52 protein-coding genes (2 of these 52 running past the window's edge) are annotated in these 54,964 nt (G+C 69.9%); 14 read left to right on the plus strand and 38 right to left on the minus strand.

What is annotated here, in order from left to right:
- A protein-coding gene (locus HNP48_RS12195) for an alpha/beta fold hydrolase (protein WP_184857208.1) crosses the window boundary here: on the plus strand, positions 1-443 show its final stretch. The gene continues 595 nt to the left of window position 1, outside the view; the window shows 443 of its 1,038 coding nt (coding positions 596-1,038); its start codon lies beyond the left edge, outside the window; the stop codon is at positions 441-443.
- 33 nt (positions 444-476) lie between these two features.
- Positions 477-2,213: a cytochrome c biogenesis protein DipZ gene (locus HNP48_RS12200; protein WP_184857209.1), complete on the plus strand. Its 1,737-nt coding sequence runs from the start codon at positions 477-479 to the stop codon at positions 2,211-2,213.
- A gap of 36 nt (positions 2,214-2,249) precedes the next feature.
- On the opposite strand, the gene HNP48_RS12205 is transcribed toward HNP48_RS12200, so the two are convergent.
- From HNP48_RS12205 to HNP48_RS12215, 3 genes are read right to left on the minus strand one after another with little or no spacing between them, the layout of a single operon-like run.
- Positions 2,250-4,472, minus strand: a complete 2,223-nt coding sequence (locus HNP48_RS12205) for a xanthine dehydrogenase family protein molybdopterin-binding subunit (protein WP_184857210.1) — start codon at positions 4,470-4,472, stop codon at positions 2,250-2,252.
- Positions 4,469-5,470 carry a xanthine dehydrogenase family protein subunit M gene (locus tag HNP48_RS12210; protein WP_184857211.1) on the minus strand — a complete coding sequence of 334 codons (1,002 nt, stop codon included), beginning with the start codon at positions 5,468-5,470 and terminating at the stop codon, positions 4,469-4,471. The genes HNP48_RS12205 and HNP48_RS12210 overlap by 4 nt, the downstream gene beginning before the upstream one ends.
- A 2-nt stretch (positions 5,471-5,472) precedes the next feature.
- Complete coding sequence (locus tag HNP48_RS12215; RefSeq protein WP_184857212.1) at positions 5,473-6,114, minus strand: (2Fe-2S)-binding protein; 642 nt, start codon at positions 6,112-6,114, stop codon at positions 5,473-5,475.
- Positions 6,115-6,254: 140 nt separating this feature from the next.
- On the opposite strand from HNP48_RS12215, the gene HNP48_RS12220 reads away from it, so the two are divergent.
- Positions 6,255-6,701, plus strand: a complete 447-nt coding sequence (locus HNP48_RS12220; protein ID WP_184857213.1) for a helix-turn-helix domain-containing protein — start codon at positions 6,255-6,257, stop codon at positions 6,699-6,701.
- A 9-nt stretch (positions 6,702-6,710) separates the two neighbouring features.
- On the opposite strand, the gene HNP48_RS12225 is transcribed toward HNP48_RS12220, so the two are convergent.
- From HNP48_RS12225 to gcl, 7 genes are all read right to left on the minus strand, one after another.
- Positions 6,711-7,196, minus strand: a complete 486-nt coding sequence (locus HNP48_RS12225) for an Rrf2 family transcriptional regulator (protein WP_184857214.1) — start codon at positions 7,194-7,196, stop codon at positions 6,711-6,713.
- Positions 7,197-7,235: 39 nt separating this feature from the next.
- Positions 7,236-7,901: an alternative oxidase gene (locus HNP48_RS12230; RefSeq protein WP_184857215.1), complete on the minus strand. Its 666-nt coding sequence runs from the start codon at positions 7,899-7,901 to the stop codon at positions 7,236-7,238.
- Positions 7,902-8,039: 138 nt separating this feature from the next.
- Entirely contained in the window at positions 8,040-8,954 is a 915-nt protein-coding gene (locus HNP48_RS12235; protein ID WP_184857216.1) for an EamA family transporter, read from the minus strand.
- A 125-nt stretch (positions 8,955-9,079) separates the two neighbouring features.
- Positions 9,080-10,354 carry a glycerate kinase gene (locus HNP48_RS12240; protein WP_184857217.1) on the minus strand — a complete coding sequence of 425 codons (1,275 nt, stop codon included), beginning with the start codon at positions 10,352-10,354 and terminating at the stop codon, positions 9,080-9,082.
- The gene (glxR, locus tag HNP48_RS12245; RefSeq protein ID WP_184857218.1) at positions 10,354-11,262 is read right to left on the minus strand and encodes a 2-hydroxy-3-oxopropionate reductase; all 909 of its coding nucleotides are present in this window, start codon (positions 11,260-11,262) and stop codon (positions 10,354-10,356) included. Before glxR ends, HNP48_RS12240 begins: the two co-directional genes overlap by 1 nt.
- Before the next feature lie 19 nt (positions 11,263-11,281).
- On the minus strand, positions 11,282-12,064 hold the full coding sequence (gene hyi, locus HNP48_RS12250) for a hydroxypyruvate isomerase (RefSeq protein ID WP_184857219.1): 783 nt from the start codon (positions 12,062-12,064) through the stop codon (positions 11,282-11,284).
- Between the two features lie 24 nt (positions 12,065-12,088).
- Positions 12,089-13,885 carry a glyoxylate carboligase gene (gene gcl / locus HNP48_RS12255; protein ID WP_184857220.1) on the minus strand — a complete coding sequence of 599 codons (1,797 nt, stop codon included), beginning with the start codon at positions 13,883-13,885 and terminating at the stop codon, positions 12,089-12,091.
- Between the two features lie 143 nt (positions 13,886-14,028).
- Here gcl and HNP48_RS12260 point away from each other — a divergent pair, with 143 nt between their 5' ends.
- Both HNP48_RS12260 and HNP48_RS12265 read left to right on the plus strand, forming a co-directional pair.
- Positions 14,029-14,952, plus strand: a complete 924-nt coding sequence (locus tag HNP48_RS12260) for a LysR family transcriptional regulator (protein ID WP_184857221.1) — start codon at positions 14,029-14,031, stop codon at positions 14,950-14,952.
- 13 nt (positions 14,953-14,965) lie between these two features.
- Entirely contained in the window at positions 14,966-16,180 is a 1,215-nt protein-coding gene (locus tag HNP48_RS12265) for a pyridoxal phosphate-dependent aminotransferase (protein ID WP_409362553.1), read from the plus strand.
- A 13-nt stretch (positions 16,181-16,193) separates the two neighbouring features.
- Here the strand turns inward: HNP48_RS12265 and maiA are convergent, their stop codons facing one another.
- The 6 genes from maiA to HNP48_RS12295 form a co-directional block, all read right to left on the minus strand.
- Complete coding sequence (maiA, locus tag HNP48_RS12270) at positions 16,194-16,847, minus strand: maleylacetoacetate isomerase (protein WP_184857223.1); 654 nt, start codon at positions 16,845-16,847, stop codon at positions 16,194-16,196.
- A 17-nt stretch (positions 16,848-16,864) separates the two neighbouring features.
- The gene (locus HNP48_RS12275; RefSeq protein ID WP_184857224.1) at positions 16,865-17,194 is read right to left on the minus strand and encodes a non-heme iron oxygenase ferredoxin subunit; all 330 of its coding nucleotides are present in this window, start codon (positions 17,192-17,194) and stop codon (positions 16,865-16,867) included.
- 10 nt (positions 17,195-17,204) lie between these two features.
- Positions 17,205-17,675 carry a nuclear transport factor 2 family protein gene (locus HNP48_RS12280; protein ID WP_184857225.1) on the minus strand — a complete coding sequence of 157 codons (471 nt, stop codon included), beginning with the start codon at positions 17,673-17,675 and terminating at the stop codon, positions 17,205-17,207.
- 1 nt (position 17,676) lies between these two features.
- Complete coding sequence (locus tag HNP48_RS12285) at positions 17,677-18,939, minus strand: aromatic ring-hydroxylating dioxygenase subunit alpha (protein ID WP_184857226.1); 1,263 nt, start codon at positions 18,937-18,939, stop codon at positions 17,677-17,679.
- Positions 18,940-19,258: 319 nt separating this feature from the next.
- Positions 19,259-19,417, minus strand: a complete 159-nt coding sequence (locus HNP48_RS12290) for a hypothetical protein (protein ID WP_409362554.1) — start codon at positions 19,415-19,417, stop codon at positions 19,259-19,261.
- 17 nt (positions 19,418-19,434) lie between these two features.
- Positions 19,435-20,427 carry a 2Fe-2S iron-sulfur cluster-binding protein gene (locus HNP48_RS12295; protein ID WP_184857227.1) on the minus strand — a complete coding sequence of 331 codons (993 nt, stop codon included), beginning with the start codon at positions 20,425-20,427 and terminating at the stop codon, positions 19,435-19,437.
- 124 nt (positions 20,428-20,551) lie between these two features.
- On the opposite strand from HNP48_RS12295, the gene HNP48_RS12300 reads away from it, so the two are divergent.
- Complete coding sequence (locus HNP48_RS12300; RefSeq protein WP_184857228.1) at positions 20,552-21,478, plus strand: LysR family transcriptional regulator; 927 nt, start codon at positions 20,552-20,554, stop codon at positions 21,476-21,478.
- Between the two features lie 47 nt (positions 21,479-21,525).
- On the opposite strand, the gene HNP48_RS12305 is transcribed toward HNP48_RS12300, so the two are convergent.
- Positions 21,526-22,317, minus strand: a complete 792-nt coding sequence (locus HNP48_RS12305) for a fumarylacetoacetate hydrolase family protein (protein WP_184857229.1) — start codon at positions 22,315-22,317, stop codon at positions 21,526-21,528.
- A gap of 131 nt (positions 22,318-22,448) precedes the next feature.
- Here HNP48_RS12305 and HNP48_RS12310 point away from each other — a divergent pair, with 131 nt between their 5' ends.
- Positions 22,449-23,369, plus strand: coding sequence for an AraC family transcriptional regulator (locus HNP48_RS12310; RefSeq protein WP_184857230.1), 921 nt, complete (start codon positions 22,449-22,451; stop codon positions 23,367-23,369).
- 3 nt (positions 23,370-23,372) lie between these two features.
- On the opposite strand, the gene HNP48_RS12315 is transcribed toward HNP48_RS12310, so the two are convergent.
- The 4 genes from HNP48_RS12315 to HNP48_RS12330 are packed head-to-tail and all read right to left on the minus strand — an operon-like array spanning position 23,373 to position 27,558.
- A complete protein-coding gene (locus HNP48_RS12315; protein WP_184857231.1) occupies positions 23,373-24,395 on the minus strand; it encodes an Ldh family oxidoreductase in 1,023 nt (340 codons plus the stop codon).
- Positions 24,392-25,381, minus strand: coding sequence for a tripartite tricarboxylate transporter substrate binding protein (locus tag HNP48_RS12320; RefSeq protein WP_184857232.1), 990 nt, complete (start codon positions 25,379-25,381; stop codon positions 24,392-24,394). The genes HNP48_RS12315 and HNP48_RS12320 overlap by 4 nt, the downstream gene beginning before the upstream one ends.
- A 41-nt stretch (positions 25,382-25,422) precedes the next feature.
- Positions 25,423-26,580, minus strand: coding sequence for a CaiB/BaiF CoA-transferase family protein (locus HNP48_RS12325; protein ID WP_184857233.1), 1,158 nt, complete (start codon positions 26,578-26,580; stop codon positions 25,423-25,425).
- Between the two features lie 24 nt (positions 26,581-26,604).
- Positions 26,605-27,558 carry a hydroxymethylglutaryl-CoA lyase gene (locus HNP48_RS12330; RefSeq protein ID WP_184857234.1) on the minus strand — a complete coding sequence of 318 codons (954 nt, stop codon included), beginning with the start codon at positions 27,556-27,558 and terminating at the stop codon, positions 26,605-26,607.
- Positions 27,559-27,674: 116 nt separating this feature from the next.
- Here HNP48_RS12330 and HNP48_RS12335 point away from each other — a divergent pair, with 116 nt between their 5' ends.
- Positions 27,675-28,601: a LysR family transcriptional regulator gene (locus HNP48_RS12335; RefSeq protein ID WP_184857235.1), complete on the plus strand. Its 927-nt coding sequence runs from the start codon at positions 27,675-27,677 to the stop codon at positions 28,599-28,601.
- Here the strand turns inward: HNP48_RS12335 and HNP48_RS12340 are convergent.
- Positions 28,586-29,569 carry a 2-dehydropantoate 2-reductase gene (locus HNP48_RS12340; protein WP_184857236.1) on the minus strand — a complete coding sequence of 328 codons (984 nt, stop codon included), beginning with the start codon at positions 29,567-29,569 and terminating at the stop codon, positions 28,586-28,588. The two genes, HNP48_RS12335 and HNP48_RS12340, sit on opposite strands and share 16 nt — an antisense overlap.
- A gap of 84 nt (positions 29,570-29,653) precedes the next feature.
- Positions 29,654-30,619, minus strand: coding sequence for an N-acetyl-gamma-glutamyl-phosphate reductase (gene argC, locus HNP48_RS12345; RefSeq protein WP_184857237.1), 966 nt, complete (start codon positions 30,617-30,619; stop codon positions 29,654-29,656).
- A 109-nt stretch (positions 30,620-30,728) separates the two neighbouring features.
- Here argC and HNP48_RS12350 point away from each other — a divergent pair, with 109 nt between their 5' ends.
- Together HNP48_RS12350 and HNP48_RS12355 are read left to right on the plus strand one after the other, a co-directional pair.
- Positions 30,729-31,616: a LysR family transcriptional regulator gene (locus HNP48_RS12350; protein ID WP_184857238.1), complete on the plus strand. Its 888-nt coding sequence runs from the start codon at positions 30,729-30,731 to the stop codon at positions 31,614-31,616.
- Between the two features lie 268 nt (positions 31,617-31,884).
- On the plus strand, positions 31,885-32,451 hold the full coding sequence (locus HNP48_RS12355) for a Fur family transcriptional regulator (RefSeq protein WP_184857239.1): 567 nt from the start codon (positions 31,885-31,887) through the stop codon (positions 32,449-32,451).
- A 276-nt stretch (positions 32,452-32,727) separates the two neighbouring features.
- Here the strand turns inward: HNP48_RS12355 and HNP48_RS12360 are convergent, their stop codons facing one another.
- Entirely contained in the window at positions 32,728-34,911 is a 2,184-nt protein-coding gene (locus HNP48_RS12360) for a TonB-dependent siderophore receptor (RefSeq protein ID WP_184857240.1), read from the minus strand.
- Positions 34,912-35,269: 358 nt separating this feature from the next.
- Complete coding sequence (locus HNP48_RS12365) at positions 35,270-35,605, minus strand: hypothetical protein (protein ID WP_184857241.1); 336 nt, start codon at positions 35,603-35,605, stop codon at positions 35,270-35,272.
- Positions 35,606-35,749: 144 nt separating this feature from the next.
- Between HNP48_RS12365 and HNP48_RS12370 the strand changes: the two genes are divergently transcribed.
- On the plus strand, positions 35,750-36,490 hold the full coding sequence (locus tag HNP48_RS12370) for an FTR1 family protein (protein WP_184857242.1): 741 nt from the start codon (positions 35,750-35,752) through the stop codon (positions 36,488-36,490).
- Between the two features lie 344 nt (positions 36,491-36,834).
- Here the strand turns inward: HNP48_RS12370 and HNP48_RS12375 are convergent, their stop codons facing one another.
- Positions 36,835-37,332, minus strand: a complete 498-nt coding sequence (locus HNP48_RS12375) for an HU family DNA-binding protein (protein WP_184857243.1) — start codon at positions 37,330-37,332, stop codon at positions 36,835-36,837.
- Positions 37,333-37,506: 174 nt separating this feature from the next.
- Positions 37,507-38,271: a helix-turn-helix domain-containing protein gene (locus HNP48_RS12380; protein ID WP_184857244.1), complete on the minus strand. Its 765-nt coding sequence runs from the start codon at positions 38,269-38,271 to the stop codon at positions 37,507-37,509.
- Positions 38,272-38,380: 109 nt separating this feature from the next.
- On the opposite strand from HNP48_RS12380, the gene HNP48_RS12385 reads away from it, so the two are divergent.
- The gene (locus HNP48_RS12385) at positions 38,381-39,211 is read left to right on the plus strand and encodes a sulfite exporter TauE/SafE family protein (RefSeq protein WP_184857245.1); all 831 of its coding nucleotides are present in this window, start codon (positions 38,381-38,383) and stop codon (positions 39,209-39,211) included.
- Here HNP48_RS12385 and HNP48_RS12390 read toward each other — a convergent pair.
- Genes HNP48_RS12390 through HNP48_RS12405 form a run of 4 tightly spaced genes read right to left on the minus strand, consistent with a single transcriptional unit; the run spans position 39,201 to position 43,970 of the window.
- Complete coding sequence (locus HNP48_RS12390) at positions 39,201-41,003, minus strand: feruloyl-CoA synthase (protein ID WP_409362555.1); 1,803 nt, start codon at positions 41,001-41,003, stop codon at positions 39,201-39,203. The two genes, HNP48_RS12385 and HNP48_RS12390, sit on opposite strands and share 11 nt — an antisense overlap.
- A 26-nt stretch (positions 41,004-41,029) precedes the next feature.
- Positions 41,030-41,971: a 3-hydroxyacyl-CoA dehydrogenase NAD-binding domain-containing protein gene (locus HNP48_RS12395; RefSeq protein WP_184857247.1), complete on the minus strand. Its 942-nt coding sequence runs from the start codon at positions 41,969-41,971 to the stop codon at positions 41,030-41,032.
- A 14-nt stretch (positions 41,972-41,985) separates the two neighbouring features.
- Positions 41,986-42,987, minus strand: coding sequence for a Bug family tripartite tricarboxylate transporter substrate binding protein (locus HNP48_RS12400; RefSeq protein ID WP_184857870.1), 1,002 nt, complete (start codon positions 42,985-42,987; stop codon positions 41,986-41,988).
- A gap of 59 nt (positions 42,988-43,046) precedes the next feature.
- A complete protein-coding gene (locus tag HNP48_RS12405) occupies positions 43,047-43,970 on the minus strand; it encodes a 3-keto-5-aminohexanoate cleavage protein (protein ID WP_184857248.1) in 924 nt (307 codons plus the stop codon).
- Between the two features lie 131 nt (positions 43,971-44,101).
- On the opposite strand from HNP48_RS12405, the gene HNP48_RS12410 reads away from it, so the two are divergent.
- Positions 44,102-44,803: a Crp/Fnr family transcriptional regulator gene (locus tag HNP48_RS12410; protein ID WP_184857249.1), complete on the plus strand. Its 702-nt coding sequence runs from the start codon at positions 44,102-44,104 to the stop codon at positions 44,801-44,803.
- Here HNP48_RS12410 and HNP48_RS12415 read toward each other — a convergent pair whose 3' ends face one another.
- The 7 genes from HNP48_RS12415 to HNP48_RS12445 all read right to left on the minus strand — a co-directional run bounded on the left by HNP48_RS12415 (position 44,804) and on the right by HNP48_RS12445 (position 54,270).
- Positions 44,804-46,270: a benzaldehyde dehydrogenase gene (locus HNP48_RS12415; RefSeq protein WP_184857250.1), complete on the minus strand. Its 1,467-nt coding sequence runs from the start codon at positions 46,268-46,270 to the stop codon at positions 44,804-44,806.
- Between the two features lie 39 nt (positions 46,271-46,309).
- Positions 46,310-48,049, minus strand: a complete 1,740-nt coding sequence (locus HNP48_RS12420) for a GMC family oxidoreductase (protein ID WP_184857251.1) — start codon at positions 48,047-48,049, stop codon at positions 46,310-46,312.
- A 126-nt stretch (positions 48,050-48,175) separates the two neighbouring features.
- A complete protein-coding gene (locus HNP48_RS12425; protein WP_184857252.1) occupies positions 48,176-49,327 on the minus strand; it encodes a helix-turn-helix domain-containing protein in 1,152 nt (383 codons plus the stop codon).
- Positions 49,328-49,345: 18 nt separating this feature from the next.
- Entirely contained in the window at positions 49,346-50,158 is an 813-nt protein-coding gene (locus HNP48_RS12430) for an alpha/beta fold hydrolase (RefSeq protein ID WP_184857253.1), read from the minus strand.
- Complete coding sequence (locus HNP48_RS12435) at positions 50,155-51,702, minus strand: benzoate-CoA ligase family protein (RefSeq protein ID WP_184857254.1); 1,548 nt, start codon at positions 51,700-51,702, stop codon at positions 50,155-50,157. The genes HNP48_RS12430 and HNP48_RS12435 overlap by 4 nt, the downstream gene beginning before the upstream one ends.
- A gap of 337 nt (positions 51,703-52,039) precedes the next feature.
- Complete coding sequence (locus HNP48_RS12440; protein WP_184857255.1) at positions 52,040-53,590, minus strand: 3,4-dehydroadipyl-CoA semialdehyde dehydrogenase; 1,551 nt, start codon at positions 53,588-53,590, stop codon at positions 52,040-52,042.
- Between the two features lie 191 nt (positions 53,591-53,781).
- The gene (locus tag HNP48_RS12445; protein ID WP_184857256.1) at positions 53,782-54,270 is read right to left on the minus strand and encodes a DUF4863 family protein; all 489 of its coding nucleotides are present in this window, start codon (positions 54,268-54,270) and stop codon (positions 53,782-53,784) included.
- Positions 54,271-54,475: 205 nt separating this feature from the next.
- Between HNP48_RS12445 and HNP48_RS12450 the strand changes: the two genes are divergently transcribed.
- On the plus strand, positions 54,476-54,964 hold the 5' portion of the coding sequence (locus HNP48_RS12450; protein ID WP_184857257.1) for a helix-turn-helix transcriptional regulator. Its footprint extends 450 nt past the window's final position; 489 of the gene's 939 nt are visible here — the first part of the coding sequence; it begins with the start codon at positions 54,476-54,478; the stop codon falls past the right edge of the window.

Below are 54,964 nucleotides of genomic sequence, written 5' to 3' on the forward strand. Positions count from 1 at the left end.
ACCAGTCCTACTTCGCCACCGACCGCGGCCGCGATGGCTATGCCGCCAACCCGGCCGCGTTCAACCGCTTCATCTGGCAGCAGGCCTCGCCGAAGTGGCAGTTCGACGAAGCGACCTACCAGCGCAGTGCCCAGTCCTTCGACAACCCCGACCATGTGGCCATCGTGGTCCACAACTACCGCTGGCGCATCGGCCTGGTGGGCGGCGAGGCGCGCTTCGATGCGCTGGAGTCCCGGCTCGCGACCGCGCCCAGCATTGCCGTGCCGTCCATCACGATGGAAGGCGACGCCAATGGCGCGCCCCACCCGGACCCGGCCGTCTATGCGAAGAAGTTCACGGGCCGCTACCAGCACCGCCATCTGGCCGGCGGCATCGGCCACAACCTGCCGCAGGAAGCACCCGCGGCCTTTGCGCAGGCGGTGATCGACGTCACGCGGCTCTGACCTCTGCCCACCACCTGCCTGCCTGGAGCTGCCATGACCCTGTACATCCTCGCGTTTCTCAGTGGGATGCTGACCCTGCTCAGCCCCTGCATCCTGCCGGTGCTGCCCTTTGTCTTTGCGCGCCAGGACCGGCCTGCCGCGCAGGGCAGCCTGCCCTTGCTCGCCGGCCTGGCCGTGGCCTTCGCCACCGTGGCCACGCTGGGTGCGGTGGCGGGGGCCTGGGCCGTGCACCTGAACCAGGCCGGCCGCTGGGTCGCGCTGGCCTCGCTGGCCTGGTTTGCACTCTCTCTGCTGCTGCCCGGGGTGGCGGGCTGGTGGAGCCGGCCGCTGGTGCGGGCGGGCGAGCGCCTGCTGCGCGTCAAGACCCAGAGGCCCTGGCTGGGCTCGGCGCTGCTGGGTGTTGCCACCGGCCTGGTCTGGTCGCCGTGCGCAGGCCCGGTGCTGGGCCTGGTGCTTTCCAGCGCCGCCCTGGCCGGCCCCGGGGTGCAGACCTCGCTGCTGCTGCTGTCCTATGCCGCGGGTGCCGCCCTGGCCCTGTGGGTCGCGCTGCGGATGGGGGCCCGGCCTCTGGCAGCCCTCAAGGCACGCTGCCTGCCTGGCGTGGCCGGTCGCCGGGTTGCGGGCGGGGTGATGCTGGTGGCCGTGTGCGCGGTCGCCCTGGGCCTGGACACGGGCGTGCTGGCCCGGCTCACCGGCCCGGGCGCTGCCGGGCTCGAAGCCCGTCTGCTGCAAGGTGCGATGCCAGGGGCCGAGGCGGCCGAGTTGCCCGCCGGGCGCAACGCCACGCCGCGCCCCTCCAGCCTGCCCATCGAATCCACGCGGGCCAGCCTCGACGGCGGCAGCCAGTGGCTCAACGCCGCACCACAGTCCATGGCGGCCCTGCGTGGCAAGGTCGTGCTGGTGAACTTCTGGACCTACTCCTGTGTCAACTGCCTGCGCACGCTGCCCTATGTCAAGGCATGGGCGCAGAAGTACGCGGACCGCGGCCTCGTGGTCGTGGGCGTGCACACCCCGGAGTTCGCGTTCGAGAAGGACACCGGCAACGTCCAGCGGGCCCTGAAGGACCTGGGCATTGCCTACCCCGTGGTGCAGGACAACGATTTCCGCATCTGGCGCAGCTTCGACAACCGCTACTGGCCGGCGCTGTACTTCGTCGACGCCCAGGGCCGCGTGCGGCACCACCAGTTCGGCGAAGGCGGGCATGCGGCGTCCGAGCGCGTGATCGAGGAGCTGTTGCGCGAAGCCGGTGCACCGGCCACCGCCACCAGCGCCAGTGCCGCGCAACCGGACACCCGGGGCCTGGGCCTGGCGGCCGATGCCGCCACCTTGCGCAGCCCCGAGACCTACCTGGGCTACGAAAAGGGCAGCCGCCCGCGTGTGGCGGGCAGCGTGGTGGCCGACCTGCCGGCAAACTACAGCGCCGCGCCCCTGCAGACCAACACCTGGTCGCTCGCGGGCAACTGGACGCTGGCGCCCGAGTTCGTGCAGGTCCACCAGCCGGATGGCCGGCTGGCGGTGCGTTTCGAGGCCCGCGATGCCAACCTGGTGCTCGGCACCGCCACGGGGCAGCCCGTGCGCTTTCGGGTGACGCTGGATGGACAGCCCCCTGGCATCCACCATGGCACCGATGTGGATGCCGACGGCAATGGCGTGGCCGATGCCACGCGGCTCTACCAGCTCATCCGCCAGGGCGGCGCGGTGAAGCCGCGCACCGTGGAGATCCAGTTCCTGGATGCGGGCGCGCGCGGCTATGCCTTCACCTTTGGTTGACGGGCCTGCAGGCGCCCGCGCGGCGTGCGCCGCTGGTCAGAGCAGGTGCTCCAGCCGGATCGGCAGCTCGCGCAGGCGCTTGCCCGTGGCGTGGAAGATGGCGTTGGCAATGGCCGGCGCTACGCCGGTCATGACCACTTCGCCCAGGCCCTTCACGCCCAGGGCGTTGAGGTGCGGGTCGGGCGCGTCGATGAAATCGGCCTCGATGCTGCCGATGTCGAGGTTCACCGGCAACACGTACTCGGCCAGGTTGGCGTTGAGGAAGCCGCCATGGCGCGGGTCCACCTCGCTGATCTCACGCAGCGCCGCGCCAATGCCCCAGACCACGCCGCCCTGCACCTGGCTGCGCGCGGTGCGCGGGCTGGCCACGCGGCCGCAGTCGGCCACACTCACCACACGCGGCACGCGCACGCGGCGCGTGTGGGGCTCGATGCGCACCTCCACGAAATGCGCGATGTAGCTGAAGGCCGTGAACTCCGGGTAGTGCGGCCCTGCCGCCGAGGGCAGGCCCTGGGCCAGGCGGGCATAGATCGGCTCGGGCTGGCCTGGCGCGCGGTGGCGGCTTTCCACCTCGATGAAGGGGGTGCGCGCGGCCTTGAGGATCTGCGCGGGCGTGCGGGCGCGCCGCGAGGTGCTGTTGAGCGCCGCCAGCTCGGCCTTGGCCTGTTCGGCCGCCTGCAGCACCGCCGGCAGGGCCGTGGCCGTGCCCCAGGAACCGGCGGTCAGGTGCTGGGGCACGCTGCGCGTGTCGCCCAGCACCACGGTCACCTGGCGGGCCGGCACCTGCAGCACCCCGGCCACGGTGTTGGCAACGGCCGTGCGGATGCCCTGGCCCATCTCGTGCCCGCCGATGTCGATGCGCACGCGGCCATCGTCCGACACGCGCAGCCGCGCAATGGCCGGCGCCATCGCCGCCTTGTAGGCGCCGGCGGCCACGCCCCAGCCGATCAGCGTGCCGTCGGCCGCCCGCATGGAGCCGGGCGCCGGGCTGCGGCGCGCCCAGCCAAAGCGCTCGGCCCCGCGTGTGAGGCACTGCGCCAGGTGGCGCGAGGAGAAGGGCTTGCCCGATTGCGGGTCCACCGGCGTGTCGTGGGCCAGGCGCAGCGCCACGGGGTCCTGGCCGGTGGCGTGGGCCAGCTCGTCCATGGCGCTTTCGAGTGCGAAGCAGGTGAAGTGCTCCCACGGCCCGCGCATGAAGCCGGGCGTGTGCGTGTCGGTGCGCACCAGGCTCTCGCGCCCGCGGAAATTCGCGCAGGCGTACATGCTGGCCGAGATCTCGGTGCACGATGAGGGAAACAGATCGTGCTGCGAGGTCTGCTGCTGCACCTCGTGCGTGATGGCCAGCAGCCGGCCTGTGGCATCGGCCCCGAGCTGCAGCCGGTGCGTGCTCGCGGGCCGAAAGCCCGAGGCATGGAACACCTGTTCGCGCGTCAGCACCAGCTTGACCGGGCGGCTCAGCCGGCGCGCCGCCAGCGCCACCAGCACGGTGTGGCCCTGCAGCGAATTCTTCTGCCCGAAGCCGCCGCCAACCGAGGGCGAGACCACGCGCACCTGGTCGGGCGGCAGCGCGAGCTGCCGCGCCAGGCCGTGGCGCAGCGCACCGCTGTTCTGCGTGGATTCGTACACCGTGAGCATGTCGCCCTGCCAGTGCGCCACCGTGCCCAGCAGCTCGATGGGGTTGGCATGCTGGGCGGGGCCACGGTACTGGGCCTCGATGCGCACGGATGCCGCTGCGAAGGCCACGTCGGCATCGCCGCGCACACGGTCGGCAAAGGCCGGCTTGGGCAGCGGCAGGTCGGCCTGGGGGAGCGCGCGGTTGCCGGGTGCGCCGAAGTCCACGGTGAACGGCGTCTCGTCGTACGTGGCGCGCACCAGTGCCGCCGCCTCGGTGGCTGCCTCCAGCGTATCGGCCACCACGATGGCGATGGGCTGGCCGCTGTAGGCAATGGCCGTACCGGCCAGCGGCTGCAGGCTTTGCACGCCATAGCCGCCGCCCAGGATGAAGCCGGCCGAGGCCAGGCCTTGCATGTCCTCGTGCGTGAGGACCAGGCGCACGCCGGCCACGGCCTGCGCCGCGCTGCGGTCGATGGCGCGCAGCGTGCCGCGGCCGATGCGCGCCACGGCGAGCATGGCGTAGGCCATGCCAGGCAGGTTCTGGTCCGTGCCATAGCGCGTGGCGCCGCGCACCTTGTCATAGGCATCCACGCGCGCGGTGTCGGGGACGGCTTGGGAGGTGGTGGATTGTGTCGTCGTGGTCATGCCGTGCCTGCCCGTTCCCTGGCGATGAGGAGTGCGTCGGCCACCGTCTGGCGGCCCAGTTCGATGCGAAAGCCGCTGTGCTGCCCGGCCCGGGCTCCTTCGAAGGCGATGGCGCCCGCGCGCAGTGCGCTCTCGCGCGTGAGCGGCTGGTTGAGCAAGGCCTCTTCGGCCTGGCTTGCGCGCCAGGGCCGGGTGGCCACGCCGCCCAGCGCAATGCGCGCGGCACGCACCACACCGCCCTCCAACTGCAATGCCACGGCCGCCGATGCCAGCGCAAAGGCGTAGGACTCGCGGTCACGGACCTTGTGGTACGTGGACGCCCGGCCCAGCGGCGAGGCCGGCACGCGGATGCGCGTGACCAGCTCGTCGGCGGCCAGCGCGGTCTCGATGTGGGGTGTGCTGCCCGGCTCGCGGTGCAGCGCCTCGATGGGAATGCTGCGCCTGCCGCGCGGGCTGATGGTGTCCACCACGGCGTCGAAGGCCGTGAGCGCAATCGCCCAGTCGCCGGGGTAGACGGCATTGCAGGCATCGCTGGCGCCCAGCAGGGCCTGGCCGCGGTCGGCACCGTCGATGGCGGCGCAGCCGCTGCCGGGCTGGCGCTTGTTGCAGGGGTAGGCCTCACCGCCGCGAAAGTAGGCGCAGCGCGTGCGCTGCAGCAGGTTGCCGCCCACGCTGGCCATGTTGCGCAGCTGCTGCGAGGCGGCCTTCCACAGCGATTCGGCCAGCGCCGGGTAGAGCACCATGATGCGCGGGTCGGCCGCTACCTTGGCCATGGGCGCGAGCGCACCAAAGCGCAGCTCGGGCCCGGTGGTGTGGATGGCCGTGAGCTCGCGCACGCCGGTGATGTCGATCACGGCGGGTGGCGCCATCACGCCCAGCTTCATCAGGTCGTACAGCGTGGTGCCGCCGGCCAGGTAGCGCGTGCCCTCGGGGGCGGCGGCCATGGCGCGCACGGCATCGGCCGCGGTGGTGGTGCGAGAGTAGGCGAAGGGCTGCATGCTCAGGCCCTCCGCACCAGGGGCGCCGCCTGCTGGATGGCCCCCACGATGCCCACATAGGCGCCGCAGCGGCACAGGTTGCCGCTCATGTACTCGCGGATCTGCTCGGGCGACTTGGCATGCCCTTCGCGCACGCAGGCGATGGCCGCCATGATCTGGCCTGGCGTGCAGTAGCCGCACTGCAGCGCATCGTGGTCGATGAAGGCCTGCTGCATGGGGTGCAGCGCGCCGCCGGGGCCTTCGATGCCCTCGATGGTGGTCACCGCGCGCCGGTCGGCCTGCACCGCCAGGGTGAGGCACGAGGCCACGCGCTGGCCATCGAGGTGCACCGTGCAGGCGCCGCACTGGCCATGGTCGCAACCCTTCTTGGCGCCCGTGAGGGCCAGGTGCTCGCGCAGCGTGTCAAGCAGCGAGGTGCGCGCATCGACCACCAGGTGGACCGGCTGGCCGTTGACCTGCAGGCGGATGGGCAGCGCGTAAGCGGGCGCCGAGGACCGTGCAGCCGGGGCGGCCTCTGCATCGGGGGTGATGCCGCAGGCCAGGGCGGCGGCTGCGCTGCCGAGCACCACTTCGCGGCGGTTGAGCTCGGGGCCGGCCAGGGCGGCTGGCGGGGTGGTGGGGGCGTCTGGGGAAGGGGGCTTCATCGGCGTTTCCTGCTAGGGGGAAACCAGCCCAACAGCACGTGTGGCCATTGGCAGGTCGTGGTGGGGCGGATCGTATGATCGGCCCGAGCCCATGGGAAGTAGGCACTTGAAAGTGCCTCACTTACCGCGCGGAAACCGCCATGACCCTGCACGACACCACACACGCCCATCGCCACCCGCTGCACAAGCACCCGCCGCCGGGCCCCACCGACCCGGAGCTCGACCGGCTGGTGCGCGAGATCATCGGCCGCGTGGCCGACAAATGGACCATGCTGGCGCTGGAGGTGCTGGCCGAGCATGGGCGCCTGCGCTTCACGCGCGTGGGCGAGCTGGTGGGCGACATCAGCCAGAAGATGCTGACCAAGACCCTGCGCCAGATGGAGGCCGATGGCCTGGTGGTGCGCACCGTGTTCGCCGTGGTGCCGCCGCGCGTGGAGTACGAACTGACCGAGCGCGGCCAGAGCCTGGGCGCGGCCTTCTGCGGCGTGTGGCTGTGGGCCGAGGAACACCGCCAGGGCATCCTCGAGTCGCGCCAGGCTTTCGAGGACGGCAGCAGCGCTGCCGCAGGCGGGGGCGAGCCGTCCTGACGGCCGGGCTCAGGCGGGCCGCTGGCCGGCGCGGCCGTGGCTGGGCAGCGCATTCCAGGTGATGGGCTGCCACAGCGCCAACTGTGCGAGCGCGGGGCTGGTGTTGACCAGGTCGGCGATCGAGTAGCGGTCGAGCTCGCGCAGAAAGACCTCGGTGGCCTGCTTGAGCGCCACCTCCAGGCCGCAGCCGCCGGTCAGCACGCACTGGTTGTCTTCGCCCAGGCATTCGACGAGGGCAAAGTCGGCCTCCAGCCGGCGCACCACCTCGCCGAGCGATAGCTTGCGCGGGTCGGCCGCCAGGCGCATGCCGCCATTGCGGCCGCGCACCGTGTCCACCCAGCCGGTCTTGCCCAGCGCCTGGGTTACTTTCATCAGGTGGGCCTGCGAGATGCCGAAGGCCTCGGTGATGTCGGCGATGGTCACCAGGGCATCGGTGCGCGAGGCCAGCACCAACAGCACGCGCAGGGAGTAGTCGGTGAAAACGGTCAGGCGCATGGGGCAGGGCAGGGCAGGGTGGTGTTGTGCCCGATTGTCTCAGCTGGCGTGTTGCTGCACGGCGCCCGCGGTGCTCAGGGCGTTGGCAAAGCCATGGTTCACGTCGCGGTGGCCCGCCTCGTCGGCGCGCACGGCCAGCACCACATCGCGCAGGCGGGCGTCGGCGGGCAGCTTCCAGTAGGCGATGGCAATGTCGGGGGCGGGCACGTTCTCGACCCGGCCTTCGTCGATCTCCTGGAGGTACAGCGTGTAGCTGACCACGGCCTGCTCCTCGAAATAGCCCACCAGGCGGTGCGCCGTGCGCGAGGAGACCAGGTACAGCGCGAAGAAGCAGACAAAGAAAACGGCCTGCGTGAGCAAAATCACCGCGCGCTCGAACCAGCTGGGCCGGGCGATCTCGATGAAGGTCATGAGGTGCATGCGCTCGTTCTCGGCTTCGTCCAGCAGGGTGCGGATCCAGCCTGCGTCGTCCACCATCCAGCGCAGGCAGCGCAGGTGCACGAGCATGCCGCCCACCATGCCGGGCACGGCGGCCACGGTCTCCAGCACGATGGCGCGGTTGCCATAGCGCTTGGCGAAGAAGGTGTCGGCAAAGAAGCGCAGCGCCAGGGTGATGGCCAGGGCCACACGGTCGGACAGGCCGTGGGCGGGGTGGTGGGCATCGAGGCTGCGGGCGGAATCGGGGGTATGGGTCTCGGTGTTCATGATGGCGTTCCAGTGGTGGCGCTGGGATCAAAGGCCAGGTACCTGGATGGCTTGCTGTCTACCGCGCCGCGTAAACATGTATTTAATGTATATCTTTAAATGCATGCTGTCAATTGCGGAGCGCTACGCGGGTGGGGCTCAGCCCTTCGATTGCAGCCGCAGCCTTGCCAGCAGCGGTGCGCCGAACAGGTTCACGAACAGGCCCACCATGAGCAGCGCGCCGCCCGCGAAGTGCACCGGCTGCAGCGTTTCGCCAAAGGCGATCCAGCCCGTGGTCAGGCCCACCAGGGGCACGAGCAGCGTGAAGGGTGCGATGCGGTTCACGGGGTAGCGCGCGAGCAGGTAGGTCCACACGCCGTAGCCGAACAGCGTGGCCGCCCAGGCCAGGTAGGCCACGGAGGCGAACGAGGCCCAGCTGAAGCCCTGCAGCGCCGCCGCGATGGCGTCGGGCCCTTCGATCAGGCCCGACAGCGCCAGCAGCGGCAGCGGTGGCACCAGGCTGGCCCAGACCACGAAGGCCAGCTGGTTCATGGGCCCGTAGCGGCCCACGGCACGGCTCACGAGGTTGCCGCAGGCCCACATGGCCGCAGCCGCCACGGTGAGCAGAAAACCGAGCAGCGGCATGGAAGCACCATGCGCGCTGCCGATCAGCACGAGCCCGCCGGCCGCGAGCAACAGGCCCGCAAGCTGGTTGCCCTGCCAGCGCTCGCGCAGCCACAGCACGGTGAGCACCAGCGTAAAGAAGGACTGCGACTGCAGCACCAGCGAGGCCAGGCCCGAGGGCATGCCCACATGGATGGCGCTGAACAGAAAGGCGAACTGCCCCACCGACATGGTCAGCCCGAACATCAGGTACAGCCGCAGCGGTACCTTGGGGGCTTTGAAGAACAGCAGCGCGGGAAAGGCCGCGAGCATGAAGCGCAGTGCCCCCAGCAGCAACGGCGGCACGCCGGCCAGCCCGACCTTGATGACGGCGAAGTTGACGCCCCAGACAAGGATGACGAGCAGCGCGAGTCCCAGGTCGCGCGGGCGCAGGGAAGAAGTGGGGCTCATGGTGCAACCCCTGGGGTTGCGGGGAGAGCGATGGGGCAGGTCAGGCAGAACATGCCGGAATCTTAGGCCCCCGGCCGCCGGCCCGCCATGCGCGCGCAAGACGACCGAGGATCAGAATCGGACATTCACCCCGCGTCGATCACGATGGCGCGGAAATCGTTCACATTGGTCAGCGTGGGCCCGGTCACCACGGCGTCGCCCAGCGCACCGAAGAAGCCATGGCCATCGTTGCGCGCCAGCGCATCGGCGGGGCGGATGCCCAGGGCCTGTGCGCGCTGCAGTGTGGTGGGGGTGAGCTGTGCGCCCGCGATCTCCTCCTGCCCGTCCACCCCATCGGTATCGCCCGCCAGCGCATGGATGCGCGGGTGGCCCTGCAGCGCCAGCGCCATGGACAGCAGGCATTCCACATTGCGCCCGCCGCGCCCGCCACCGCGCACCGTCACCGTGGTCTCCCCACCCGAGAGCAGCACGCAGGGCGTGGCAAAGGGCTGGCCGCGCTGCGCCACCTGCAGCGCGATGCCGGCGAGCACCCGGCCCACATCGCGCGCCTCGCCTTCGAGTGCATCGCCCAGGATGTAGGGGGTGTAGCCGGCCTCGCGCGCCACCTGGGCCGCCGCTTCCAGCGCCATCTGGGGGGTGGCCACCATGCGCACCGCGCTGCGGGCCAGGTGCGGGTGGTCGGGCGTGGGCGATTCGCCGCGGCCCGACTCCAGCAGTTCGCGCACCGCGGGCGGCAGCGCGATGCCGTGGCGGCGTGCAATGTCCAGCGCATCGGCACAGGTCGTGGGGTCGCCCAGCGTGGGGCCCGAGGCAATGTCCATGGGCGCATCGCCCGGCACGTCCGACAGCAGCAGCGTGAGCACGCGCGCCGGGTGGCAGGCCAGCGCCAGCCGCCCGCCCTTGATCGCAGAGAGGTGGCGCCGCAGGCAGTTCATCTCGGCGATGGTGGCGCCCGACTGCAGCAGTGCGCGGTTCACCTCCTGCTTCATGGCCAGGGTGAGGCCGGGCAGCGGCAGGGGCAGCAGGGCCGAGCCGCCGCCCGAGATCAGGCACAGCACCAGGTCGTCCTCGCGCAGGCCGGCCACGGTGCCCAGCATGCGCTGCGCGGCCGCCAGGCCCGCCGCATCGGGCACCGGGTGGGCGGCCTCCACGATCTCGATGCGCCGGCAGGGCACGGCATAGCCATAGCGCGTGACCACCAGGCCCGAGAGCGGTCCGTTCCAGTGGTCCTCCACCGCCCGCGCCATTGCGGCCGAGGCCTTGCCTGCGCCGATCACCACCAGCCGGCCTGTGCCCAGGTTCGCTGGGGACGGCAGGTGCGGCGGCACGCACAGCGCGGGCTGGGCGCTGGCGATGGCTGCGTCGAACATGCGGCGCAGCAGCGCCTGCTGCGCTGCCATCAGCGTGCGGCCGCCTGGCCGATCTCGAAATGCGCCAGGGTCTCCAGCGCGCGCACCAGGGCCGAGTGGTCCCAGGCCGCGCCGCCCTGCGCCACACAGCTGTTGAACAGCTCCTGCGCGGTGGCGGTGTTGGGCAGGGCCACGCCCAGGGCGCGCGCGCTGGCCAGCGCCAGGTTCAGGTCCTTCTGGTGCAGCTCGATGCGAAAGCCCGGGTCGAAGGTGCGTCGCAGCATGCGCTCGCCATGCACTTCGAGGATCTTGGACGAAGCAAAGCCGCCCATCAGCGCCTGGCGCACGCGCGCCGGGTCGGCGCCGGCCTTGGCGGCGAAAACCAGGGCCTCGGCCACGGCCTCGATGTTGAGCGCCACGATGATCTGGTTGGCCACCTTGGCGGTCTGCCCGTCGCCATTGCCGCCCACCAGCGTGATGTTCTTGCCCATCAGCTCGAACAATGGCTTGACGCGCGCGAAGGCCGCCTCGGGCCCGCCCACCATGATGGACAGCGTGGCGTTCTTCGCGCCCACCTCGCCGCCCGAGACCGGTGCATCCAGGTAGTCGCAGCCCAGGGCGTTGATGCGGGCCGCGAAGTCCTTGGTGGCGATGGGCGAGATGGAGCTCATGTCCACCACGGTCTTGCCCTTGCTGAGGCCCGCGGCCACGCCGCTCTCGCTGAACAGCGCGTCCTCGACATGCGGGGTGTCGGGCACCATGGTGAAGATGATGTCGGCGCGCTCGGCCACGCCGCGTGCCGTCACGCACTGGGTGGCCCGGCTCTCTGCAATCGTCGGCGGCACGCGGCCACGGGTGTACACGAAGAGCTGGTGGCCAGCCTGGATGAGGTGCTGCGCCATGGGCGCACCCATGGTGCCCAGGCCGATGAAACCGATCTTGAGGGAGGTGGTGGTCATGGATATGTTTCCTTGAAAATCATGCGTGGGTCAGGGCTTCGCGCCAGCCCAGGCCGGCCTCGGTGGTGGTGGCGGGCTTGTATTCGCAGCCGATCCAGCCCGTGTAGCCGATGGCGTCGATGTGCTGGAAGAGCCAGGCGTAATTGATTTCGCCGGTGCCCGGCTCGTTGCGGCCGGGGTTGTCGGCCAGCTGGATATGGGCGATGCGCGGCAGGTGTTTTTGCAGCGTGGCGGCCAGCTCGCCCTCCATGCGCTGGGCGTGGTAGATGTCGTACTGGACGAAGGCGTTGCTGGCGTCCACTTCGTCCAGCAGGCCCAGCGCCTGGGCCGTGGTGTTTACGAAGAAGCCGGGGATGTCGTAGGTGTTGATGGGCTCGACCAAGAGGCGCAGCCCGGCCTGGCGCAGTTCCTGCGCGGCAAAGCGCAGGTTCTCCACCAGGGTGCGGCGCAGCAGCGCGGGGTCTGCCCCCTCGGGTGCCTTGCCGGCCAGGCAGTTGAGCTGCTGCACGCCCAGGGCCTGGGCATAGGCAATGGCCTCTACGACGCCCGCGCGGAACTCGGCCTCGCGCCCCGGCAGGCAGGCGATGCCGCGCTCGCCCGCGCCCCAGTCGCCCGCGGGCAGGTTGTGCAGCACCAGCTGCAGGCCATGGGCGTCGAGCTGGGCGCGGATCTCTTCGGCCGGCCAGGCGTAGGGAAACAGAAACTCCACGGCCGTGAAGCCGGCGCGTGCGGCGGCGCCGAAGCGGTCGATGAAGGGCAGCTCGGTGAAGAGCATGGTCAGGTTGGCGGCAAAGCGGGGCATGTGCGTGTCTCCTTGCGAATCTGTTCAGTCGAGCAGGCCGGCCAGTTCCAGGCCTGCGCGGCCGCCGGGGTGGCGGCAGTCGATGTCTTCGAACTCCTTGATCTGGTCGATCTCGGTGCCCATGGCGATGTTGGTGACCTTCTCCAGGATCACCTCCACGACCACCGGCACCCGGTGCTCGCGCGCCAGGGCCTGGGCTTCCTTCAGGGCGCCCGCGATCTGCTCGGGGTCGGTCACGCGCAGGCAGCGGCAGCCCAGGCCTTGCACCACGGTCTGGTGGTCCACGCCGTAGCCGCGCAGGTCGCCTTCGCCGGGCGGCACGTTCTGGTTCTCGAACGCGAGCTGCACGCAGTAGTCCATGTCGAAGCCGCGCTGTGCCTGGCGGATCAGGCCCAGGTAGCTGTTGTTCACCAGCACCTGCACATAGGGCAGGTTGAACTGCGCGCCCACGGCCAGCTCTTCCATGAGGAACTGGAAGTCGTAGTCGCCCGACAGCCCCACCACCGTGCGCGTGGGGTCGGCCGCCACCACGCCCAGCGCGGCGGGAATGGTCCAGCCCAGCGGTCCGGCCTGGCCGCAGTTGATCCACTGGCGCGGGCCGTAGACGTGCAGAAACTGCGCGCCCGCGATCTGGCTCAGGCCGATGGTGCTCACGTAGACGGTGTCGCGCGGGAAGGCAGCATTCATCTCCTCGTACACGCGCATGGGCTTGATGGGCGTCTCGGTGAAGTGCGACTTGCGGTGCATCAGCGCCTTGCGCTCGGCGCAGCGGCCGGCCCAGTCGCTTCGGTCGGGCAGGCCGCGCGCGTCCCGGCGCTCGCGCGCCACCTGCACCAACTGCTGCAGCGCGGCGCGCGCATCGCTCACGATGCCGAAGTCGGGGTTGAACACGCGGCCGATCTGCGTGGGCTCGATGTCGATGTGCACGAAGGTGCGGCCCTTGCAGTACACCTCGGGCGAGCCGGTGTGGCGGTTGGCCCAGCGGTTGCCGATGCCCATCACGAAGTCGCTGGCCAGCAAGGTGGCATTGCCATAACGGTGGCTGGTCTGCAGGCCGCACATGCCGGCCATGAGCGGGTGGTCGTCGGGAATCGCGCCCCAGCCCATGAGCGTGGGGATCACGGGCACGCCGGTCAGCTCGGCAAACTCCACCAGCAGGTCCGCCGCGTCCGCGTTGATGATGCCGCCGCCGGCCACGATCAGGGGCCGCTCGGCGGCCTCCAGCATGTCCAGCGCCTTTTCCACCTGCTTGCGCGTGGCGGCTGGCTTGTAGACCGGCAGCGGCTCATAGGTGTCGATGTCGAACTCGATCTCGGCCATCTGCACGTCGAAGGGCAGGTCGATCAGCACCGGGCCGGGCCGGCCCGAGCGCATCAGGTGGAAGGCCTGCTGGAAGGTGCGCGGCACCAGGGCGGGTTCGCGCACCGTCACGCTCCACTTGGTGACGGGCTTGGAGATGGACTCGATGTCCACCGCCTGGAAGTCTTCCTTGTAGAGGCGGGCGCGCGGCGCCTGGCCGGTAATGCACAGGATGGGAATGCTGTCGGCGCTGGCCGAGTACAGGCCCGTGACCATGTCGGTGCCGGCCGGCCCGCTGGTGCCCACGCACACGCCGATGTTGCCGGCTTTGGCGCGGGTGTAGCCCTCGGCCATGTGCGAGGCGGCCTCCACGTGGCGCGCCAGGATGTGGGTGAGCGACTGGCGTTCGCGCAGCGCGGCGTACAGCGGGTTGATCGCTGCGCCGGGCACGCCGAAGAGCTGGGTGATGCCCTCCTTTTCCATCACCAGAACGGCGGCCATGGCGGCCTTCATCTTTGCCATTGCGGGGTCTCCTGTCAGGGGTTGCGAAGTGATGGACTGGATGCTCCGCTCATTGCTTTCGCCCCGGAACCCGCATCCAGGGCATTAGCGTTATTCCCTTTTGGAATGCAATCGGCGGCAGGGCGCTGCCCATAATCGATTCCATGGATCGCCTTCTCGGAGTCAAACTGTTCGTGCGCGTGGTCGACCTGGGCTCGTTCAGCAAGGCCGCGGCCGAGATGGGCGTGGGCCAGCCCTCGGCCACCAAGCTCGTGGCCCAGCTCGAAAAGCAGCTGGGCTCGCGCCTGCTGCACCGCAGCACGCGCGGCGTCTCGCCCACCGAGATCGGCCGCCTGTACTACGACAAGTGCAAGCTCATCACCCACCATGTCGAAGAGGCCGAGACCGTGGCCGCGCTGCTGCAGTCGCAGGTGCAGGGGGGCTTGCGCATCAGCACCTCGGTGGCCTTTGGCCGGCGCGTGCTGGTGCCGCTGGTGATGCGCTTCATGCGCGAGAACCCGCGTCTGCAGATCGACCTGGTCTTCGAGGACCGCTATGTGAACCTGGTGGAGCAGGGCATCGACGTGGCCATCCGCATGGGGCGGCTGGCCGATTCGACCTTGGGGGCGCGCTACCTGGGGCTCAACCCCTGGGTGCTGGTGGCCTCGCCCGCCTACCTGGCACAGCACGGCATGCCGGCCACGCCGGAAGACCTGGCGCGGCACGATGCGCTGATCTACAGCACCGTGCAGGGCGATGCGCGCTGGCATTTCAGCAACGGAACGGGCGTGGCGCATGCGGTGCCGGTGGCGGGCCCGCTGCGTTCCAACAACCTCTCGGCGCTGCTGGCCGCCGCGCGCGGCGGCATGGGCATCGCGGCGCTGCCAACCTATGTGGCGCACAGTTCGCTCGAAGGCTGTGCCGTGGTGCCCCTGCTGCCCGGCTGGACCCTGCCGCCGCAGGAGATCCATGCCGTCTACCCTTCGCCGCGCATGGTGCCGGCCAAGGTGGTGAGTTTCATCGAATGGCTGCAGCAGCAGATGGGTGAGCGCTGGTGGGAAGTGCAGGGCGGCGATCAAGCTCCGTGAAAAGAAGCTACGCTTGCAGTCCCTTCACCGACTTGCTGCGGGCGCACCGCTTTTTCCGACCATGCGTGAGACCATAGAGACCCTCGAACCTTCCATGATCCGCGAGGTCGCCAATGCCGGCCTGGGGCGCGACGATGTGCTGGCCTTCTGGTTCGGCGAGAGCGATGAGGTCACGCCCGAGGTGGTGCGCAATGCGGCCATCGCATCCCTGCAGCGCGGCGAGACCTTCTACAGCCACAACCTGGGCCTGCCTGCGTTGCGCGAGGCGGTGGCGCGCTACACCAGCGCCCTGCACCCGGCCGTGGACGCGGGCCGCATCGCGATCACCTCGGGCGGTGTGAGCGCGCTCATGCTGGCCGTGCAGACCCTGGTGGATGCGGGCGACGAGGTGGTGGTGGTCACGCCCGTGTGGCCCAACCTGGTGGCGCAGCCGGTGATTTTGGGCGCGCGCGTGCGCACCCTGCCACTCACGGCCGCCGGCGGGCAATGGGGCTTGGACCTGGACGCCCTGTGCCAGGCCGTGACCGCGAAGACCCGCCTGCTCATCCTCAACGCCCCCAACAACCCCACGGGCTGGACGCTCACGCGCGCCGAGCAGCAGCGCATCCTGGACCATTGCCGCAGCACGGGCACCTGGATTTTGGCCGACGAGGTCTACGAGCGCCTGTACTACGAGCCCACCGAGAACCGCTGCGCGCCGAGCTTCCTGGACATCGCCAATGCCGACGACCGGCTGGTGGTGGCGCACAGTTTTTCCAAGAGCTTTCTCATGACCGGCTGGCGCCTGGGCTGGCTGGTGCTGCCGCCCGCGCTGGTGGATGGCATCGCCAAGGTCATCGAGTTCAACACCTCGTGTGCCAGCGTGTTCACCCAGCGCGCGGGGCTGGCCGCGCTGGAACACAGCGCCGAGATCACACCGCGCGTGGTGGCCCACCTGCAGACCTGCCGCGACACGCTGGTACCGCTTTTGGCCCAGGTGCCGGGCGTGAAGGTGGCGGCCGCGCGCGGCGGCATGTACGCCTTCTTCCAGATCGAGGGCGTCACCGATTCGCTGGCCCTGGCCAAGCGCCTGGTGGCCGAGGCCGGCCTGGGCCTGGCGCCGGGCAATGCCTTTGGCGCCGAGGCGCAGGGCTGGCTGCGCTGGTGCTTTGCCTCGCAAGACCCGGCACGCCTGGTCGAGGGCGTGCGCCGCCTGCGCACCTGGCTGGAGGCCAATCCGGTGCGCTGATTCCCGTTTCCCTTTACTGGGCGTCGGGTTGCTGGGCCGGGTGCGCCTGCTGGAAGGCCGGCAGCGCCTGGCAGCGCGCGTCGATGGCCACGAGCGTGGGGTAGGGCGACAGGTCCACCTCGAAGCGGCGGGCGTTGAAGATCTGGGGCACCAGGCAGCAGTCGGCCAGCGTGGGCGTGTCGCCAAAGCAGAACTGCCCGGCGCCGCTGCCGGCGGCGGTGAGTTCGGTCTCCAGCGCCGCAAAACCTTCGGCGATCCAGTGCTTGATCCAGTCGTTCTTGGCCGCTTCGGGCACACCCAGCGTGCCGCTCAGGTACTTGAGCACGCGCAGGTTGTTGAGCGGGTGGATCTCGCAGGCCACCACCAGCGCGAGCTGGCGCACGCGCGCGCGGTCGGCAGCGTTGGCGGGCAGCAGGGGCGTGCCGGGGTACTGCTCTTCCAGGTATTCGAGGATGGCCAGCGACTGGCTCACGCGCATGCCGTCCTCGCCGAACACCGGCACCAGGCCCTGCGGGTTGATGGCCTTGTACTCGGGCTTCAGTTGCTCGCCCCCGTCGCGCACCAGGTGCACAGGGATCTGCGTGGCCGTGAGGCCTTTGAGGTGGAGGGCGATGCGCACCCGGTAGGCGGCCGAGCTGCGGAAGTAGGTGTAGAGAATGCGGTCCATGGGCGGAATGATAGGCCTTAGCCGAGCGCCAGATACACCCGGCCGCCGTCGATGCGCACCGGGTAGGTGCGCACCGCCTCGGTCACGGGCTGGCAGGTGGGCGCGCCGCTGCGCACGTCGAACTTGCCCTGGTGCAGCGGGCATTCGATCTCGTGCCCGTCCAGGAAACCGTCGCACAGGCGCGCGTGGCCGTGGGTGCACAGGTTGTCGGTAGCGTAGACGCTGCCGTCCACGCCGTAGAGCGCGATGTCGCGCCCGCCGACGGCCAGACCGATGACGTCGTCCTGCGGCACCTCGTCGAAGGCGGCCGCATCGGTCCATTGCAGGGTGCTTGTTGCATCGCTCATGGTCGTTGTCCTAGATGGGGTAGATGATCGAGTTGGGGACCATTTCGCTGTCGAAGACGGCGAGCTTCTTCGCGAACTTCAGGCCCTCTGGCGTGTGCACCACCTCGTCGATGTAGCGCCCGGTGTTGAACACCGTGGACGCCTGCGAGAGCTTGGTGCGCAGCACGGCGTAGTTGGCTTCGCAGTGGATGCGCTCGCCCTCCACCCGGCGCACCACCGGCGCGCCGATGATGTGGCGCTGGTAGTAGGGGTCGTGGAACAGGGTCTCCTTGATGCCGTAGACCCGGTCCCGCAGCATGCCCTTGCTCTCGAACGACAGCGTGGCCAGCGGAAAGCCGCGCTCGTGGTTCTCGCGCGGCTGCAGGCGGTAGCTGCAGTCCTCGGTGAAGAAGCCGGGCCACAGGTCCCAGTCGCCCGAATCCACGGCGCTGGCGTAGTCGGCATAGAGCTGGGTCAGGGCGTAGTAGGTGGGGAAGTCCATCTCAGTCCTCCATCACTTCGCGCCAGTAGCGGTACATGCCGCGGATCAAGGTCTCGGTCACCATGTGGTCGGTGTCACCCACCTCGCGCCCACCCAGTTCGGCCAGCGCGCGGTGAAAGGGCTTTTGCTCGAAGCCCTGCTGCGAGAACTCGATCACCTCGCCATCGTCGGCCGAGACGAATCCCGCCGGGCCGAACAGGTTGGCCTGGCGCAGGCGGCGCTGGGTCATCTCTTCGGAGTCGTCTGCAAAACCGAAATGCGTCCACACGAAGTCGAAGGCGCCATGGCCCGCAGGCTGGATGTGGCGCGTGGAAACGCTGTTGACCTGCTGCTGCAGGATGACGCTGGGAAACAAGGTCATCATCACCGCCGTCGGCCCGCCCCACCAGGGCTCGGGCACGATATCGAGGAAGCGCGGGTCTTCGAGCTGCATGCTCTCCTTGAAGCTCGACACCTGCGTGACCTGGCCGGCCTTGCCCGCCTGGCCGCGCGTGGACACCATGGCCGCATGGCGGTGGCGTGCGTCCATCTTGAGTTCGCTCTTGTTGTCCGCGCGCCAGAGCCCGAAGGTCACGAACCAGGTGTGCAGCAGTCCCGGGTGGTAGGGGTCCTTGATGTTCTCCTGCATCAGCTTCCAGTTGCCGGGAATGCGCTGGCGGCTGTAGCCCAGCAGGGTGAGTTGGCGGCCGTTGAAAAGGCGGTCGAAGTAGCCGAGGATCTCGGGGCCGAGGAAGTCTTCAAACGATTCCACTCCGTGGTCGAACGAAGCGAACACCACACCGCCGCGCGTGGCCACCTTGAGCTTGTTCAGCCCATGGTCGGCCGGGTTGAAGTCGGCCGGCATGCCGCCGTGGACCTTGCCGTCCTGCTTCACGCCGCGGCGAAACGGCACGCCCTGCAGCTCGCCCTTGAGGGTGTAGTTCCATTGGTGGTAGGGGCAGACTAGCTCCTTGCGGTTGCCCGAGCGCTCGCGGCAGAACTGCATGCCCCGGTGGGCGCAGACGTTTTCGATCACGTTGATGCCGCCTTCGGCATCGCGCACCATGACGACGGAGCGCTCGCCGATCACCGTGCGCTTGAAGTCGCCCGCATGAGGGATCTCGGCTTCGAGCCCCACATAGCACCAGTGCTTCTGGTAGAAGAAGCGTTCGAGCTCCTTGCGGTGCAGTTCCTCGTCGGTATAGACCTTGAAGGGAATGCGGTTCGTGCCCGCGCCCTCCCACCGGGCCTGCGCCGGAAAGACCGTGCTGGGGTCGCTGCTCATGTCTGTCTCCTTGTTTGCTTGTTTGTTTCTTGTGGGGGCCAGTGGGGCGGTGTCAGTTATTCATTGCGCTCCGCGCCCCCGCGGCGCATGAAACTGGCGCGGCCCAAGCCAGTGCCCCCGTGCAAGGGCCGCCAAGCCGCGTAGGCGGCGCTTCGCTTGCGTGCACCGGGGGCGTCCCCCTCCCGCATTGCGCAGCAATGCGAGAGAGGGGCTGAGGGCCGCGGCTCCAAGCCTGCCTGCGCAGGCTTGGACGTGCCCGAAGGGCCACCGCCTCTGGCGGTGGCACCGAGGCGCGAAGCGACTCAGGGGGTGTTTCACTTCAGGACCAGTGGTGCGGCACGGCCGGTGAACGCGGCCGGGGCGGTACCAGCGCGCCCAGCACCTCCCACAGCGGGGTCATGCTGTCGCCGCCGATGCGCTCGTAGTAGGCCTTGCGCGCGGCCAGGGTTTCGGCGGAATGGGTGCGAGGCTGTTCCATGGGGCTTCCTTGAGCGATCAAGTGCCGCTCGCGTAAAAGGCATCGGCGTAGATGTGAGCGGTCGGTATGCCCAGGCGGCGCACCAGCAGCGCGGTGGCCTCCACCATCGGGGGCGCGCCGCACAGGTAGGCGCGAAATCCGGCCAGGCGGGGCCAGTCTGCGGCGATGGCCTCGGTGACCAGGCCGCTGCGGCAGCCCAGGGCACGGCCCGAGGCCAGCACGGTGTGCACCGTGAGGGCAGGGTGCGCGCGTTGCAGCGCGGCCAGCCAGTCCAGGCCGTAGACGTCGCGCTCCGAGCGCACACCGAAGTACAGGTGCACCGGGTTGTGCATGCCCGCCGCGAGCGCGCCGCGCACGATGGACAGGATGGGCGCCAGGCCCGTGCCACCCGCCACGCAGAGCATGGGGCCGTCGTGCCGGCGGCGCAGGTAGGCGGAGCCCAGCGGGCCGCTCACGCGCACGGCGTCGCCCACCTTCAGGTCCTGGGCGATGTAGCCCGTGACGCGCCCCTCGGGCACCAACCGCACGTGGAACTCCAGCGCGCCATCACCGGCCAGCCCGGCCATGGAATAGGGGCGCGCATGCGCGGGCGTGAACTGCAGCTGTGCGTACTGGCCCGGCGAAAAATCGAGCGGCTTGGCCGGCTGCAGGCGCAGGCGCTTGATGTCGTGGGTGGCGTCCTCGATGGCGAGCACCGTGGCCTTGAGCGTGCGCGCCGTGTGCACCACCACCTCGTCGGGCTCGACGATCTCCACCGTGCAGGGCTCGGTCACAAAGGTCTGGCAGGCCAGTACATGGCCATCTTCATCCGCCCCCACGGCCGGTGGGCGCTGCAACTCGCGGCCGGCATCGAGCACCGTACCCTGCACGACCTTGCAGCGGCAGGTGCCGCAGCGCCCGGCCATGCAGCTGTACGACACGGGCACATCGTTGGCGCGCAGGGCCTCCAGCAGGTTCACGCCGGGGGCGACGTGCAGGGTGCGCCCCAGCGGGCGGACGTGGATTTCCATCGTGCGTTGTCTCTTGTCGTCGCCATGTTCTTGTGCGACGGATGATCCAGGGCACCAGAAAATCAGTCAACGCGATGGAGTGAATGTTGAATATCATTGAAATCAATATTCATGAAGGCAGGCCATGGAACTCAAGGACATCGACCTCAACCTGCTGGTGGTCTTCAACCAGCTGCTGGCCGAGCGCAAGGTCTCCAAGGTGGCCGAGAACCTGGGCCTGGGCCAGCCCGCGGTGAGCAATGCCCTGGCGCGTCTGCGCCGGCAGTTCGACGACCCCCTGTTCCTGCGCACGGCCAGCGGCATGCAGCCCACGCCGTTCGCCGAGCAACTGGCCGAGTCGGTGGGCTATGCGCTGGGCATGATCCATGGCGCCGTCAACGCGCGCAACGCCTTCGATCCCGCCACAGCCCAGCGCAGCTTCACCGTGGGCATGACCGATATCGGCGAGATCTATTTTTTGCCGCAGCTCATGCAGCGCATCGGCGAACTGGCGCCGGGCGTGGCCATCAGCACGGTGCGCAACACGGCGGTGAACCTCAAGGATGCGATGGAGGCGGGCCAGGTGGACCTGGCCATCGGCCTGTTGCCGCAGCTCAAGGCCGGCTTCTTCCAGCGCCGATTGTTCGAGCAGGACTATGTGGTGCTGTTGCGCCAGGGCCACCGGCTGGCGCGGCGCCGCCCGCTGCGCGTGACCGACTTCTTTGCGGCCGAGCATGTGGCCATCGTCTCGGCCGGCACGGGCCACGGCCAGGTCGACGAGATCCTGGACCGCCACACGCCCCAGCGGCAGGTGAAGCTCCAGGTGCCGCACTTCGTGGCCATCGGCCACATCCTGCAGTCCTCCGACCTCATCGCCACCGTGCCCGAGCGGCTGGCCGCGCGCATGGTGGCGCCGTTCGGGCTGGTGGCGCGGCCGCACCCGGTGAAGCTGCCGCGCATTGCCATCAACCTGTTCTGGCACGCCAAGTACCACAAGGACCCCGCCAACCAGTGGCTGCGCACCCTGGTGTTCGACCTGCACTCGGACTACGCAGGTCAGGCGTCCGGCTGAATTCAGTGACGCAATCCTCCTTGGGGCGCGCAGCGCCCCAAGGGGTATCAAACAATGCGCAGTTTCAGGTTCGGAAAGCGGTCGATGTGGATCTCGATCTCGTCGCCTTGGACCACCGGGCCCACGTTCTCGGGCGTGCCCGAGTAGATGATGTCGCCGGGCTTGAGCTCGAAGGCGCGCGAAAGGCGGCTGATCTGCTCGGCCACCGACCAGATCATGTGCTGCAGCGTGGCGCTCTGCTTGGTCGTGCCGTTGACCTTGAGCCAGATATCGCCACTGGTGATGTGGCCCACCTGGCTCACCGGGTAGAGCGGGCCCACGGGCGCGGACTGGTCGAAGGCCTTGCCGATCTCCCAGGGCTTCTTCTGGTCGCCCATCTCGCGCTGCAGGTCGCGGCGCGTCATGTCCAGGCCCAGCGAATAGCCGAACACATGGTCCAGCGCCTTCTCGACCGGGATGTCGCGCCCGCCCTTGGCCAGGGCCACGACCAGCTCCACCTCGTAGTGGTAGTTCTTGGTCAAGGTGGGGTAGGCGTGGTCGGCCACCACGCCGGGCTGCACGAACTGGATCGCGTCGGCCGGCTTCTGGAAGAAGAAGGGCGGCTCGCGCGTCGGGTCCGAGCCCATCTCGCGTGCATGGGCCGCGTAGTTGCGGCCGATGCAGTAGACGCGGCGCACGGGGAACACCTGGTCGCTGCCCACGATGGGAATCGTGGTCTGCGGCAGGTCGAAGGGGGTGGCGGCGGCCTTGCTGGCGCCTGCGGGCAGGGCGCAGCCGGCAACGGCGCCGGTGGCGAGGAGGGCGGAATGGGTCAAGATAGTGCGTCGGGGTTGGTCCATGGGTCGTGTCTCCTTGGGTTGTTGTCGTGGTGCTTCTGTGATTGTTGGAGCGCCCGGCGCGCGCAACTTGCACGCAGCTACGCCGAAACTGGACACAGTCCACACCGCCGCGCGGCCGCTACCATTGGCGCATGCCCTCGCCGCACCGCCCCAACGCCCATGCCCGCCTGTACGGCATGCAGGAGCGTGCCGAGCACCTGGACTTCGACATCCGTTTCCAGGGCGCGCGCGACGTGCTGAGCCGGCCGCACCGGCACGAGTATTTCCAGATCCAGGTGAGCCTGGAAGGCGGCGACCGGCAGGTGGTGGGCACGGCCACGCGGCCCTTCGGCACGGGCACGCTGAGCTTTGTGCTGCCCTACCGCATGCACGTGGTGCCGCACCCGGTGGGGGCGCGCTACGCCATCATCAATTTCGACCAGCGCTTTCTCTGGCCCGAACTCGACGTACCCGCGCTCGATCTGGAGGACGTGGCCATGGCGCAGTACCCGGAGCTGGCGCCCTTTCTGTTCCAGGAGCACCTGGATTTCACCTTCGGCCCCGAGGACTTCGCACAGATCCGCCAGTGGCTCGATGCCCTGGTGGCCCACAACCAGCCGCGCACGCTGGGCTCGGCGGCCAGCATCCGCGGCCTGCTGCTGCAGCTGCTGGGCCTGGCCTGCACGCGCTTTGCTGCCGACCTGCATGCCCAGGCCGCGCGCCACCACCGGCAGGGCGGCGTGCACCACGACGCCCTGCAGCGCGCGCTGCGCCACCTGCGCGAGCACTCGCACGAGGACATTGCGCTCACCGACACGGCAGCGGCCGTGGCGCTGTCGCCCAACTACCTCGCGCACCTGCTCAAGAAGCAGACGGGCCGCACCTTCACTGAATTGCTGACCGAGCGGCGCCTGGAGCATGCGCGCGAGCTGCTGGCGGGCTCCGACACGCTGATCCGCGAGATCGCGCACCAAAGCGGATTCCATGACGAGGCCTACTTCAGCCGCCGCTTCCGGCAGGACGTGGGTGTGACCCCGCGCCAGTTCCGCCAGCAGGCCCGCAGCCGCAGCTGAGCCTCACCCGGGAAGTGGAAGGCCCGCGCGGTCGCCGAGTGCGTGCAGCGCGGCGCGCAGGCCCGGTGGCAGCGGAATGCCGTCAAGGCTGCGCTGCTGTTCGCACACGGCCTGGCGCTGGCCCGGGTAGCGTGCACCGGGGCCGCCGGCCTGCAAATAGGTCTGCAGCCAGGCCGCCACGCTGGCATCGAAGGCCTCGCGCCCGGTGGCCAATGCGGGGTTGATCACCAGGGCGAAGGCGCTGGCATTGGCCGCGGACCCTGCCGTGCCGCTGGTCGCCTCCGGCGCGATGCCGCCCATGCTCGCAGCCAGGCACTCCACCAGCATGGCCAGGCCCAGGCCCTTGTGGCCGGCAATCGGCTGCATGGCACCTTGCAGTGCCCGCACCGGGTCGGTGGTGGGTTGGCTGTCGGGCCCCAGGGCCCAGTCGGGCGGGATGGTCGTCTGGCCCTCGCGCGCCGCCTGGGCCACATGGCCGCGCGCCACCACGCTGTGGGCCATGTCGAACACCAATGGGGCCCGGCCCGTGGCCGGCAACGCAAAGGCCAGGGGGTTGTTGCCGATCACCGGGCCGTTGGCGCCGGGCAGGGCCATCACCGGTGGCGTGCGCTGGCACAGCAAGGCGAAGAAGCCCTGCTCGGCCGCGGCGGCCACGTACACGGCCAGCGCGCCCAGGTGCCCCGTGGCGCGGATGTGGCAGGCCACCAGTGGCTGCTGGCGCGCCCGGGCCAGGGCCTCCTCGACGGCATGGGTTGCCTCCACCTGGCCCAGGCCGCCGCCGCCATCGCAGCGCAGCCAGCCGGGGGCTGTTTCCTCGGTGCGGGGCCGGGCCTGCGCGTTCACCTCGCCGCTGGCCAGCCGGTCCACATAGCCGGGCAGGCGCGCGATGCCATGGGTGTCGATGCCGCGCAGGCTGGTGCGCACCAGCAGCCGCGCGGTGAGCGCTGCGTCGGCGCTGCCCACGCCCTGGGTGGCCAAGACGGCGCCGGCCCAGTCCTGCAGAGCCGTCGCGTCCACCGAACTCATTCCACCGTCACGCCGGCCTTCTTCACCAGGCGGGCGTAGCGCTCCTGCTCGGTCTTGAAGAACTGCAGCGAGGCTTCGGGCGACATGGGGTTGATGATGTTCTCCTGCTTGGCCATGGCCTCCTTGGTTTCGGGCATGGCGAAGGCGGCCACCACGGCGCCATGCAGGCGCTTGACCTCGGCGGGCGGCAGCTTGGCCGGGCCGACCACGGCGAACCAGCCGGCCACGTCCACGTCGGGAAAGCCCTGTTCGGCAATCGTCGGCAGATCGGGCAGCGAGGGTACGCGCTGCTTGCCCATGATGCCGATGGCGCGCAGTGCGCCGGCCTTGAGCTGGCCCTGCACGGCGGGCAGTGCCACCGCGCCGATCTCGACCTGGCCGCTCATCAGGTCCGTGACCATGGGGCCCACGCCCTTGTAGGGAATGTGGCGCACCTCCACGCCCGCCGCTTCCATGAACATGGCACCGGCCAGGTGGATGATGGTGCCGTTGCCCGAGGAGGCGTAGTTGTAGCCGTCGGGCTTGGCCTTGAGCAGGGCCTGCAGCTCCTTGGCATTCTTCGCCGGGATCTTGGGATTGACCACCAGCACAAAGGGCGTGGCACCCACCACCGAGATCGGTGTGATGTCGCCCACGGCATCGAAGGGCATCTTCTTGAACACGCTGGGGTTGACCACGTGGTTGTTGGACACCACGCCCAGCGTGAGTCCATCGGCCGGCGCCCGCACGATGACCGAGGCGCCGGTGATGCCGCCCGCCCCCGGCAGGTTCTCGATGGCCACGGGCTGGCCACCCAGCGCCTTGATCAGTTGCGGCGCGGCGGCGCGCATGATGGTGTCCACCCCCGAGCCGGCGCCCACGGGCAGCACCATGCGGATGGGCTTGTCGTTGGCGCGCACGGACGCGGCGGCGCCGCACAGCGCCAGACCGGCAAGCAGCAGGGCGGCGCGGCGGCGTTGCGGGAAGGGGAGGGTGGTGGTTGGCATGGTGCTTGTCTCCTGGGTTCTTGTAGGGTGGTGGCAAAGGGTCAGGCCGGTACATGGCGGGCGAGGCCGGCGAGGATTTCCTCGGTGTGCTCGCCCACGCGCGGCAGCGGGCGGCGCACGCCGGGGCGGCGCCCGTCCATGCGCAGGGGCAGCAGCACCACGTCGGTGGTGCCGCCGTCGTCGGTTTGCATGGGCACCAGGCCGCCGCTGGCCTGGAGGTGGGGGTCGTCCATCAGTTGGTCGGGCCGTACGATGGGCGCGTAAGGAATACCGGCGGCTTCCAGCCGGGGCGCGAGGTCCTGCACGCGGTGGTGCTGCAGGATGGCGCCGAGCTTGTGCAGCAGCTCCGGGCGCACCGCCACGCGCAGCGCGTTGGTGGCCAGGGCCGGGTCGGCCGCGAGCTCGGGTGCCTCGATCACGCGGCACAGCGTGAGGAACTGCTTGTCGCTCACCGCGCCGATGAACAGCTGCTCGCCGCCGGCCAACGTGAACACGTCGTACACACTCCAGGCCGACACGCGCGAGGGCATGGGCGGCGGTGCCTCGCCCGTCATGGCGTATTGCTGCATGTGCTGCGCGGCCAGGAACACGCAGTTCTCGAACAGCGCGCTCTGGATCTCCTGGCCACGGCCCGTGAAGTCGCGCTCGCGCAGCGCGGCCAGCACGCCGATGGCGCCGAACATGCCGCCCATGATGTCGTTGACCGAGGTGCCCGCGCGCAGCGGCCGACCGACCGGGCCCGTCATGTACGACAGGCCGCCCATCATCTGCACCACCTCGTCCAGCGCCAGCCGGTTCTCGTAGGGGCCGGGCATGAAGCCCTTGTGCGTGACATAGATCAGGCGCGGAAAGCGCGCGGACAGGGTGGCGTAGTCCAGCCCGAAGCTGGCCATCAGCCCGGGGCGGAAGTTCTCCAGCACCACATCGCAGGTGCCTGCCAGTTCGGCCGCGGTGGCGCGGCCTTCCTCGGTGGCGATGTCGATCACCACGCTCTTCTTGTTGCGGTTGAAGGAGCGGAAGAAGCCGATCCCCAGGCCCGGCAGGTCGCGCGTCTTGTCGCCGCCGGGCGGCTCGACCTTGATGACCTCGGCCCCCAGGTCGGCCAACACCATGCCGCAGGTGGGGCCCATGACCATGTGGGTGAATTCGAGGACGCGCACGCCCGTGAGGGGCAGGCGGGGTTCGGTGGGGGCGCTCATGGCGGTTTTCCTTGTAGGGCAGGGTCAGGCCGGCACGGCGGCCGGCTGGGGAAAGGTCTTGGGCAGGCCGGCGCGCCACAGCGTGCCGTGCAGGGTCTCGCCCGCCAGCCAGCCGGCCACCTGGCCGCGCAGGGCCAGCAGCCCGGCGATGTCGATGCCGGTGGCGATGCCCATGCTGCCCAGCAGGTAGGCCAGGTCTTCGGTCGAGACATTGCCGCTGGCACCGGGCGCATGCGGGCAGCCGCCGATGCCGGCCAGGCAGGCATCGAAGCGGTCCACGCCCACTTCGAGCGCGGCGTAGACGTTGGCCAGGCCCAGGCCGCGCGTGTCGTGGAAGTGGCCGCACCAGAAACGCTCGCCCGCAATGCGCACGGCGTCCTCGAACAGGTCGCGCACCATGGCCGGGTCGGCATAGCCCACGGTGTCGGCCAGGCTCACGCGGTCGGCGCCAGCGTCGAGCAGGGCCTGCATCAGGCGCAGCACCTCGGTTTTGTCCACGGTGCCCTGCAGCGTGCAGCCAAAGGCCGTGCCCACGCCGCCTTCGATCAGGGTGCGGCTACCGGCGGCATCGCGTGCGGCGCGGATGCGCGCCACCTCGGCCACCACCTCGTCGGGCGTCTTGCGCAGGTTGGCCAGGCTGTGGGCGTGGCTGGCCGACAGCGGCACGATCATCAGGTCGGCACCACCTGCAATCGCGCTCTCGGCGCCGCGCAGGTTGGGCACCAGCACCGAGGCGAACAGCCCCGGCAGGGTCTTGGCATAGGCCAGCAGCTCGCCCGTGTCCGCGAGTTGCGGCAGCAGCCGCGCGGGCACGAAGGAGCCGACCTCGATCTCGCGCTGGCCAGCGGCATGGGCGGCGTGGATCCAGGCGCGCTTGTGTTCGGTGGGCAGGATGGTGGCAATGCTCTGCAGGCCATCGCGCAGGCCGACTTCGCGGATGGTGGCGGCGCGGGGCAGGCGGGCGCTCGTGGGGGGCATGTCGTTGTCTCCAGATCTTGGATGGCACTGTAGACATTCCCGATGCGTTGCAAAAGCGGTATTCTGGAAGCGATAGCGTTCCATATCGGAATGTTAGAGCACCACCGCTTTCTTCGATGCGAGACCTCGACCTCACCACCTTGCGCCTGTTTGTCGCCGTCTGCGAGGCGCGCAACATCGCCCGCGCCGCGGAGCAGCACCACATCGTGGCCTCGGCCATCAGCAAGCGCCTGGCGCAGCTGGAGCAGCAGGTGGGCCACACCTTGATCGACCGGCGCCGCCGCGGCGTGGTGCCCACGGGTGCGGGCGAGATCCTGCTGCAGCACGCCCGCGCCATGCTGGCCGCGGGCGACCGCGTGGGGCGCGACATGGCGGCCTATGGCAACGGCATCACGGGGCAGGTGCGTATCCTGGCCTCGGTGTCGTCGATTGCCGAGTTCCTGCCCGACGACATCGCTGCCTTCTTGCAGGCGCCGGCGCACCGCGACATCCGCGTGGACATCGAGGAAGCGGTGAGCAGCGAGCTGGTGCGCAGCCTGCGCGAGGGCGTGGTGCCCGTGGGCGTGTGCTGGGACGCGGCGGATCTGCAGGGCCTGCAGACCCGCAGCTACCGGCGCGACCACCTGGCCATCATCACCCCGTTGTCGCACCCACTGGCGCGGCGCAGGCGCTGCGCGTTCGAGGACACGCTGGCGTTCGACCACGTGGGCCTGCCCGCATCGACCGCCGTGCACACCATGCTGGCGCGCGCGGCGGCCATCATCGGGCGGCCCGTCAACTACCGCGCGGTGGTCAGCACCTTCGATGCGTCCATGCGCTGCGTGCGCGCCGGCCTGGGCATTGCCGTGGTGCCGCGCGAGGTGGCCGCGCCCGTGGCCGCGAGCCTGGGCGTGCGTGTGCTGCCGCTCACGGACGGCTGGGCGCAGCGGCGCTTCACCGTCTGCTTCCACGACGAGAAGAAGCTCTCACCCGCCGCGCGCATGCTGGTGGAGCACCTGCACCAAGCGGCGGTGCTGGCGGAGGAAAGTCAGGCAGCCGGGTAGAGGTTGCGCACGCGGGCAAACAGCCGCACCAGGCCCAGCAGGGCGTCGATGTTCGGGGTGGCCTCGCCCACGCGCTGGCCGATCTCCTGCACCGCGGCCACGAGGGCGTCGATCTCCAGCGCGCGGCCGGCCTCCGCGTCCTGCAGCATCGAGGTCTTGAACGCGCCGAGCTTGCGCGTGAGGGCATGGCGCTCCTCGGGGCTTTGTGCGATGGGGCAGCCGATGCGGGCGCCGATGCGCCCGGCCTCCTGCATCGCAGCCGAGCAGAAGCCGCGCACCAGGTCATCGTCGAGCAGCCGGTCCACCGTGGCACCGGTGATGGCCGAGACCGGGTTCATCGTCATATTGCCCCACAGCTTGTACCAGATGTCGTAGCGCACGTCGGCCGAGTGCGTGGCCTCGAAGCCCGCGTGGTTGAGCAGGTCGGCCAGGCGCTGCACGCGCTCGCTCTGGCCGCCGCCGGGCTCGCCGATGAGCAGGCCGCGGCCCATCTTGTGCAGCACCAGGCCGGGCTCGGGCGTGGAGGTGGCGGCATGCACCACGCAGCCCACCACCTGCGCCAGGGGAATGGCGCGCGTGATCTCACCGCCCGGGTCCACGCTGGCCAGCGGCGCATCGCCAAAGCCCGGCAGCCCCTGGCAGAACCACCAGGGCACGCCGTTCATGGCGGGCAGCACCAGGGTCTCGGGGCCGAGCAGCGACGCGATGCCCTGCGCCACGCCCGCCAGCGCGGGGCCCTTGACGGCGATGACCACCAGGTCTTGCACGCCGAGGGAGGCCGCCTGGTCGGTGGCGTGCGCGGGCGCCTGCACCAGCCCGTCGGCCGTCTGCAGGCGCCAGCCTTTTTCGCGCAGGGCGGCCAGCGTGGCGCCGCGCGCCACCGCGCTGACCTGGGCGCGCCCTGCCGCGGCCAGCCGCGTGCCGATGAACCCGCCGATGGCGCCCGCGCCGATGATGCAAACCTTCATGGATGTGCCTGTAGTGGATGGACAAGGCGCGCGAGTCTGCACGGCTTGGCCGCTCCCCACAATCAATCCTTTCTGATGGATTGATTAGGCGGGCTGAAGAATGCGCCGGCCTTGGGCGATGTGCTCCAGCACCAGGTCCAGGTTCTGCACGGCCGCGCCCGAGGCGCCCTTGCCCAGGTTGTCGAACACCGCGGCCAGCAGCACCTGCCCGTGCTGCGCGTTGGCAAAGACCGACAGGCGCAACTGGTTGCTGCCGTTCAGCACCTCGGGGTCCAGGTGCTCGGTGGACTCGGCCTCGGCCAGGCTGGTCACTTCCACATGGCGCTGGCCTGCGTAGTGCTGCGCCAGGGCCTGGTGGATCGTTTCGGCGGTCGTGCCCGCGGGCAGGGCGCGCAACTGCAGGGGAATGGTGAGCACGATGCCCTGGCGGAAGGCGCCATAGGCTGGCAGAAAGAAGGGGCGTGCCGCCAGGCCGGCGTGCTGCTCGATCTCGGGCGTGTGCTTGTGCGCCAGGCGCAGGCCATAGACCTGGAAGGCCGGGGCCTGCGCGCCCGGGGCTTCGTGCTCCTGCACGCGCGCGCGCCCGCCACCGGAATAGCCCGACACGGCGTGGATGGACAGCGGGTGGTCCGCTGGCACCAGGCCCGCCTGCACCAGCGGGCGCAGCAGCGCGATGGCGCCCGTGGGGTAGCAGCCGGGGTTGCTCACGCGTTGTGCGCTGGCGATGCGTTCGGCCTGGCCCGCGGCCATTTCGGGAAAGCCGTAGACCCAGCCCGGCGTGGTGCGGTGGGCCGAACTTGCATCGATCACGCGCACGGCGGGGTTGGTGATGGCGGCCACCGCCTCGCGCGCCGGCCCGTCGGGCAGGCACAGCACGGCGATGTCGCAGGCGTTGATGGCCTCGGCGCGGCGCGCCGGGTTCTTGCGGTCCTGCTCGGGCAGGGTCAAAAGGCGCAGGTCGTTGCGGCCATGCAGGCGTTCGTGGATCTGCAGGCCGGTGGTGCCCTGGTCGCCATCGATGAAGACGAGGGGTGCGTTGCTGCTGCTCATGTGGAGTGCTCCTGGTGGATGCCAAATGGGGGATGCGCAATCTTCCGGCGCTGCCTAGAATTTGAAAAGTTGAATTTCACAAACATCTGGATCAGGATTTCTGAACGACATGCGTGAACTGAACCTCGACCGCCTGCGCACCCTGGTCACCATTGCCGACCTGGGCTCCTTTGCCGAAGCCGCGCGCGTGCTGCACCTGGCCGCCCCCACGGTGAGCCTGCACATGGCCGACCTGGAGGCACAGGTGGGTGCGCCGCTGCTGCTGCGCAAGCGCGGCGAGGTGCGCGCCACGGGCGTGGGCGAGGCCCTGGTCGAGCGGGCCCGGCGCCTGCTGGCCGACGCCGACGAAACCCTGGCCGTGGTGCAGCGCCAGGTGCAGGGCCTGGCGGGGCGCGTGCGGCTCGGGGCCTCCACCGGTGCCATCGCCCACCTGCTGCCGCAGGCGCTCGAAGTGCTGGGCCAGCAGCACCCGGGCATCGATGTGCAGGTGGCCGTGCTGACCTCGCAGGACACCATGGCCCGCCTGGCGGGCGGCACGCTGGACGTGGGCCTGGTGGCGCTGCCGCAGTCCGCCGTGCACGGCGTGCAGGTGGAGCCCTGGCGGCGCGACCCGGTCATGGCCTTTGTGCCTTCGAAGTGGCAGGCCCCCACGCGCGCCACGCCGCACTGGCTGGCGCGCCAGCCGCTCATCCTCAACGACGAAGGCACCAGCCTCTCGCGCCTGACCACCGACTGGTTCGCCGCGGCGGGCGAGCAGCCCGCGGCGCGCATCCAGCTCAACTACAACGATGCCATCAAGAGCCTGGTGGCCGCGGGTTACGGCGCCACGCTGCTGCCGCACGAGGCGGCCGGCAGCACACCACCCGATCCACGCATCACCATGCTGGCACTGCGCCCCGCACTGTGGCGGCCTTTGGGCCTGGCCTACCGAACCGGGGCCGTCGAGAAGGCCACGCAGCATGTGCTGGACGTTTTGCGAGAGCAACGCCAGGCGTGATGGGCCCTTGGGTGGACTGCGCTGGCAGGCTTCGGGAGTAGAATTTGAACGTACTACTTTGGGTGCCGGTATGCCTGAGGCAAGAGGCGTTCAGGCACCGGAATCTGCTGCCGCAAGCCCCACCCATGGTGCATGGGTTGGTGGCCCACGGGCAGGTTTGCCAACACCTGTCGATCTCTTTGCCGGGCCCATCCATGAACCTTGCCGCATCCCTTGCCACTGCCCCGTCCGAGCCTCTTGGCGCCGGAACCCGGGAGGCTTGCGCGCCATGCCCATGCCCCGTTGGCTGGAGTGCCAGCGCTTGACTCCCGCCGCCACACCCAAAAGCATGCCCGCCCGGGCCCTGGGGGGTAGCGCACGGCTGCGCAAGCCATCGCACCCCGCTCCCGTGGCACAGGCGGCCAACTCCCTGGAGGATGCCGCTGCAGAGCGCGCGCCGGTGCTGCAGCGCCTGCGCAAGGCAGGCCTGCGGCCCACGATCGCGCGCATCGGCATCTACCAGGTGATTGCCGGGGCCAGGCCCTTTGGCTTGTCGGCCGACGAGGTGTACCAACGGATGTTGCAGCGCGGTACCCATGCCTCGGCGAGCACTGTCTACCGGGTCATCCGGGAGTTTGATGAGCACGGGCTCGTCTCCAGCGTGTGGGACGAGAGCCGAAAGGCCGTCTACCTGGTCAAGCCTGCCGAGCCCCAGTCCAGCGTGCTGCTCATCGGGTGCTCGCGCACCGGCCAACTGGTGGCCATCGAGGATGCGGACCTCCATGCGCGCCTGGTGGCCGCAGCCCGGCGTTTCGGCCTGGAGATTGAAGGGCGCGAGCTGCTCGTGCGCGCCTGAGCAGCCAGTCCCATGGAGCCGGCGCTCTGTAGGCACCGGGGCGTGCCGGTGGCCGAGCGGGGGGGCGCCGTGCGCCGTGCATGCCGGGAGCTTGCAAGCCCCTTGCCAAGAGGCTCTTGAAGTCGTGCAGGCCGGCCGGTCTTGCCGCGGTCATATCGCCGTCGCGGGCATGCACCGGGCCCGTCCGTTGCCAGATGGGCCTGCCCCAAGGCAAGCCGCAGGACCAGGCACCTGCGGCTTGCCAGCGCTCCACGGGGCGAGGGCGTTTGCGGTCCCTCAGAACTTCGCGTTCAGCGCCAGGCGGAAGCTGCGCGGTGCGCCGGGCGTGATGTTGTTGTTGCTGTTCGCGTTGATGAAGTACTTCTTGTTGAACAGGTTCTCCACGTTCAGCTGCAGCTGCATGGACTTGCTCAGGGTGTAGAACACGGCGGCGTCCATGCGCGTGTAACCGGGCAGCACCACGTTGGGAATGGTGTTGGCGGCCGTGGCGATCAGCTCGTTGGCCGCGAACATCTTGGTGCGGTGGATCACGCCCAGGCCGGCACCCCAGGCGGGGGTGAAGTCATAGCGGTTCCACAGCGCCAGGGTGTGGCGGGGCACCTGGCCCACGGCACCGCCGGCACGCTGCGTGGCCGAGGTGTCGGCCGTGAACTTGGCGTCGGCATAGGTGTAGCCGCCGGCCACGCTCCAGGCCGGGGTGACGTTGCCCGACAGGCCCAGCTCGAAGCCCTGCGAGCGCTGGCCGTCGCTGAGCATGGTGCGGGTGTTGGTCGGGTCGCTCGGGTCCAGCACGATCACGTTGGTGCGGTCCAGGCGGTACAGCGCGGCCGTGAGGGCCAGGTTGCTGCGCACATCCCACTTGGCGCCGATCTCGAAATTCTTGAACTTCTCGGGCTTGAGTGCGGCATTGGTCAGGCTCAGCGAGGACAGCTGGTCGCCGGCGCGCGGCTGGTAGGCCACGCTGTAGTTGGCATACAGCGAGACGGCTTCCTGCGGCTTGTAGACCACGCCGATGCGTGGCGAGACCAGGCCATCGGAGGTGTCGAACTGCTGGCCGTTGCGGTTGTTGCGGAAGTCCACCGTGAAGCGGTCGTAGCGCAGGCCGCCGATCACCTGGAACTGCGGGCCCAGCTCGATCTGGTCCTGCAGGTACAGCGCTGCTACCTTGGCCTTGCCGCTGTTGTTGGCATCCGTGGCGCTCTGGCTGAACGTGACCGGCAGCTGCGTGGTCGGGTTGCCCAGCGGCACGTTGATGCTGGTCACGTTGCCCGGGAAGAAGCCGGTGTTGCGGAAGTTGTCCGTGTCCTGCTGGCCGAGCTCGGCACCGAAGGCCAGCTTGTGCTTCACGGCACCGGTGGAGAGGGTGTAGTTGAAGTCGGTCTGGTTGAAAACGCTCTTGCGGCTGGTGGCGTTGTTGTAGGCGCTGAGGGCGACCTGGGTGCCAGCTGCGTTCACCGCGCCGGGGAAGACGTTCTGGTAGAACTTGTCCTGGTCGGTGATGCGCAGGCGGTTGCGCAGTTGCAGGCCGTTCTCGAACTCATGCTCGACCGAGGCCGTGAAGGCGTTGAGTGTGGTGCCCGTGGGGCTGGCCGCGGCATTGCCGAAGAAGGTGGCGGGGTCCACCTGCAGAGGGGCGCCGCGGAAGCTGCTGATGCCGCGGTCGGCGATGCGGTCGTCCTTGAAGTACTCGTAGCCCACGGTCACCAGCGTCTTGGCGCCGGCGCGCCAGGCCAGCGTGGGGTTGATGCCCGAGCGCTTGATGGACACGCCGTCGCGGTAGCTGTCCGAGTTCTCGTGCAGCGCATTCAGGCGGAAGGCCAGCTGGTCGCTAATGGGCTGGTTGATGTCGGCCGTCAGGCGCTTGTTGCTGTCGCTGCCCAGGGTGAGCGAGCCGCCGATGGAGGGCGTCCAGCCGGCCTGCTTGGTCGTGCGGTTGATCAGGCCGCCGGTCGCGCCGCGGCCGAAGATCATGGCATTGGGGCCTTTGAACACTTCCACGCGCTCGATGTTGTACAGGTCGCGGTAGTACTGCACGTCGTCGCGGATGCCGTCGATGAAGAAATCACCGGTGCTGCTGATGCCGCGGAAGATCGGCGTCTCGCGGTTGCCCTCGCCCTGCGCGAAGCCCACGCCGGGCACGTACTTGGTGGCCTCGGCCATGCTTTGTGCGGCCGTGTCGCGGATCTGCTCCTTGGTCACCACCGAGATCGACTGGGGCGTGTCGCGCAGCGGCGTGTCGGACTTGGTGGCCGTGGTGCTGCGGGGGGCGGCGTAGCCGGCCTCGCCTTCGCTGCTCACGGTCACGGTGGGCAGCGAAGTGGAGGCGGCTTGCGCGAACGCCGCGCCGGCGGGCACGGCAAAGGCGGCCGTGGCGATGGCGATGTGGATCGCGTGGCTGAGTGCGCGTGGCTGAAGAGGGGTGTCCGCGGCGCGGCGCATCGAAGCATTCATGGAAGACATGGGAGGGACCTTGGGAGAGGAGAGAAAGAGGAAACCGGCCGCCCGGTGCACAGACCGCTGCGCAGCGAATCCATCGGGGGATCGTGTAAATGAAAGTTGTTCTCAGTCGCAATCAAATGTATCGATACTGAAGTAGTCGTGTCAAGTGCTACTGTTGGGCATGTGTTGGACTTGCCACGGCGCTGCCTGGGGCGCTGGCGGCTGGGGGCGGGCAAGATGGCGCGCGCGCCAGGGCGCTGGCACTGCAGAGCGCGCGAGAGAGGTGTGTGGGGTCGTGGATCGGAATGCGCGTGGCATTCCCGCCTGCAGCCTTCGAACCGGCCGCGGGGCTGGCGCCCTGGTGGGCGCGGCCTGGCGCTTAATCGCCTGGCGTCTTGGTCACGCGGGCGCTGCGCACGCCGCCGATCTGGCCGCGCACGACCTTCCAGAAGTTCTTGGTGCCTTCCACCAGCCGCCATGCCTTGGAGCGGTGGGCCAGCACGCCCACCTCGGGCAGCACGTCGCGCAGGCTCTTGATGTTGAGGATCTTGGTGTACTTGCGCACCGTGGTGGGGCTGTGGATCAGCAGCATCACGCGCCAGCCGTAGTGCCGGCCCAGCATCAGCATGCCGATGGCGCTTTCGAGCTCGTCCAGGTCGCCATTGAATTCGTCAACGGCCCGGTCGATGATGGCCAGGAGATCCTTGTCGGTCATGGAGGGGTGTGCAGGGCTGATTCAGGGGTGGGCCGCACGGCATCGGTGGGCGGTCCGGGGAAGTGTCTCACGGAATGCCGGTGCCAGCATCGATAATGAGAAGCATCCATAACCAACCCCGGCCCCGCCAGGCTTCTCCTTCCTGTGTTCGATGCATTTGCGGTGGTGCTGCGGGAATCCGCCGAGCTGATCCTGATCCTGGCCTCGCTCGTGGCCTGCCTGCGCTCCGCCCGCGCCGGGCACCTGCTGCGCTGGGCGGCGGGCGGCACCTTGGCGGGCTGCGCCCTCGGCGCCGCGCTGGGCCTGTGGCTCATCGCCTCCGACATCGACCCGCGCTGGACCGCCGGCCTGACCTTCGTGCTGGCCATCGGCGTGCTGCTCATGGTGAGCTCCATGCTGGTCGCTGCCAGCACCATCCGCTCGCGCACGCAGGCCCTGCTCGAGGTGTGGCTGGAGCGGCCTGCGGCCCCGCTGGTGGTGCTGGCCTTCTGCGTGGTGGTGGCGTTCCGCGAGACGCTGGAGGTGGCCTTGTTCCTGCGCTCGCAGTGGCTGCGCACGGAGGCGGGGGACGTGCTCGCGGGGGCGGTGCTGGGCCTCGTGGGCGTCGCCTTCCTGGCCATCGCCTCGCGCAGGATCAGCACGCGCATCGGCCTGCTGGCGGCCTTCCGGGTGTCGGCGCTGGTGCTGTCGCTGCTGTCCATCCAGATGATGCTGGGCGCCGTGGCGGAGTTCATGCACGCATCCGGTGCCGCGGGTGTGCCGCTGCTGGCCTGGGCTGCGCCTGCCTTGCCCGAAGGGCGCTGGTATGGGTGGGTGTGCGCGGCGCTGATGTCCGTGCCCGTGGTCTCGGTGCTGCGCAGCTGGTGGAGGGAGTCCTCCGCGTAGGTTGGACACCCCCGCAGGCGCTTCGCGCCTCGGTGCGTCCGCCAGAGGCGGCCACCCTTCGGGCACGTCCAAGCCTGCGCGGGCAGGCTTGGAGCCGCGGCCCTCAGCCCCTCTCTCTCCTCGCTGCGCGAGTCGGGAGGGGGACGCCCCCAGCGCAAGCGCTGGATACGCCGCCTTCGCGGCGGGGCGGCCCTTGCGCGGGAGCGCTGGCTTCGGCCGCGCCAGTCGCATGGGTAGCGCGTCGTTCCATGGACGGCTGAGAAGAGAGCAAAACGAAGCCGCCAAAAATGAAACAGGGCCGGCGCTTGCGCGCACGGCCCTGTGTCAAGGATGCAAGGTGGCGATCAGGCCGTTGCGTCCTTGAGCTTCTTCAGCGCGCGGGTCTTGATCTTCACGCTCGCGGGCTTGGCGGGGAACCAGCGCTCTTCACCGGTGAAGGGGTCCTTGCCGAAGCGCTTCTTCTTGGCGGCCACTTGCTGCAGGCCGATCTTCAGCACGCCGGGCAGCGTGAATTCGCCGGAGCCCTTCTTGTGCACCGAGCCCAGGATGGCGGCTTCGAGCGCTGCCAGCACGGCCTTGGTGGCCTTGGCGTCCACGCCCGACTGCTCGGCCAGGTGGGCCACCAGGGTCGTCTTGTTGAAGGCGGCCTTGATGGGCTTGAGCGCTGCGGGCGTTGCTGCAGCGGCGGGTGCAGCCTTCTTCGCTGCAGGTGCTGCGGCCTTCTTGGCAGCAGGAGCTGCCTTCTTGGCGACAGGTGCCGCGGCCTTCTTGGCCACGGGTGCTGCAGCTTTCTTTGCTGCGGGTGCTGCCTTGGGAGCAGCGGTCTTCTTTGCAGTTGCCATGATGGTGTTGATTCTTTGTTGTCGAGAGTTGCAATGGGCCCCCTCGCATGTGCAAGGAGGTGCGCGATTTTAGAAGCACTGCGCGCACGAACGCTATAGGACAAGACCGCAGAACCTCAGCGGCCTTTGCTTGGCGTGATTTTTACAACGCTTGTGCAGCCTCTGTGCGCCGCTCTACACCACCAGGAACTCCGAGGGCGGGCGCCCCAGGCATTTTCTGAACATGGTGGAGAAAGCGCCTGGGCTTTCGTAGCCGAGGTCCAGTGCGACGGCGGTCACGGCATCACCGCGCGACAGGCGCGACAGGGCCGCGAGCAGGCAGGCCTGCTGGCGCCAGGCACCAAACGACATGCCGGTCTGCAGGCGAAAGAAGCGCGTGAAGCTGCGCTCGCTCTTGTGCAACTGGCGCGCCCAGTCGGCCGGCGACGCATGCACCTGGGGCCGGTGCAGAAAGCCCGCGCACAGGGCCGCGAGGGCCGGGTCCTGCGGCATGGGGGCGAAGAAAGGCAGGGTCGGCGCGCGCGCCAGTTCATGCAGTAGCAACTGCACCAGGGCGCCGTCGCGCCCGTGCAGCTCGTAGCGGGCCGGCAGCTCGGCCGAGTCCAGCAGCAACTGCCGCAGCAGCGGCGAGACCTGCAGCACCTCGCACTGCAGTGTGGGCCGTGGTGCGGCGCTCGGCTCGATGTAGAGGCTGCGCGTGCTCACGCCCAGCATGCGCACGCGGTGCGGCTTGCCCGCAGGGATCCACACGCCGCCACTGGGCGGAACGACCCAGGCGCCATCGCCGGTGCCCACCTCCATGGTGCCCGTTGCGCCATACAGGAATTGCGCGCGCCGGTGGCTGTGCGTATCGAGCAGGGTGCCCGCCGGGTAGTCGGTGGCCACGGCCAGCAGCGGCCGGTCCACGGCATCGACGGTGTGCAGGGGAATGTTGCGCATGCTCCGTGGGTCTGGCTGAAATGCAAACATTATTGACCTGCCTGCGAAAGCGGGCCAGCACGGTGCGCCCTACGCTGGCGTACGTGTCTTGCTGCCCCTGGATCTGTGCATGGAGTTCTACCTCGTCCTCGCCCTGTTCGGCACCCTGGCCGGTGTCACCACCGTGCTCTTCGGCTTTGGCGGTGGCTTCGTCGTCGTGCCGGTGCTGTACCGCACGCTGGTGCACCTGCATGGCGCGGACAGCGCCATCGGCCAGTCGGCCATGCAGGTCGCGGTGGCCACCTCCACCTGCGTGATGATCGTCGGCGCGGGCCTGGCCACGCGGCGCCACCACCGCGCCGGCAATGTGGACTGGGCCCAGGTGCGGCCACTGCTGGCGGCCATCGCAGCGGGCGCGGTGGCGGGCGCAGCGGCCGCCACGGTGCTGCGCAGCGACTGGGTGCGCTGGGCCTTTGTGGTCTACCTGGCGTGCACCATCCTCGACGGGCTGCTGCGCCCCGGCTTCATCCGGCCGCGCGTGGCCGACGCGGCACAGGCGGCCAAACCCCGGCCCTCGGGGCCGCTCACGGCCTTCCTCGGACTCGCCATCGGTGCGGTGGCCGCGTTCCTCGGCGTGGGCGGCAGCGTGATGACGGTGCCGCTGATGCGCCGGCGCGGCGCGCCCATGGTGCAGGCCACGGCCGCGGCCAACCCGCTCTCGCTGCCCGTGGCACTGGCCGGCACCGCGACCTATGTGCTGCTGGCCTGGGAGCAGGGCGCGGCGTTCGGCACCGGGTACGCGGGCTTTGTCGACCTCCGGGCCTTTGCCGTGCTGGTCGTGGGCTCGTGGCTGGGCATCCGCCTGGGCGGGCGCTTCGTGGGGCGCCTGCCCGACGGGCTGCACGCCAAGGTCTACCTGGCGCTGCTCACGCTGGTGCTGCTGGCCATGCTCATGCGCTGACGATCACCTCGGCGCGCAGCGGAGTCGCGTGCAGGGCGTGCACGTCTTCCTCGCGGTGGGCGAGCACGGCGCCCTGGTTGATGTAGCCCTTGTCGGTGATCTCGCCCGCATCCGCATCGGGCGGCGTGCGCAGCACCAGCGCGCGCGTGGGGCATTGCGATGAACCGGCGCCGGCATCGCGCTTGGCGCGCATCAGTGCGCGCAGCGCCTGCTCCAGGCGCGGCGCATCGCCCGCGCCGGCGGCCGAGGGAAAGACCAGCATGCCCACCTCGTCGCGGTCGTGCCCGGTGAGCACGATGTCCTGCACCAGCGGCGCGAGCTGCGAGACCAGCTCCACGCGCAGCGTGCCCACCGAGACCCAGCTGCCGGTGGAGAGCTTGAAGTCCTCGGCCACGCGGCCGTTGAACACCACGCCGCGCTCGGGGCGCCGCGCATCCGCCAGCAAGCCCGCGTCGCCAATGCGGTAAAAGCCGTCCTCGTCGAAGGCCGCCGCCGTCTCGCGCGGCGCATTGCGGTAGCCCGGGAACACCGACACCCCTTTCACGCGCATCTCCAGCTTGCCGCCGTTGGGCACCAGCTTGAGCGTGAGGCCCGGCAGCGGTGCGCCGATGCAGCCCGCACCCTGCATGCGCCAATGGGCTGTGGTGATGGCCGGGGCGGTCTCGGTCGCGCCCCAGGAGGTGGTGAGCCACAGCGGCTGGCTCGGCCGGGCCCTCGCGGCCACGGCTTCGAGCCGTTGCCAGGTAGACGGTGCGAGCGCCGCCGCCGCGTAGAAGGCCAGGCGCAGGCGCGAGAACACCTCGGCCGCGAGGGCCGGGTCGGATTCGAGCGCAGGCAGCAGCATGTCGAAGCCGCGCGGCACATTGAAGAGCAGGGTGGGCCGCACCTCGCGCAGGTTGCGCAGGGTCTTCTCGATCAGGCCCGGTGCGGGCCGGCCCTCGTCGATGTAGAGCGCGCCGCCGTGGCACAGCACCATGTTGAGGTTGTGGTTGCCTCCGAAGGTGTGGCTCCAGGGCAGCCAGTCCACCAGCACGGGCTTCTCATGGTCGAGAAAGCGCCAGACCTGGGCGATCATCTGCTGGTTGGCGCAGAGCATGCGGTGGGTGTTGATCACCACCTTGGGCTTGCCGGTGGAGCCCGAGGTCAGCAAATACTTGGCATGGGTGTCGGGCGTGATGGCCGCGAAGGCCTGGGCCACGGCCGGTGTTTCCCGGGCTGCGAGCAACTGCGCAAAGTCGATGGCGCCCGGGACCTCCTCTGCGTTGCGGCTGAACACCTGCACCGCACTGCCGCCATAGCCCGCGAGGGCGGGCGCATAGGTGCGCGCGTCCGAGGCATAGACCAGGCAGGGGTCGAGCGCGGCCAGCATGCTGTGCAGCCGGCCCGGGTCGCGCGAGCGTGCATACGCGCTCGACAGCGAGCACGGCGTGCGGCCGATGTGCATGGCCGCGAGCATCAGCACCGCATGGTCCACCGCGTTGTCCGACAGGATGGCGATGGGGCGCCCTGCGGGCAGGTTCCTGTCGAGCAGCGACTGGGCCACCGCGCCCACGGCCTGGCGCAGCTGGGCATAGGTCAGGCGGCGCCAGTCCGCGCCGTCGTCGGTGCGCTCGGCCAGGGCCAGCGCGTCGGGGGTTTCGTGGGCCCAGCGCTCCAGCCACTCGCCCACACAGCGGGCATACGGGCCCAGCGGCTCGGGCGAGTGCAGGGTGAAGGCGCCGCCGGGCAGCGGGGTGTGGACGGTGCTCGGGGGCGCCATCTCGGCGGGGTCGTCGACGAAATCGGTGGGCATCATGGGGGCTCTTGTTCTGGGTGGGGTCAATCGAGGTGGCCAGACGCCTGCTTGGCGCGCAGCAGGTCCAGCAGCAGGGCATCGCGCGTGCGCGCCAGGTCTTCGGTGGTGCGCTGGCCCAGCTCCTCGGCAACGCCCTGCGCCACCTGCTGTTTCAGGGCATCGGTCATGGCGGGGGCGCCCAGGTCCTGCCACCAGCTCTCGATGGGACCGCCCAGGTGGGCCAGCACATGGGCCACGCCGCCCGCGCCTCCCGAGAGGTGCAGGTTCATGAACGGCCCCATCAGCGCCCAGCGCAGCCCGGGGCCTTGGGCGATGGCGGTGTCGATGTCGGCCACCGTGGCCACGCCCTCGTTCACCAGGTGGAAGGCCTCGCGCCACAGCGCGGCCTGCAGCCGGTTGGCGATATGGCCCTTGATCTCGCGGCGCACCTGGATGGGGCGCTTGCCGATGGCGGTGTAGAAGGCCATGGCGCGCGCGATGGCCTCGGGCGCGGTCTGCTCGCCGCCGCCCACTTCCACCAGCGGAATCATGTGCGGCGGGTTGAACGGGTGGCCCAGCACCACGCGCCCGGGTGTGGCGCACAGCGCCTGCATGGCCGTGACCGACAGGCCCGAAGAGCTCGATGCCAGGATGGCATGGGCCGGGGCCGCTGCATCGATCTGGCTGAACAGCTCGGCCTTGAAGTCGGCGCGCTCGGGCCCGCTTTCCTGCACGAAGTCGGCGTTGGCCACCGCGTCTTCCAGCCGTGCATGGAAGGCCAGGCGCGCCAGGCTGGCGCCCGGCGCCAGGCCCTGGCGCTCCAGCGTGGGCCAGTGCGCGGCCACGGCTTCGCGCAGGCGCTCCTCGGCGCCGGGCGAAGGGTCGGTCGCCGCCACGTCCAGCCCGCGCGCCAGGAAGTAGGCGGCCCAGCTGGCGCCGATGACGCCGGTGGCCACCACGGCGACGCGCTTCACGGTCGAATCCATGCAGGGGGCTCCTTTCAGGACTCGGCCGTGAAGCCGATCTTCTTGACCAAGGGGCCCCAGCGGTCGAATTCCGCATGCTGGGATGCCGCCATCTCCGCCGCCGTGGAGCCCTGGGCGATCAGCCCCACCACGGCCAGGCTGTCGATGACGGACTTTTCCTTGATCGCCGCGTTGATGGCGGCATTGGCCGCAGCCACCACCGGGGCGGGGGTCTTGGCGGGCGCGTAGAAGCCGAACCATTCCTCGGTGGTCAGCTCGGGGAAGCCCTGCTCGGCAAAGGTCGCGACCTCGGGCGAGAACGGCGAGCGCGCCTTGCCCGAAGTGGCCAGCAGCCGCAGCTTGCCGGCCTTGTGGTTGGGGATGAAGTCGCCGCTTGGGGTCACCATCGCCGCGATCTGGCCGCCCACCACGTCGGTCACGCCGGGCACCGAGCCGCGGTAGGGCACATGCTTCAAATCCACGCCGTTGTTGATGCCCAGCAGCGCACCGATGAAGTGCGGTGTGGAGCCGGCCGCGGGCGAGCCGTAGTTGGCCTGGCCCGGGTTGGCCTTGGCCCAGGCCAGGAAGTCCTTCACGTTCTTCACCGAGGCCGGTACCAGCGGCCCCACGGCCAGGCCGTGGTGCATGATGGCCGCGATGGACACCGGCACGAAGTCCTTGACCGGGTCGTAGCTGAGCTTGCTGTAGATGTGCGGGTAGATCGAGGTGCACGAGAACGGCGAGAGCGTGAGCACGCTGCCATCGGCCGCCGCGCCCCGGAGCGATTCGAGCGCGATGCGCCCGCCCGCGCCGGGCTTGTTCTCCACCACGCCGGCATTGCGCGTGTAGGCCGAGCCCGCGAGCTTCTCGCCCACGCGGCGCGCCACGCTGTCGCCCGAGCTGCCGGCCGGAAAGCCATAGAGGATCTTCACCTGCTCGATGCCCTGGGCGAAGGCCGCCAGGGGAGAAAGGCCGCCCAGCGCAGCGGCTGCGCCCAGGTGGCCCAGGAAGTGGCGGCGTGTTGTGCCTGTCGTCATCGTCATGTCTTGTCTCCTTGTTGTCGTGGTGGGATGGTGGTTGCAATGCCCGGTCGGGGTCAACCCAGGGCAAACTCGGGGCGGGGGCCGCCTACCCGCGGCAGGCCCATCAGGGCGCGCGCTTCGGCGGGCGTGGCGGGCTCCATGTCCAGCTCGCGGATGATGCGCACGATGCGCTCGGTGAGCTGCACATTGGTGGCCAGCTCGCCCTGGCGGAAGTACAGGTTGTCCTCCAGCCCCACGCGCGCATGCCCGCCCAGCAGCAGCGCGGCCACATTGGCTTCGAGCTGCGAGGGGCCGATGCCGCTCACGCAGAACAGGCTGTTCTTCGGCAGCGTGTCCACCATCATCTGCAGGTGGCGCGGCGAGTAGGGCATGGCGTTCTGGAAGGCGCGGTGCACGTTCATCACCAGGTTGATGAAGTGCGGGCCGTCGTCGTCGTGGCCTTCCTCGATCAGGGTCGTGGTGTCCTGCAGGATGTGGGTGGGGCTGAACACCTCCCACTCGGGCTTGATGCCGCGCGCCTTCATGCCGGCTGCCAGCTCACGGCCGCGGCTGAGCGGCGTGTCCATCAAAATCTCGCGGCCGTCGAAGCTCAGGTTCAGCGTGGTGGCGTCCAGGGTGCACATCTCGGCGCCGGCGTCCATGCCCTTGATGCGCTCTTCCCAGGCGATCTCCCAGCGCCCGCCGGGCAGGGGCTTGACCATGTCGCCGTGCACGCCGCCGCCGGTGGAGTTGTTGAGCACGATGTCGCAGCCCTTGGCGCGGATGCGGCTGTTGATGTCGCGGTAGACGTCGGCATTGCAGGTGGCGCCGTCGTCGGGCCGGCGCGCGTGGATCGCCACCACGCTGGCGCCGGCATTCCAGCAGCGCTCCACGTCGTCGGCGATCTCGGCCGGCTGGGTGGGCAGGTGGGGGTTTTGCGACTTGTGGGCCATGCCGCCCGTGGGGGCGATGGTGACTATGACTTTGCGCTTGCTCATCGGGGTCCTGGTGGAGAATTGCGGGGTGCTCCGCATTGTTTTTCTGGGCACCTTTCCACTCAGTCATCGCGATGACATTTGGGGGCAGGGTATACGCGGGGCCTTGTGCTTTCAGCCGGGAGAAATCCACCTTGCCAGCCCCTTCGGCGCCGCCCGCACGGCCGTCCACCACCAGCCTGCTGGCTGCGTCCGCCTGGTTCCCGCTGCTCGATGCGCCGGCGCAGCAGCGCGTGCTCGACGATGTGCGCGAGGTCGAGGTGCCCGCGGGCGGCGCGCTGTGCCGGCGTGGCGACATCCCCGTGCACTGGTTCGGTGCCATCGAGGGCCTGCTCAAGTGGTCCGTGACCTCGGACGACGGGCGCGCCGTGACCCTGGGCGGCCTGTCGGCCGGCAGCTGGTTCGGCGAGGGCACGCTGCTGCGCGCCCTGCCGCGCACGGCCGACATCATCGCCCTGCGGCCCAGCCGGGTGGCGGTGCTGCCGGGGGAGACCTTCTCGTGGCTCCACGCCACCCAGCGCAGCTTTGACCACTTTCTGCTGCGCCAGATCAACGAGCGCATGCACTGGTTCCTGGGCACCTTCACGGCCCACCACCTGCTCGATACCGACAGCCAGGTGGCGCGCGCCCTGGCCGGGCTGTTCCACCCCTTCCTCTACCCGGGCATGGACCGGCACCTGCAGATCTCGCAGGAGGAGATCGCCAACCTCACCGGCGTGTCGCGCCAGCGCTGCAATGCGGCTTTGAAGCGCCTGCAGGAGTCGGGCATTTTGCAGATCGAGTACGGCGGCATCACCGTGCTCGATCTGCCCGGGCTCAGGCGGTATGTCGAGTGATCAGAACGGGTAGGGCACGGGCTTGGCCAGGGTGCTCACCCACTGCGTGGTGGTGAAGGTCTCCAGGTTGGCCGGCCCGCCAAAGCGCCCGCCGCTGCTCGATGCCCCCATGCCGCCGAACGGCACCTGGAACTCGTTGTTCACCGGCTGGTCGTTGATGTGCACCATGCCCGTCTTCAGGCGCGCGGCCAGGGCCGTGGCGCGGCCCAGGTCGGCGCTGTGGATGGCAGCGGCCAGGCCGTAGTCGCTGCCGTTGGCCAGGGCCACGGCCTCCTCGTCGGTGTCGAACACGGTGATGGGCGCCACGGGGCCAAAGATCTCCTCGCCGAAGGCCGGCATCTGCGGCGTCACGCCGGTGAGCACCGTGGGGCGGTAGAAGCGCCCGTCGTGCGTGCCGCCGGTCACCAGCGTCGCGCCGGCCGCGATGCTGGCCTGCACGATGCCGTGCACCTTGGCCGTCTGCCGGTCGTTGATCAGCGGGCCCAGGTGCACGGGGCCCCGGGCCGGGTCACCCACCACCAGGGCCTGGGCGCGCGCGGCCAGCTTCTCGGCGTAGGCGTTTGCCACGCTGCGGTGCACCAGGTGGCGACCGGCCTGCATGCAGATCTGCCCCTGGTGCAGAAAGGCGCCCCAGGCCGCGCACGAGGCCGCGCCGTCGAGGTCGGCGTCGGGCAGCACGATCATCGCGTTGTTGCCGCCCAGCTCCAGGATCACTTTCTTGAGCGCCCGCCCGCAGGCCTCGCCGATGCCCCGGCCCACGGCGGTGGAACCGGTGAAGGACACCATGTCGGTCAACGCATGGCGCACCAGCGCGTCGCCGGTCTCGGCGCCGCCGGGCAGCACCTGCAGCACGCCGGGCGGCAGGCCCGCATCCGCGAACAGCTGGGCCACCAGCAGGCCGCCGGTGACGGCCGACTGCACATCGGGCTTGAGCACCACGGCATTGCCCAGCGCCAGGGCCGGCGCCACCGAGCGCATGCCCAGCAGCAGCGGGAAGTTCCACGGCGCGATCACCGCCACCGTGCCCACGGGCACGCGGCGCCAGCTGTTGCTGCGCCCGGGCAGGGCCGAGGGGAACTGCAGGCCATCGGCCTGCATGGGCAGGGCGGCCGCCATCCACAGCTGCTCCACCGTGGCATGGGTCTCCCACTGGGCCTTGGGCTCGATGGAGCCGCACTCGCGCACGTTCCAGTGGATGAATTCGGCGCTGCGCGTCTCCAGCAGCGCGGCGGCGCGGCGGATGACGGCAGCACGCTGGTCGAAGGGCGTGGCGGCCCAGGCGGCGCCGGCCTCGCGGGCGCGCTGCAGTGCGGCATCGACGTCCTCGCGGTCCGCCAGGCCGGCGCTGGCCAGCACGGCGCCGGTCGCTGCCTCGCGCACGTCCTGCGTGCCGCCGTGGGCGACCTGCCAGCCGTTGGTGTAGATCTTGCCGGCCCAGGCCGGGGTGGGAGTGGTGCTTGCGTCCATGGACTGTCTCCTTGGGGTTGGGAAGAGGGGGCCGAGGGTTCAGGCCCGAAGGATCTGCGCCATGCGCTCGCCGATGACCACACAGGGCATCATGGTGTTGCCGGTGGTCACCGTGGGCATGATGGAACCGTCGGCCACGCGCAGGCGGTCGATGCCGCGCACGCGCAATTGCGCGTCCACCACGGCCAGCGGGTCGCGGCCCATGCGGCAGGTGCCGACCTCGTGGAAGTAGGTGCCGGCCGCGTTGCGGATGAAGTTCTCCAGGTCCGCACCCTTGAGCGGGCCGGGCATGACCTCGCGCTTCACGAACTCGCGCATCTCGCGCGCATTGCCGATCTCGCGGCACAGCTCCACGCCGCGCACCAGGGCCTTGAGGTCGGCGGGGTGCGAGAGGAAGTTGGCGTCGATGACCACGCCATCGGCCGGCTTGTTCGAGCGCACCGTGAGCCGGCCGCGGCTCTGGGGCTTGACCAGCCCCGGGGCGATGGACCAGGCGTGCTCGGCCATCGGGAACTGCTGGCTGGTCACCTCGTTGGCGTAGGGGATCTCGATCTGGAAGGGCTGCAGGTCGGGCGTGGGCAGGCTGGCGTCGCTCTTCCAGAAGAAGGTGCATTCGGCCGCGTTGTTGCGCGGGGGAATGGCCTTGGGGTACTCCCAGATGCAGCCCGCCAGCAGCAGGTGGTCGTGGTAGTTGCGGCCCACGCCGGGCAGGTGGTGCGCCACGGGGATGTCCTTGGCCTTGAGTTCGGCCTCGTCGCCAATGCCTGAGTGCATGAGGATGCGCGGCGTGTTCACCGCGCCCGTCGAGAGGATCACCTCGCGCCGCGCGCGGATGCGGCGCAGCCCGCCCTGGTGCAGCAGCTCGATGCCCTCGGCGCTGCGGCCTTGGAGCAGCACGCGCTGCACCTCGGCACCGGTCAGCACCGTGAGGTTGGGCCGGGACATGGCCGGGTACAGGTAGGTGCGCGCCACGCCGTGGCGGCGCCCGTCCTTGATGGTGGTGTTGGCGATGGCGCAGCCGCCCGGGCCCTCCATCATGCGGCCGTTGTGGTCGGCAAAGCTGGGGATGCCCACGCCGCGCGCGGCCTCCACCATGGCCGGGGCGATAGGGTTCGGGTCCTTGGCGGGTTGCACCCAGAAGATGCCGCCGTGGCCGCGCCACGCTGGGTCGGGCGCGCCCTGCCAGTCCTCGATGGACTTGTACAGTGCCAGCACGCTGCGGTAGGACCAGGCGTCGTCGTCCGCCTCGCGCGCCCAGTGGTCGAAGTCGTTCTGGTGGCCGCGCACATAGGCCATGGCGTTGATCGCGCTGCCGCCGCCCAGCGCCTTGCCCATGGGCTGGGCCACCACACGGTTGTTGAGGTGGGCGTTGGGCGTGGTGGCGAACGACCAGTCCAGCGGCGTGCCCAGGTTGGTGAACCACACGCCGGGGTCGTTCACCGAGTCCACGTCGTCGCTGCCGCCGGCTTCGATCAGCAGCACGCGCAGCGTGGGGTCTTGCGTGAGCCGGTGCGCCACCACGCAGCCGGCGCTGCCCGCGCCGCAGACGATGTAGTCGTATTCGTCGGTGAGCGCGCGGTTCAGCGCGCGCTGGTTGTCGCGCACGGCCACGGCCTTGTCGGCCATGGTGCAGGCCGCCGTCATCGAAACGCCGGCCGCCAGCGCCCAGCGCATGAAGCTGCGCCGGTCGGTGCGGCCGCGTGCCAGGGCCATCTCGGCGGCGTCGATGGCATCGCCGTGGGCCAGGTCGGGTGGGGAGGATTGATCGGATGGGTACATGCGTGCTGTCTCCTGCTTTCTGGTTCCTGCTGACCGCGGGCGCGGTGCAGGGAAAGTCTAGGAAGACGCTCGCAGCGCGGCGAGCTCAGGGCAAACCCGCAGGGAAAGTGTTCCGAATCGGAACAGCTACGACTTGCGCTGCAGGTGGCGGTAGATCACACCGCGCGATACGCCCAGCGCCCGGGCCGCGCGCGCCACCTTGCCGCCCGCGGCCTGCAGCGCCTGCGCGATGCTGTCGGCCTGGGCTTCTTCCAGCGTGCGTGGGGCGGCGCTGCGGGCGGGGGGCTCTTCTGCCGGGGGCGTTGTGCAGGTGGCTGCCACCGGGGTGAGCGCGCCCGCGCCATCGCGTGCCTGCAGGCGCGCGCCGCACCAGGCGGTGAGCCCGTTGGGCAGGCACAGCGCATGCGGGCCGGGGTGCCGCGCCAGGGCCACGAGCGCATGCAGTGGTTGGCCAAACACTTCCAGCGCGGGCAGGCCCCGCTGCGCCCCCGTGAGGCGGGCGGCCGTGGCATTGGTCCAGCGCACCATGCCGCCACCATCGATGCCGGCCAGGGCCTCCAGCGGCGTGCCCAACAGGGCCGGGTCGGCATGGAAGGCCAGCACCAGCAGGTCGTCGGACTGCAGCTGCAGCAGCCGGTTCTCGATGCCGCGCGCGTACGAGGCGATCAGCGCATAGGCGTCGAAGCCAAAGCCCCGCCCCTCCACCGAGAGGTCGAGCACACCAGCCAGTTGCCCGTCCACGCCGCGGATGGGCGCGGCCGCGCACTGGATGCCCAGGATGGCTTCGTTGAAATGCTCGTTGGCCAGCACCGAGCAGCCCTTGCCCGTGGCGCTCACGATGCCCGGCGCCGTGGTGCCCAGTGACGCCTCCGAGAGGTCCATGCCCAGGCGGGCCAGGGCCGGCAGGGCTGATTCGGCGGCGCAGGGCGTGCGCTGGCCGGTGCAGACGATCACGCCCTGGGCATTGGTCAGCAAGAGCTGGCTGGGCGTGCCTGCCAGCGCCTGCTCCAGCTGCGCCAGGGCCGGCGATGCTGCGGCGCGCAGCAGGCGGCTGTGGCGCAGGGCGGCATCGGTGCGCAGTGCACTCAGCGGCTCGGCCTCGATGCGGTCGCGTGTGCGCTTGCCGGCCGCGTTGCAGCGCGACCACGATTGCAGCACCGCCTCGTTCACCAGGCCGGTGGGCTGTTCGCCTTCTTCGAAGAAGCGCTCGCGCGCGAGTGCAGCGCGCTGTGCCGGCGTAGAGAAGAAAAGCTGCGTGGGCGGGCCGGGGTGGGTCATGGCCGGGCCGCCTGGTGCTCAGGCGCGCTGCGCTGTGATGAAGTCCGTGGCCGCAGCGATCACCGCGTCGGGCCGGTCGCGGTGCGGCGAATGGCCGCAGGCGGGCAGCTCCAGCAGCGCGGTGCCCGGCACCCGGCGCGCGATGCCGCGGATCTGCTCCAGCGTGCCGTACTCGTCGCCCACGCCCTGGATGGCGAGCACCGGCGCGCGGATGGCGGCGATCTCGGCCTCGATGTTCCACTGCCGAAAGGGCGGGTGCAGCCAGATGCGGTTCCAACCCCAGAAGGCCGAGTCCGCATCGTCGTGGTAGCGGCCAAGTTTGGCGGGCAGATCGGTGCTTCGATAGGCATCGCGCGCGATCTCGATGTTGGCGATGGTCACGTCCTCCACGAAGATGTGCGGCGCCATCAGCACCAGGCCGCGCACGGCATCCGGGAAGCGCGCCGCATACAGCAGCGCAATGGAGCCGCCGTCGCTGTGGCCCAGCAGCCAGGGCGCCTCGGCGATGCCGAGCGCCTCGAAGAAGGCGGGCAGCACCTCGTGCGCCTGGCGGTGCATGAAATCCACGTCCCAGGTTTCATCGGCTGCGCGCGGGGTGGATCGGCCATAGGCCGGGCGCGAGAACACCAGGCCGCGCACGCCGGCGGCGGCGCATAGGCGCTCGGGAAAGTCCTTCCACATCGCCACCGAGCCCAGGCCCTCGTGCAGGAAGACGAGCAACGGCGCATCGCGGCGCTCGGGCGCGATCCACTGGTGCTCGACGCGCACCGTGCGGCCGCGCCATTCGATGCTGGCGAATTCCGTGGAGGGAGAAGATGCCTGTGCGGTCACGCGCGGGCCTCCTTCTCGCGCAGGCGAAAGCGCTGGATCTTGCCGGTGGCGGTCTTGGGCAGCTCCTCGATGAACTCGATGAAGCGCGGGTACTTGTAGGCCGCCAGGCGCTCCTTCACGAAGGCCTGGAGCGCCTGGGCGTCGGCCTGCTGGCCCGGCTTGAGCACCACGTAGGCCTTGGTCTTGGTCAGGCCCTCGCCGTCCTGCACGCCGATCACGGCGGACTCGAGCACGGCGGGGTGCTGCATCAGCGTGGCCTCCACCTCGAAGGGCGAGACATAGATGCCGCTGACCTTGAGCATGTCGTCGCTGCGGCCGGCATAGGTGTAGTAGCCCTCGGTGTCGCGTGTGTACTTGTCGCCGCTCTTGGTCCAGCCGCCCTGGAAGGTCTCGCGCGACTTCTCGCGGTTGGCCCAGTACATCAGCGCCGCGCTCGGGCCGCGGATGTACAGGTCGCCCACCTCGCCGTCGGCCACGGGGCGGCCGTCCTCGCCGCGCAGCTCCACCTCGTAGCCCTCCACGGGCTTGCCGGTGGTGCCGTAGCGCACGTCGCCCGGGCGGTTGGAGATGAAGATGTGCAGCATCTCGGTGGAGCCGATGCCGTCGATGATCTCGCAGCCGAAGCGCTCCTTGAAGCGTTGGGCGATCTCGCCCGGAAGGGCCTCGCCGGCCGACGAACACATGCGCAGCGCCACGGCCTCGCGTGCCGGCAGCGCGGGCGAGGCCAGCATGCCGGCAAAGCCCGTGGGCGCGCCGAAGAACACCGTGGGGCGGTGCTGCGTCCAGCGGCGGAAGGTGGCGTCGGGCGTGGGCCGCTCGGCCATCAGCACCACGGTGGCCCCCACCGAGAGCGGGAAGGTCAGCGCATTGCCCAGGCCGTAGGCGAAGTACATCTTGGCGGCCGAGAAGCACACATCGTCTTCCGTCAGGCCGAGCACGGGCTTGCCGTAGAGCTCGGCCGTCCACCACAGGTTGGCATGGGTGTGCACCGTGCCCTTGGGCTTGCCTGTGGAGCCCGAGGAATAGAGCCAGAAGCCCGGGTCGTCCGCCGCGGTGTTGACCGGTGCGGCCAGCGGCGTGGCGCCGGCCAGCGCGGCCTCGAAGTCCTGCGCCCCCTCGGGCAGCGGCCCGGTGGGCTGCGAGACAAGCAGGGTGCGCACCTCGTGCGGGGTGCGGCCCATGGCGTCCTGCAGCACCGCCAGCAGGGCGCCCGATACGATGACCGCCTGGCCGCGGCTGTGGTCCAGCATGTAGGCGTAGTCGTCGGCCGTGAGCAGGGTGTTCACCGCCACCGGCACCACGCCCGCAACCAGGCAGCCCAGGAAGGCCACGGGCCAGTCGCTGCTGTCGTGCATGAGCAGCAGCACGCGTTCTTCGCGGTGAACGCCAGCGGCGGTGAGGGCTGCGGCCAGGCGCCGGGCCCGGTCTTCGAGCGCGCCGTAGGCCAGGCTGCCGCGGTCGTCGATGTAGGCGGTGCGCTCTGCGCGCGCTGCATTCAGGGTGAACAGGTGCTGGGCAAAATTGAATCGTGGGGGCAGGCTCATGGTGGTGTCTCCTTTGGCCCTCTCGGGTCGGGTGCGCGCTTGGTGTCGCATCTGTGGTGGTATGTGGTATCAGTTATTCATTGCGCTACGCGCCACCCTCGACGCATGAAACTGGCGCGGCCAAGGCCAGTGCTCCCGTGCAAGGGCCGCCGAGCCGCAAAGGCGGCGCTTCGCTTGCGTGCACCGGGAGCGTCCCCCTCCCGACTCGCGCAGCGAGTCGAGAGAGGGGCTGAGGGCCGCGGCTCCAAGCCTGCCTGCGCAGGCTTGGACGTGCCCGAAGAGCGGCCGGCTCTGACGGACGCACGGAGGCGCGAAGCGACTCAGGGGGTGTTTCACTTCAGAGTCCCAGCGCAGCGAGCACGCCGGGGCTGGCCTGCACGGCCGTACGCTGGTGGTAGAAGGCGAGTGCGCGCAGGCCGCCCAGTTCGGCGCCGCCGCCCGCGCGGCCCGGGCCGCCGTGCTGCGACATGGGCATCACATTGCCGTGGCCGCTGTGCGCCTGCGCCACGTCGGGCGTGACCACGTGCACGCGGCCATGGCTGGCGGCCACGGCCAGTGCGGTCTGTGCCAGGGCGGTTTCGTCGCTGCCATAGAGCGAGGTGACCAGCGACCCCTGGCCCCGGTGGGCGAGGGCGATGGCATGCGCGCTGTCGCGGTAGGGCAGCAGCGTGGCCACGGGGCCGAAGACCTCCACGTCGTGCACCGCCTGCGCGGCATCGGCATCGCGCGCGCCCAGCAGCACGGGGCCGATGCAGGCGGCCACGGCGGGGTCGGCATCCACCAGCGGGCGGTCGCGTCCGTCGTACAGCACCTGGGCATGGGCCTGCAGCGTGGCCAGGCCTTCACGCACCGAGGCCAGCTGGGCCCGGCTGACCAGCGCGCCCATGCGCACGCTGTCATTGCGCGGGTTGCCCACGCTGATGCCGGCGAGCTTGGCGCCGATGGCCTCGGCCGCGGCGTCGTACACCGCGGCCGGCACCAGGATGCGGCGGATCGCCGTGCACTTCTGGCCCGATTTCACGGTCATCTCGCGCACCACCTCACGCACCAGCAGGTCGAAGGCCTCGCTGCCCGGGGCCTCGCCCGGCAGCAGCAGGGCGCTGTTGAGGCTGTCGGCCTCGATGTTGGCGCGCACCGAGCGCTGGGCCACGGCAGGGTGCGAGCGGATGATCCCCGCCGTCTCGGCCGAACCGGTGAATGACACCACGTCGAAGGGTTGCAACTGGTCCATGAGCCCGGCCGAGCTTCCGGCAATGACCGACAGCGCGCCTGCGGGCAGCACGCCGGCATCCACCACATCCTTGACCATGCGCTGGGTGAGCCAGGCGGTGGCCGTGGCGGGCTTGGCGATGACCGGTACGCCCGAGAGCAGGGCCGGCGCAGCCTTCTCCCACAGACCCCAGGAGGGGAAGTTGAAGGCATTGATGCACAGCGCCACGCCCTGCGTGGGCACCGAGAGGTGCTGCGACTGGAAGGCCGGGTCCTTGCCCAGCCGGGCCGCATCGCCGTCGCGCAGCGCGCGCACATCGCCCAACGCGTCGCCCCATTTGGCGTACTGGCCCAGGGTGAAGATGGCGCCGTCGATGTCCACGCCCGAGTCGTTCTTCACCGTGCCCGCATTGGCGGTGGCGATCTCGTAGTAGGCATCGCGGTTGGCGAGCAGCACCTTGACGATGGCGGCCAGCAGCGCGGCGCGCTCGCGGTAGGTCAGCGCGCGCAGGGCCGCGCCGCCTTGCTGGCGCGCAAAGCTGAAGGCCTCGGCCAGGTCGAGCCCGGTGGAATCCACGCGCACCAGTGCGTGGCCCAGCACGGGGTCGAACAGCGGCGTGCCGTTGCCGGTGCCCGCCTGCCAGCGGCCGGCGGCGTAGTTGGTAAGAAGTTCGGTCATACAGTTAGATGGAGAAGAATGCGGTTATCGGTTGTCCAACACGTTGTGCATCGCTTGCGGCACACGAAACTGGCGCGGCCGAAGCCAGTGCCCCCGTGCAAGGGCCGCCCCGCCGCACTGGGGGCGTCCCCTCCCGACTCGCGCAGCGAGTCGAGAGAGGGGTGAAGGCGCGAAGCGACTCAGGGGGTGTTTCATTTGCTGAACTGGATCTGGCCCTCGGGGAGCAAATAGAGCACCAAGGCGCGGCCCTGGGCCACTGTCGGCCTGTGGGCGGTGCCGGGGCCATAGACGCACCAGCCTGCCGGCCGGCCATCGAAGGTGGCGCTGCTGCCCTCGATGGGCATGATCAGGTCGATCTCGCCATTCGGGTGCGTGTGGTGCGGGCCGGCCAGGTCCTGCATGTCGACCACGTCCACCGAGAAGCGGTGCAACGCATCCTCGGCCTTGAAGACCCGGCCGTACTTGATGCCACCGCCCTCGCGCTCGCACAGCCAGCCCTCGGCCACGCCGGCCAGGCAGGCGCTGCGCAGCTGTTCATAGGTGGCGCTGCCTGCGCCGTGGGCGGCGTTGAGCCAGCGGTCCAGCGCCGCGTCGAGCGGACGGCCGTCGATCTGCGCGGTAAGGTCGGCGAGCAGGGCATGGAAGGCTTCTTGGCTGGCGGGGCGGGTCGTCGTTGTCATCGTGGCGGGCTCTCTTGGAAGCTGGCTGGGGCTGTGGCGTGTTCACGGCCTTGGGCCAATGATGGCCTTGCGGTATCGTGAAACGTGCAGTATCTTGCGTGTAACTGAACGATAAACTTCGATGTGACGTTAGTCAAGCACTATAGTGCATATATTTGGACGCTGCCCCGGCAGGCACAATCCAATGGAGTGAACAAGGACGCGCATGAATGAGCAAGACGACGCAGTGCTGGCCACTGCGCCCACCGACGGCAATGGCGCTGCAGCGCCGGGCGGCGAAGCCCGCAACCCGCTGCTGACGGCGCTGGGCGAGCGCGTGCGCAACCTGCGCGCGCAGCGCGGGCTCACGCGCAAGGCCGTGGCCCTTGCGGCCGACGTGTCCGAGCGCCACCTGGCCAACCTGGAATACGGCACGGGCAATGCCTCCATCCTGGTGCTGCAGCAGGTGGCGGGTGCCTTGCACTGCTCCCTGGCCGAGCTGGTGGGGGACGTCACGACCAGTTCGCCCGAATGGCTGCTGATCCGCGAGCTGCTCGAAAACCGCAGCGAGGCCGACCTGCGCCGCGTGCGCATCGCCCTGGGCGAGCTGCTCGGCACGGCCTCGGTCGACCCGGCGCGGCACACGCGCATCGCCCTCATCGGCCTGCGCGGTGCGGGCAAGTCCACCCTGGGCCAGATGCTCGCGGACGACTTG

This window comes from Acidovorax soli, from assembly GCF_014207955.1.
Lineage (GTDB): Bacteria > Pseudomonadota > Gammaproteobacteria > Burkholderiales > Burkholderiaceae_C > Acidovorax > Acidovorax soli_A.

What these genes read in the sequence shown, in the direction of transcription:
- HNP48_RS12200 (WP_184857209.1), top strand. Translation starts at nt 477, where the DNA reads ATGACCCTGTACATCCTCGCGTTTCTCAGTGGGATGCTGACCCTGCTC.
- HNP48_RS12205 (WP_184857210.1), bottom strand. Translation starts at nt 4,472, where the DNA reads ATGACCACGACGACACAATCCACCACCTCCCAAGCCGTCCCCGACACC.
- HNP48_RS12210 (WP_184857211.1), bottom strand. Translation starts at nt 5,470, where the DNA reads ATGCAGCCCTTCGCCTACTCTCGCACCACCACCGCGGCCGATGCCGTG.
- HNP48_RS12215 (WP_184857212.1), bottom strand. Translation starts at nt 6,114, where the DNA reads ATGAAGCCCCCTTCCCCAGACGCCCCCACCACCCCGCCAGCCGCCCTG.
- HNP48_RS12220 (WP_184857213.1), top strand. Translation starts at nt 6,255, where the DNA reads ATGACCCTGCACGACACCACACACGCCCATCGCCACCCGCTGCACAAG.
- HNP48_RS12225 (WP_184857214.1), bottom strand. Translation starts at nt 7,196, where the DNA reads ATGCGCCTGACCGTTTTCACCGACTACTCCCTGCGCGTGCTGTTGGTG.
- HNP48_RS12230 (WP_184857215.1), bottom strand. Translation starts at nt 7,901, where the DNA reads ATGAACACCGAGACCCATACCCCCGATTCCGCCCGCAGCCTCGATGCC.
- HNP48_RS12235 (WP_184857216.1), bottom strand. Translation starts at nt 8,954, where the DNA reads ATGAGCCCCACTTCTTCCCTGCGCCCGCGCGACCTGGGACTCGCGCTG.
- HNP48_RS12240 (WP_184857217.1), bottom strand. Translation starts at nt 10,354, where the DNA reads ATGGCAGCGCAGCAGGCGCTGCTGCGCCGCATGTTCGACGCAGCCATC.
- glxR (WP_184857218.1), bottom strand. Translation starts at nt 11,262, where the DNA reads ATGACCACCACCTCCCTCAAGATCGGTTTCATCGGCCTGGGCACCATG.
- hyi (WP_184857219.1), bottom strand. Translation starts at nt 12,064, where the DNA reads ATGCCCCGCTTTGCCGCCAACCTGACCATGCTCTTCACCGAGCTGCCC.
- gcl (WP_184857220.1), bottom strand. Translation starts at nt 13,885, where the DNA reads ATGGCAAAGATGAAGGCCGCCATGGCCGCCGTTCTGGTGATGGAAAAG.
- HNP48_RS12260 (WP_184857221.1), top strand. Translation starts at nt 14,029, where the DNA reads ATGGATCGCCTTCTCGGAGTCAAACTGTTCGTGCGCGTGGTCGACCTG.
- maiA (WP_184857223.1), bottom strand. Translation starts at nt 16,847, where the DNA reads ATGGACCGCATTCTCTACACCTACTTCCGCAGCTCGGCCGCCTACCGG.
- HNP48_RS12275 (WP_184857224.1), bottom strand. Translation starts at nt 17,194, where the DNA reads ATGAGCGATGCAACAAGCACCCTGCAATGGACCGATGCGGCCGCCTTC.
- HNP48_RS12280 (WP_184857225.1), bottom strand. Translation starts at nt 17,675, where the DNA reads ATGGACTTCCCCACCTACTACGCCCTGACCCAGCTCTATGCCGACTAC.
- HNP48_RS12285 (WP_184857226.1), bottom strand. Translation starts at nt 18,939, where the DNA reads ATGAGCAGCGACCCCAGCACGGTCTTTCCGGCGCAGGCCCGGTGGGAG.
- HNP48_RS12290 (WP_409362554.1), bottom strand. Translation starts at nt 19,417, where the DNA reads ATGGAACAGCCTCGCACCCATTCCGCCGAAACCCTGGCCGCGCGCAAG.
- HNP48_RS12295 (WP_184857227.1), bottom strand. Translation starts at nt 20,427, where the DNA reads ATGGAAATCCACGTCCGCCCGCTGGGGCGCACCCTGCACGTCGCCCCC.
- HNP48_RS12300 (WP_184857228.1), top strand. Translation starts at nt 20,552, where the DNA reads ATGGAACTCAAGGACATCGACCTCAACCTGCTGGTGGTCTTCAACCAG.
- HNP48_RS12305 (WP_184857229.1), bottom strand. Translation starts at nt 22,317, where the DNA reads ATGGACCAACCCCGACGCACTATCTTGACCCATTCCGCCCTCCTCGCC.
- HNP48_RS12310 (WP_184857230.1), top strand. Translation starts at nt 22,449, where the DNA reads ATGCCCTCGCCGCACCGCCCCAACGCCCATGCCCGCCTGTACGGCATG.
- HNP48_RS12315 (WP_184857231.1), bottom strand. Translation starts at nt 24,395, where the DNA reads ATGAGTTCGGTGGACGCGACGGCTCTGCAGGACTGGGCCGGCGCCGTC.
- HNP48_RS12320 (WP_184857232.1), bottom strand. Translation starts at nt 25,381, where the DNA reads ATGCCAACCACCACCCTCCCCTTCCCGCAACGCCGCCGCGCCGCCCTG.
- HNP48_RS12325 (WP_184857233.1), bottom strand. Translation starts at nt 26,580, where the DNA reads ATGAGCGCCCCCACCGAACCCCGCCTGCCCCTCACGGGCGTGCGCGTC.
- HNP48_RS12330 (WP_184857234.1), bottom strand. Translation starts at nt 27,558, where the DNA reads ATGCCCCCCACGAGCGCCCGCCTGCCCCGCGCCGCCACCATCCGCGAA.
- HNP48_RS12335 (WP_184857235.1), top strand. Translation starts at nt 27,675, where the DNA reads ATGCGAGACCTCGACCTCACCACCTTGCGCCTGTTTGTCGCCGTCTGC.
- HNP48_RS12340 (WP_184857236.1), bottom strand. Translation starts at nt 29,569, where the DNA reads ATGAAGGTTTGCATCATCGGCGCGGGCGCCATCGGCGGGTTCATCGGC.
- argC (WP_184857237.1), bottom strand. Translation starts at nt 30,619, where the DNA reads ATGAGCAGCAGCAACGCACCCCTCGTCTTCATCGATGGCGACCAGGGC.
- HNP48_RS12350 (WP_184857238.1), top strand. Translation starts at nt 30,729, where the DNA reads ATGCGTGAACTGAACCTCGACCGCCTGCGCACCCTGGTCACCATTGCC.
- HNP48_RS12355 (WP_184857239.1), top strand. Translation starts at nt 31,885, where the DNA reads ATGCCCATGCCCCGTTGGCTGGAGTGCCAGCGCTTGACTCCCGCCGCC.
- HNP48_RS12360 (WP_184857240.1), bottom strand. Translation starts at nt 34,911, where the DNA reads ATGTCTTCCATGAATGCTTCGATGCGCCGCGCCGCGGACACCCCTCTT.
- HNP48_RS12365 (WP_184857241.1), bottom strand. Translation starts at nt 35,605, where the DNA reads ATGACCGACAAGGATCTCCTGGCCATCATCGACCGGGCCGTTGACGAA.
- HNP48_RS12375 (WP_184857243.1), bottom strand. Translation starts at nt 37,332, where the DNA reads ATGGCAACTGCAAAGAAGACCGCTGCTCCCAAGGCAGCACCCGCAGCA.
- HNP48_RS12380 (WP_184857244.1), bottom strand. Translation starts at nt 38,271, where the DNA reads ATGCGCAACATTCCCCTGCACACCGTCGATGCCGTGGACCGGCCGCTG.
- HNP48_RS12385 (WP_184857245.1), top strand. Translation starts at nt 38,381, where the DNA reads ATGGAGTTCTACCTCGTCCTCGCCCTGTTCGGCACCCTGGCCGGTGTC.
- HNP48_RS12390 (WP_409362555.1), bottom strand. Translation starts at nt 41,003, where the DNA reads ATGCCCACCGATTTCGTCGACGACCCCGCCGAGATGGCGCCCCCGAGC.
- HNP48_RS12395 (WP_184857247.1), bottom strand. Translation starts at nt 41,971, where the DNA reads ATGGATTCGACCGTGAAGCGCGTCGCCGTGGTGGCCACCGGCGTCATC.
- HNP48_RS12400 (WP_184857870.1), bottom strand. Translation starts at nt 42,987, where the DNA reads ATGACGACAGGCACAACACGCCGCCACTTCCTGGGCCACCTGGGCGCA.
- HNP48_RS12405 (WP_184857248.1), bottom strand. Translation starts at nt 43,970, where the DNA reads ATGAGCAAGCGCAAAGTCATAGTCACCATCGCCCCCACGGGCGGCATG.
- HNP48_RS12415 (WP_184857250.1), bottom strand. Translation starts at nt 46,270, where the DNA reads ATGGACGCAAGCACCACTCCCACCCCGGCCTGGGCCGGCAAGATCTAC.
- HNP48_RS12420 (WP_184857251.1), bottom strand. Translation starts at nt 48,049, where the DNA reads ATGTACCCATCCGATCAATCCTCCCCACCCGACCTGGCCCACGGCGAT.
- HNP48_RS12425 (WP_184857252.1), bottom strand. Translation starts at nt 49,327, where the DNA reads ATGACCCACCCCGGCCCGCCCACGCAGCTTTTCTTCTCTACGCCGGCA.
- HNP48_RS12435 (WP_184857254.1), bottom strand. Translation starts at nt 51,702, where the DNA reads ATGAGCCTGCCCCCACGATTCAATTTTGCCCAGCACCTGTTCACCCTG.
- HNP48_RS12440 (WP_184857255.1), bottom strand. Translation starts at nt 53,590, where the DNA reads ATGACCGAACTTCTTACCAACTACGCCGCCGGCCGCTGGCAGGCGGGC.
- HNP48_RS12445 (WP_184857256.1), bottom strand. Translation starts at nt 54,270, where the DNA reads ATGACAACGACGACCCGCCCCGCCAGCCAAGAAGCCTTCCATGCCCTG.